The sequence below is a fragment of the uncultured Maribacter sp. genome (assembly GCF_947500985.1).
Classification (GTDB): Bacteria; Bacteroidota; Bacteroidia; order Flavobacteriales; family Flavobacteriaceae; genus Maribacter.
Window position 1 is genome coordinate 346,028 of the sequence record NZ_CANMTX010000005.1, and the last position, 43,133, is coordinate 389,160.

At 35.1% G+C, this 43,133-nt stretch carries 43 protein-coding genes (1 of these 43 cut by a window edge); 15 read left to right on the forward strand and 28 right to left on the reverse strand.

All coding sequences use genetic code 11. The annotated features are described in order from the left end of the window. From Q0871_RS13425 to Q0871_RS13495, 15 genes are all read right to left on the reverse strand, one after another. A protein-coding gene (locus Q0871_RS13425; RefSeq protein ID WP_299324649.1) for a metallophosphoesterase crosses the window boundary here: on the reverse strand, positions 1-707 show its 5' portion. Its footprint begins 139 nt before the window's first position; the window shows 707 of its 846 coding nt (coding positions 1-707); it begins with the start codon at positions 705-707; its stop codon lies beyond the left edge, outside the window. Between the two features lie 15 nt (positions 708-722). After that, entirely contained in the window at positions 723-2,402 is a 1,680-nt protein-coding gene (locus Q0871_RS13430; RefSeq protein WP_299324651.1) for an amidase family protein, read from the reverse strand. Between the two features lie 4 nt (positions 2,403-2,406). Beyond that, entirely contained in the window at positions 2,407-3,231 is an 825-nt protein-coding gene (locus tag Q0871_RS13435; protein WP_299324654.1) for a DUF2911 domain-containing protein, read from the reverse strand. A 59-nt stretch (positions 3,232-3,290) separates the two neighbouring features. Then, positions 3,291-4,247 (reverse strand): signal recognition particle-docking protein FtsY, encoded by a 957-nt coding sequence (gene ftsY / locus Q0871_RS13440; RefSeq protein ID WP_299324657.1) that lies wholly within the window; start codon positions 4,245-4,247, stop codon positions 3,291-3,293. Between the two features lie 87 nt (positions 4,248-4,334). Further along, complete coding sequence (locus tag Q0871_RS13445; protein ID WP_071340023.1) at positions 4,335-4,487, reverse strand: DUF4295 domain-containing protein; 153 nt, start codon at positions 4,485-4,487, stop codon at positions 4,335-4,337. Between the two features lie 36 nt (positions 4,488-4,523). Then, positions 4,524-4,706: a 50S ribosomal protein L33 gene (gene rpmG / locus Q0871_RS13450; RefSeq protein WP_027067805.1), complete on the reverse strand. Its 183-nt coding sequence runs from the start codon at positions 4,704-4,706 to the stop codon at positions 4,524-4,526. Between the two features lie 21 nt (positions 4,707-4,727). Then, positions 4,728-4,967: a 50S ribosomal protein L28 gene (gene rpmB / locus Q0871_RS13455; RefSeq protein ID WP_027067806.1), complete on the reverse strand. Its 240-nt coding sequence runs from the start codon at positions 4,965-4,967 to the stop codon at positions 4,728-4,730. Positions 4,968-5,036: 69 nt separating this feature from the next. After that, positions 5,037-6,287: a competence/damage-inducible protein A gene (locus Q0871_RS13460; RefSeq protein WP_299324674.1), complete on the reverse strand. Its 1,251-nt coding sequence runs from the start codon at positions 6,285-6,287 to the stop codon at positions 5,037-5,039. Further along, positions 6,287-6,625: an Hpt domain-containing protein gene (locus Q0871_RS13465; RefSeq protein ID WP_276472628.1), complete on the reverse strand. Its 339-nt coding sequence runs from the start codon at positions 6,623-6,625 to the stop codon at positions 6,287-6,289. Before Q0871_RS13465 ends, Q0871_RS13460 begins: the two co-directional genes overlap by 1 nt. After that, positions 6,625-7,236 carry a fumarylacetoacetate hydrolase family protein gene (locus Q0871_RS13470; RefSeq protein WP_299324681.1) on the reverse strand — a complete coding sequence of 204 codons (612 nt, stop codon included), beginning with the start codon at positions 7,234-7,236 and terminating at the stop codon, positions 6,625-6,627. The genes Q0871_RS13465 and Q0871_RS13470 overlap by 1 nt, the downstream gene beginning before the upstream one ends. A gap of 6 nt (positions 7,237-7,242) precedes the next feature. Further along, positions 7,243-8,157, reverse strand: a complete 915-nt coding sequence (locus Q0871_RS13475) for a carboxypeptidase-like regulatory domain-containing protein (RefSeq protein ID WP_299324684.1) — start codon at positions 8,155-8,157, stop codon at positions 7,243-7,245. Between the two features lies 1 nt (position 8,158). Continuing rightward, positions 8,159-8,935, reverse strand: a complete 777-nt coding sequence (locus tag Q0871_RS13480) for a 3'-5' exonuclease (RefSeq protein WP_299324687.1) — start codon at positions 8,933-8,935, stop codon at positions 8,159-8,161. Between the two features lie 237 nt (positions 8,936-9,172). After that, entirely contained in the window at positions 9,173-10,597 is a 1,425-nt protein-coding gene (locus Q0871_RS13485; RefSeq protein WP_299324690.1) for a dihydrolipoamide acetyltransferase family protein, read from the reverse strand. A gap of 90 nt (positions 10,598-10,687) precedes the next feature. Continuing rightward, on the reverse strand, positions 10,688-11,308 hold the full coding sequence (gene recR, locus Q0871_RS13490) for a recombination mediator RecR (protein WP_299324693.1): 621 nt from the start codon (positions 11,306-11,308) through the stop codon (positions 10,688-10,690). A 108-nt stretch (positions 11,309-11,416) separates the two neighbouring features. Next, positions 11,417-12,727, reverse strand: a complete 1,311-nt coding sequence (locus Q0871_RS13495; RefSeq protein ID WP_299324696.1) for a M20/M25/M40 family metallo-hydrolase — start codon at positions 12,725-12,727, stop codon at positions 11,417-11,419. A 173-nt stretch (positions 12,728-12,900) separates the two neighbouring features. On the opposite strand from Q0871_RS13495, the gene Q0871_RS13500 reads away from it, so the two are divergent. After that, entirely contained in the window at positions 12,901-14,388 is a 1,488-nt protein-coding gene (locus tag Q0871_RS13500; protein WP_299324698.1) for a sodium:solute symporter, read from the forward strand. On the opposite strand, the gene Q0871_RS13505 is transcribed toward Q0871_RS13500, so the two are convergent. The 4 genes from Q0871_RS13505 to Q0871_RS13520 all read right to left on the reverse strand — a co-directional run bounded on the left by Q0871_RS13505 (position 14,385) and on the right by Q0871_RS13520 (position 18,244). Continuing rightward, complete coding sequence (locus Q0871_RS13505) at positions 14,385-14,744, reverse strand: CoA-binding protein (protein WP_299324701.1); 360 nt, start codon at positions 14,742-14,744, stop codon at positions 14,385-14,387. The two genes, Q0871_RS13500 and Q0871_RS13505, sit on opposite strands and share 4 nt — an antisense overlap. Positions 14,745-15,136: 392 nt before the next feature. Next, entirely contained in the window at positions 15,137-16,147 is a 1,011-nt protein-coding gene (locus Q0871_RS13510; protein WP_299324704.1) for a 3-oxoacyl-ACP synthase III family protein, read from the reverse strand. Between the two features lie 114 nt (positions 16,148-16,261). Then, a complete protein-coding gene (locus Q0871_RS13515; RefSeq protein ID WP_299324705.1) occupies positions 16,262-17,575 on the reverse strand; it encodes an AarF/UbiB family protein in 1,314 nt (437 codons plus the stop codon). A gap of 15 nt (positions 17,576-17,590) precedes the next feature. After that, positions 17,591-18,244, reverse strand: coding sequence for a TetR family transcriptional regulator C-terminal domain-containing protein (locus tag Q0871_RS13520; RefSeq protein ID WP_299324708.1), 654 nt, complete (start codon positions 18,242-18,244; stop codon positions 17,591-17,593). A 370-nt stretch (positions 18,245-18,614) separates the two neighbouring features. Here Q0871_RS13520 and htpG point away from each other — a divergent pair, with 370 nt between their 5' ends. The 5 genes from htpG to Q0871_RS13545 all read left to right on the forward strand — a co-directional run bounded on the left by htpG (position 18,615) and on the right by Q0871_RS13545 (position 24,997). Continuing rightward, complete coding sequence (htpG, locus tag Q0871_RS13525; RefSeq protein WP_299324710.1) at positions 18,615-20,504, forward strand: molecular chaperone HtpG; 1,890 nt, start codon at positions 18,615-18,617, stop codon at positions 20,502-20,504. A 92-nt stretch (positions 20,505-20,596) separates the two neighbouring features. After that, positions 20,597-22,006, forward strand: coding sequence for a hypothetical protein (locus Q0871_RS13530; protein WP_299324711.1), 1,410 nt, complete (start codon positions 20,597-20,599; stop codon positions 22,004-22,006). Positions 22,007-22,169: 163 nt separating this feature from the next. Next, on the forward strand, positions 22,170-22,802 hold the full coding sequence (locus Q0871_RS13535) for an MOSC domain-containing protein (RefSeq protein WP_299324714.1): 633 nt from the start codon (positions 22,170-22,172) through the stop codon (positions 22,800-22,802). 19 nt (positions 22,803-22,821) lie between these two features. After that, positions 22,822-24,615 carry a DUF885 family protein gene (locus Q0871_RS13540; protein ID WP_299324717.1) on the forward strand — a complete coding sequence of 598 codons (1,794 nt, stop codon included), beginning with the start codon at positions 22,822-22,824 and terminating at the stop codon, positions 24,613-24,615. 22 nt (positions 24,616-24,637) lie between these two features. Beyond that, complete coding sequence (locus Q0871_RS13545; RefSeq protein WP_299324719.1) at positions 24,638-24,997, forward strand: MauE/DoxX family redox-associated membrane protein; 360 nt, start codon at positions 24,638-24,640, stop codon at positions 24,995-24,997. Positions 24,998-25,048: 51 nt separating this feature from the next. Here the strand turns inward: Q0871_RS13545 and Q0871_RS13550 are convergent, their stop codons facing one another. Then, positions 25,049-25,633, reverse strand: coding sequence for a hypothetical protein (locus tag Q0871_RS13550; protein WP_299324722.1), 585 nt, complete (start codon positions 25,631-25,633; stop codon positions 25,049-25,051). Between the two features lie 215 nt (positions 25,634-25,848). Between Q0871_RS13550 and Q0871_RS13555 the strand changes: the two genes are divergently transcribed. Then, entirely contained in the window at positions 25,849-26,721 is an 873-nt protein-coding gene (locus Q0871_RS13555; RefSeq protein ID WP_299324725.1) for an AraC family transcriptional regulator, read from the forward strand. Positions 26,722-26,881: 160 nt separating this feature from the next. Further along, the gene (locus Q0871_RS13560; protein WP_299324774.1) at positions 26,882-27,160 is read left to right on the forward strand and encodes a TIGR03643 family protein; all 279 of its coding nucleotides are present in this window, start codon (positions 26,882-26,884) and stop codon (positions 27,158-27,160) included. Here Q0871_RS13560 and Q0871_RS13565 read toward each other — a convergent pair whose 3' ends face one another. Further along, positions 27,161-27,934 carry a S1/P1 nuclease gene (locus Q0871_RS13565; RefSeq protein WP_299324728.1) on the reverse strand — a complete coding sequence of 258 codons (774 nt, stop codon included), beginning with the start codon at positions 27,932-27,934 and terminating at the stop codon, positions 27,161-27,163. An 88-nt stretch (positions 27,935-28,022) separates the two neighbouring features. Between Q0871_RS13565 and Q0871_RS13570 the strand changes: the two genes are divergently transcribed. The 7 genes from Q0871_RS13570 (at position 28,023) to Q0871_RS13600 (ending at position 36,562) form a co-directional block, all read left to right on the forward strand. Continuing rightward, the gene (locus Q0871_RS13570; protein WP_299324730.1) at positions 28,023-30,281 is read left to right on the forward strand and encodes a transglycosylase domain-containing protein; all 2,259 of its coding nucleotides are present in this window, start codon (positions 28,023-28,025) and stop codon (positions 30,279-30,281) included. An 86-nt stretch (positions 30,282-30,367) separates the two neighbouring features. Continuing rightward, a complete protein-coding gene (locus Q0871_RS13575) occupies positions 30,368-31,219 on the forward strand; it encodes an SPFH domain-containing protein (protein ID WP_299324733.1) in 852 nt (283 codons plus the stop codon). A 32-nt stretch (positions 31,220-31,251) separates the two neighbouring features. Next, on the forward strand, positions 31,252-31,410 hold the full coding sequence (locus tag Q0871_RS13580; RefSeq protein ID WP_299324736.1) for an Arc family DNA-binding protein: 159 nt from the start codon (positions 31,252-31,254) through the stop codon (positions 31,408-31,410). Between the two features lie 62 nt (positions 31,411-31,472). Continuing rightward, positions 31,473-33,671, forward strand: a complete 2,199-nt coding sequence (locus tag Q0871_RS13585; protein ID WP_299324737.1) for a DUF5916 domain-containing protein — start codon at positions 31,473-31,475, stop codon at positions 33,669-33,671. Between the two features lies 1 nt (position 33,672). Beyond that, positions 33,673-34,476, forward strand: coding sequence for a Cof-type HAD-IIB family hydrolase (locus tag Q0871_RS13590; RefSeq protein ID WP_299324740.1), 804 nt, complete (start codon positions 33,673-33,675; stop codon positions 34,474-34,476). Between the two features lie 33 nt (positions 34,477-34,509). After that, entirely contained in the window at positions 34,510-35,784 is a 1,275-nt protein-coding gene (locus Q0871_RS13595; RefSeq protein WP_299324742.1) for a DUF819 family protein, read from the forward strand. A gap of 82 nt (positions 35,785-35,866) precedes the next feature. Then, positions 35,867-36,562, forward strand: a complete 696-nt coding sequence (locus Q0871_RS13600) for a DUF4369 domain-containing protein (RefSeq protein WP_299324745.1) — start codon at positions 35,867-35,869, stop codon at positions 36,560-36,562. Positions 36,563-36,641: 79 nt separating this feature from the next. Here the strand turns inward: Q0871_RS13600 and Q0871_RS13605 are convergent, their stop codons facing one another. The 7 genes from Q0871_RS13605 to Q0871_RS13635 form a co-directional block, all read right to left on the reverse strand. Then, entirely contained in the window at positions 36,642-36,911 is a 270-nt protein-coding gene (locus Q0871_RS13605; RefSeq protein WP_299324746.1) for a hypothetical protein, read from the reverse strand. A gap of 59 nt (positions 36,912-36,970) precedes the next feature. Continuing rightward, a complete protein-coding gene (locus Q0871_RS13610) occupies positions 36,971-37,933 on the reverse strand; it encodes a type I phosphomannose isomerase catalytic subunit (RefSeq protein WP_299324775.1) in 963 nt (320 codons plus the stop codon). Positions 37,934-38,014: 81 nt separating this feature from the next. Beyond that, a complete protein-coding gene (locus Q0871_RS13615; protein WP_299324749.1) occupies positions 38,015-38,422 on the reverse strand; it encodes a 6-carboxytetrahydropterin synthase in 408 nt (135 codons plus the stop codon). Beyond that, complete coding sequence (gene idi, locus Q0871_RS13620) at positions 38,422-38,952, reverse strand: isopentenyl-diphosphate Delta-isomerase (protein ID WP_299324752.1); 531 nt, start codon at positions 38,950-38,952, stop codon at positions 38,422-38,424. The genes Q0871_RS13615 and idi overlap by 1 nt, the downstream gene beginning before the upstream one ends. 60 nt (positions 38,953-39,012) lie before the next feature. Further along, positions 39,013-39,966 carry a type IX secretion system membrane protein PorP/SprF gene (locus Q0871_RS13625; RefSeq protein WP_299324754.1) on the reverse strand — a complete coding sequence of 318 codons (954 nt, stop codon included), beginning with the start codon at positions 39,964-39,966 and terminating at the stop codon, positions 39,013-39,015. 5 nt (positions 39,967-39,971) lie between these two features. Next, positions 39,972-41,993, reverse strand: coding sequence for a gliding motility-associated C-terminal domain-containing protein (locus Q0871_RS13630; protein ID WP_299324757.1), 2,022 nt, complete (start codon positions 41,991-41,993; stop codon positions 39,972-39,974). A 32-nt stretch (positions 41,994-42,025) separates the two neighbouring features. Then, positions 42,026-43,133, reverse strand: a 1,108-nt coding sequence (locus tag Q0871_RS13635; RefSeq protein WP_299324760.1) for a hypothetical protein, incomplete at its 5' end; no start/stop codon positions are given.

The window sequence follows — 43,133 nt, forward strand, 5'->3', positions numbered from 1 at the left end:
TTTTTTACCGGTAATATTAATGCAGGTAGAAAAGGTGGTTTTACTTGCCCGCCATGTGTATGACCAGAAAGAATCCATCCATTAAAATTATTCCAGACAGGAAGATCACATACATCCGGATTGTGACATAGAGTAATATTTGCTTTCTCAGGATTATATTTTGCCATAGCTTTTTCAGGATAAAAATTGCTACCCCAAAAATCATCCATCCCCAAAAAATTGAGTCCGTTAATTTCCACGGCATCATTACGCAACATGGTTACCCCTACGTCTTCTAAACTCTTCGTGATTTTTTGCGCGACATCATCTTCTACAAAATCGATTCCATAATCGTGATTACCTAATATACCAATGGTACCCAAAGCACCTTTAACCACAAATTTCAATACCTCTTGCAACTGGTTTAGTTGTTCATTGTCTTCATAGGTTACGTAGTCACCGGTATAAACCACAAAATCAGGATTTAATTCTTGGGCTTCTTTAAATGAATCTATGATATATTGATAATCAAAAGAATTGCCAATATGCACATCACTTATTTGCATTACCGTTTTACCGACGAGTGAATCTGGTAAATTCTTCAAAGGCATTTTCAAATACACAAACTGCATCCAAAAAGGTTCTATTTGCCAACTGTACAATCCTGTTACCAAACCTAACCCAGCTACCCACTGAAAAGTCTTTTTGACAAAGCTCCTTCTTTTCATTTTAAGTAATTAAATTTAGTTTTGGTAGTCTTTAGGCGTCACGCGTTTATGAAAATTATCTTCATATGTTTTTCCCAGCCTTAACAGATGCGCTTCTGAAAACTGTTTTCCAATAAAGGTTAAACTTATTGGCTCACCAGACACTTTATACCCCATAGGTATTGTCAGAGCAGGGTATTTGGCAACTGCAGCATAACCTGCGTGGTAATTATTAATAGATAAAACAGCATCTAGCTTGTACTTATCCATCGCTGTATCGAAGAAAGTTCGTCCATTTTTTTCAAGATTAGATTTTATTTCTTCCAATTGAGCAATTGTGATAGTATCTGATAATATACCTTCAAACAATGCTTGCCCGTACGGAATTCTAATCAACGAATCTGCATTATTAAATGTCACTGCATCTGCAATTGAAGTAATTTTCACCAACTCAGGATTGGTTTTTTCTTTTAAATACGACTTTAAATCATTTCGCATATCAATGTTCAAAATACTCAAAAAGCCATTCATATCAACTTCTGGTGGTGTAAACTCAATTATTGTTGCGCCAGCTTCTTTTAAATCTTCAACGGTATGTTTATAAATACTATCGGTCTCCATCAGCTCTTTGATAGCACCCAATCTCATTTCTGAAAAAGGTATTGGATGTAAGCCTGCAGATAAAACTCCCAAAAAATTATCTTCAACAGATGCAGGGTCTGACTCATCATAACCAAACATGGCAGAAAGCAAAATAGCATTGTCCTTCACATTTTTAGTCATAGGTCCTGGAGTATCCAATGTACTTGAAATAGGTACGATGCCCGACCTACTCAATAAACCTATGGTCGGTTTTAAACCTACCACAGAATTCTGACTACTAGGTGATAAAATAGAGCCAGAAGTTTCTGTACCTACTGCAGCAACAGCATAATTTGCAGCTACCGCCGTACCACTACCAGAACTTGAGCCACCTGTTTCAAAGACTCTTCTCCCGTAAGGATTCAGAGTTTGACCACCATAGGCGCTATACCCTACTGGGCAACCTGAACATAAAAAATACGCCCATTCACTTAAATTCACCTTACCTAAAATTAAAGCTCCGTTCTTTTTTAATTGCTGAACAATAAAAGAATCATCCACTTCATTATCCATTAACGCAATTGAACCTGCAGTAGTTTTCATACCCACGGTATTAATATTGTCTTTCAACAAAATAGGCATGCCATAAATTGGATGTTGCGTTTTAGCCGCTATACCCTTTTCATTTTGCCTATCTAAATCTCGTGCTTGCTCAACCACGTCTTTATTAAGGGCTATTATGGTATTTAAAGTTGTCTCATTACTCAACTCATACTTATAAATGCGATATAAATAAAACAATACTAGATTTTCATATGTCAGCCTACCTTCTTTGATATGATTTCTAATAACAAAAATACCTTGCTCCAAAATCATAGGAAGCATCTCTTTATATGCTGTCTCTGTTAGCTTAGAAACTTCTTCATACAAGGGCATAAAGACTTCATTCTTATCTAACACTTTAGATTGAATCAACTTGTATTGCATGCGACCTTTTTCGTGATTTGCATTTTCAGCAACTTCTATAGAATCGTTATACGGTGTCCAAAGAATCACTTCCTCTTTCTTAGCTTCTTGCTCGTTTTTACAAGCACTCAACAAAATAATGACTAATAATAAAACATGCTTTTTCATACTTTTATTTATTTGTTGATCGAAGAGTTTTCCATCTGCGAATATCATTTTGGTTTAAACGTACAAATTCATCCTTACCTTCCTTTTCGGCTAATTCAATGGATATTATAGATGCTTTTATTGCTGCTTCATATTTATTTAAAGCTGCCAAAATCAAAGATCGTACTCTATGAAAGTAATAGGTATCTCCACCCATGCTAATAGCACTATCGACATAACCGAGGGCTTCTTTAGGTTTTAATCCTTGCTCTTGATAATAACGTGCTATTTCGTAATAGGTTTGTGCTGTTGGTGTATTTAATAATTGAGCATTAATCTGCTCTTCAAAAATAGATTTTGTATCAAATTGAATGGGGATTGAAACTTCTGTATTTCCCCAATTCCAATTCATAATAGCTCCGTTGTGATCAATATCATCAAACGAAATTAGAAAAGTCTCTTGAAAATCTTGTTTTTGAATTGGTTTAACGTGAATACGTAATGCATCTTCTTCTGCATTATACTTTGCCCTGCCATCTCCCCAATGTGTAGTATTGTTATGAAAAACTATTTGCCATTCTTCTTCCTCTGGAAAAGCATATAAGGCATAAGTACCCTTAGGAAGTTTTCTTCCACCAATTAAAACATCAGTACTAAAAGTGATTTTGGTAGATTCATTGGCTCCTACCCTCCAAATACGACCGTTAGGTACTAGACCGGGTTCACCGTTAGGTTGATTACCAAATAAAGTGCGACCTTTAGCAGATGGTCTTGAATATTCTATAGTAATTTTTGAGAGTCCTACTTCTTGTTCAATCTTAGAAAACGGACTAGCTTTTGGATGGTTCATTTGCCCCCAACTCAGATTACATATTAAAAGAGGAAGTATGAACCAGCCGTATCTCAATTTTAAATTTTAAAGAATGAATCTACAAACTCGTGCTTATTGAATGCCTGTAAATCTTCGATACCTTCACCTACACCAATATACTTCACTGGAATTTTGAATTGATCAGAAATTCCGATAACAACACCACCTTTTGCCGTTCCATCTAATTTGGTGATAGCTAAGGCAGTTACTTCCGTAGCTTTTGTAAACTGTTTTGCCTGTTCAAATGCATTTTGCCCAGTAGAACCATCTAACACCAATAATACTTCATGCGGCGTATCTTCAACTACCTTCTGCATTACACGTTTAACCTTGGTCAACTCATTCATTAGATTCACCTTATTATGCAAACGCCCAGCTGTATCAATAATAACTACATCGGCATCTTGGGTAACGGCAGAACTCAAAGTGTCAAAGGCAACAGAAGCAGGATCACTACCCATTTGTTGTTTTACTATAGGCACATCTACACGATCAGCCCATACTTGTAATTGATCTATTGCAGCCGCTCTAAATGTATCGGCTGCACCAAGAACTACTTTTAAACCTTGATTTTTAAAACGATAAGCCAATTTCCCAATAGTTGTTGTCTTACCAACACCATTTACACCAACTACCATTATTACGTATGGCTTTTTATCTTTTGGTATTTGAATATCGCCAGTGTCACTATCGTTAGTCTCTGAAAGTAGACCAGCTATTTCAGCTCTTAAAATAGTATTAAGCTCATCGGTACCAACATACTTATCGCGAGCAACCCTTGCCTCTATTCTTTGTATAATCTTTAAGGTAGTATCTACACCAACATCTGAAGAAACCAATACTTCTTCAAGATTATCTAAAACGTCATCATCTACCTTAGACTTACCGGCAACCGCTTTACCTAACTTCGAAAAGAAGCTGGTTTTAGTTTTTTCCAAACCTTTATCTAAGGTTTCTTTTTTCTGAGAAGAAAATATTTTTTTAAATAAGCTCATTGTTCATCCTATGGTTAGTCAAATATAAAAAATTAAAAAGCCCCTTTCGTATGAAAGGGGCTCAATAACAACTAAAAGTTGTATTTCTTATTTCTTGGCAATCCAAGCATCTACCAATTCTGGTGGCATAACTTGTTCTACAAAAACGTAAGCACCTGATTTTGGTGACTTAACCATTTTTATAGCTTTTGTCAATCTTTTAGAACTTGTCTGTAAACTTGCTACGGTCTTCTTAGCCATGTCTTATGTTTTTAGTGATTCTTTTAAAGAAAGAATCTATTTAATTTCTTTATGAAGGGTCATTCTCTTAAGAATAGGATTGAATTTTTTAATTTCCAATCTCTCTGGAGTGTTCTTCTTATTTTTTGTTGTGATATATCTTGAAGTACCTGGTTGACCAGATTCTTTATGCTCTGTGCATTCTAATATAACTTGTATTCTATTACCTTTCTTTGCCATCTTAATGCTCTATTTTCCAGATTACTTAATAACGAATCCTTTTGCTTTTGCTTCTTTCAAAACAGCAGATATTCCTTTTTTATTGATACTCTTTAAAGCTCTGGTAGAAACTTTAATAGTAATCCAACGGTCTTCTTCAGGAATGTAGAAACGCTTTTTAGATAGATTTACATCAAATCTTCTTCTCGTTTTATTAATTGAAAACGAAACATTGTTTCCAAACATCGCCTTCTTCCCCGTAATTTCACATACTTTTGACATCGTGCTGACTTTTTCTTTTAAACAGGGTGCAAATTTATATCTTTTTTATCGTTCCAACAACAATAAAGATCACATTTTTAAAATTTCTTTTTGAAGAAGCTCAAAAGCCTTATTTACAGACTTTTCCACAACCCTCTCTCGGGTGCTTCCCATTTGAAATTCTTGTACAAATTTCGACTTCGGTCCATCGATCGCTATAAATACCGTTCCTACCTCTGCTTTTGAATCTCCTTTTGTAGGTCCTGCATTACCAGTTGTAGCTATTGCATAATCGGTTTTTAGCAATTCTTTTGCTCCTTTCGCCATTGCAGTTGCTACTTCTGCACTAACCACAGAATATTTATCAACTAACTCTTCAGGTACCTTCAAAACATTAATTTTAGCTTCGGTGGCATAACTGACCACAGAACCTTTAAAATAATTAGAAGCACCAGGAATCGACGTAATTTTCTCTGCGATTTTGCCTCCTGTAAAACTCTCTGCTGTAGACAAAGTTAAATTTTTATCGGTCAATAATTTAGCTACAATCTCTTCTAAACTCTCATCATCTTCGAGCCCGAATATAATATCATTGATTAGCGGATATAATTTATCACATTCCGTATCCATTGCAGCCGCCAATTCTTCATAATCAGCCGATTTACCAGATAATCGCAACCTTACCTTACCCAAATTGGGCAAATAGGCTAATTTAATGTTAGAAGGCAGGTTATCTTCCCAATCTTCAATACGCTTTGCAATTGCACTTTCTCCCATACCATAAGTAACTATTGTTCTATGGATAATATGTGGTCTTTTATAATAAGCTGCCAATTTAGGAATCACAGATTCTGTCATTAGGTGCTTCATTTCAAAAGGCACACCGGGCATTGAGATGAATGTTACTTCATTTTCCCTAATTAACATACCAGGGGCGGTACCATTCGCATTATGCAATACTTCTGCCCTACTCGGTACCAAAGCTTGCATTCGATTAATATCTGATATTGGAGTATTACTAATGTATTTCGCAAACAATTCTTCTACATGTGCCAATACATCGGCATTCTCTACAAGCTCATCATTGAAGAACTCACATAGGGTATGTTTGGTAATATCATCTTTTGTAGGACCTAAACCACCAGTAATTATAACTACATCTACGCGTTCTGAAGCATCTTTAAAAGCTTTTAATAAATGTGTACGCTCATCTTGAATAGAGGTGATTTGATAAACTGAAATACCAATCTTATTTAACTCTTTACCAATAAATGCAGAGTTGGTATCAATAACTTGACCGATGAGGATTTCATCGCCAATGGTAATAATTTCTGCAAGCATTATAACTGGAAGTCATTTTTTAATTCTGCCACAACCTGATTGATATCGGTCTTCAGCATTGGAAATCTCTTTTCAATCTCTGCCATATTAGCTTCTTGCTTACCTAAAGTTTCTAACTCCAAGGCTATGGCCCGTGTTTGCTCCATTCCGAGCAAATCTACGTTTGGCTTTATTTTATGCGCAAGTTTATATACTTGATCATGGTCTTTTTCTTGAAGAGCTTTTTCTAAAGCTTCTAAATCTTCAGGCACTTCTTCCAAAAAAACAGAAATAACAGAATTTATAAAATCCTGATCCCCCTCTGCCATCTCATTAATCTTATCCAGGTTATAAATCATTACTTAATTTTTAAAGTAAAAAGCTCTTTGTCTTCCAAACTACCCGTAAGATAGTCATTTGGACTTATTTTCCCAACACCGGCAGGTGTTCCAGTAAAAATAATGTCTCCTTTTTTCAACATAAAGAACGTTGAAACATAAGCAATTATTTCATCTATCTTCCAAAGCATAAAACTGGTATTACCTTCTTGAACGATCTCATCGTTCTTTAACAGCTTAAAATTAAGGTTATTAATGTCTTTAAAATCAGTTTTTGGAAGCCACTCCCCTATCACTGCAGCACCATCAAATCCTTTAGCTTTTTCCCAAGGCAACCCCTTTTCTTTTAATTTAGATTGTAAATCTCTTGCCGTAAAATCTATACCCAACCCTATTTCATCATAATAGGTAGGTGCAAACTCTTTACTAATATGTTTACCTACTTTTTTGATTTTCACCAAAACCTCTACTTCATAATGTAAATTATCAGAAAATTCGGGTATATAAAAATCTTGTTGTTTTGGTAATACTGATGAATCTGGTTTTATAAAAACTACCGGCTCTTCCGGTCTTTCATTCTTAAGCTCATCGATATGTGCAGTATAATTTCTGCCGATACATATAATCTTCATATTACCTTATTTTTTCTTTGACAATTTAAGACTAATCGCTGGTATTAAATTTTCATTGTTACCTGGCGCTTTTATTGCAAAATCTGTCCATTCACCCATACCATAAACCATCGTCTTAAAATTTTGGTTCTTTTGATATACAGCGGCAAAGGTAGGCGCAAAGCGATCTTCCACAACGTTCTTATTTGTAATAGCATGTTTAAAGGTATTCGTATACCAATTATAAGGTAGAAATATCCACTCTAATCCGATATAAACTCCTTCATCTGGCATTCTAATACCCATACTTGAAAGATCTATAGAAACATAATCTTCATTTGTAGAACTCTCTAAAATGATACTCTTACGTATTAAATCATGATTGGGCTTCTTGGTCTTTTTATCCACATCATATACTCTTAGTCTAAATTTTGACGAAGCTCTTTTGAACTTGCTATTCTGCTGCACATGAATGGTTATTTTCTCTATATATTTTTTAGCTGCCCCTATGTTAGGAAAATACAATGCCAGTACCCATGGGGTTTCTGCAGAAGAGAATCCACTTTTAATACTATAAGAACTCACAGGATTCAACACCTGAGAATCTCCTAAACTCTGAGAAACTACCACTTCTTCAAGCTCGAAGGTTTCTTCTTTCATGTATATTTTCTTCTTTTCAGAAATAACCCTAGCAGACATTATGGTGTCTTTAAAGCCTAATGCTGAAATATGTACATCGCGTTCCAAATACGATTCAGGGACATCTATATAAAAATACCCTTCTTCATCACTTGATGTTCCCTTTAAAGTTTTAAGAAAACTTATGTTGGCATATGGTACTGCAGTTTTTGATTTGTCATCATATACATGACCTTCGACCAAAACTTCTTGTGCATGACCAACACCCAATATCAATAAAAACAATACTAAACAAATTCGCATTTTAACCTAATTTATTATTGAGTTTGCTCAGTTTAATTTGAGTAAGAATTTTTTTTGTGTACAATGGAAAATCAGCATTTAGCATCCAACCAAAATATCCCGGTTCTTTTTCTAAAACGGCTTGTACTTTTTTGCCTTTATGCTTACCAAAAGAGAATACTTCTTCTCCTTCTTCATCCATTGCTATAAAACCTGCAAAATCTACAGATTGCTTTCTTCTAGAGAATTCAGATAGTTTTTTGATATTATTTTCAAGATCAGGATACCTATCTAACTGAGAAAGCAACACTTCGTAAGTAGCATTGGTATCTGCCGCCGCACTATGGGCATCTAAAAGATCTTTATCACAATAGAATTTATATGCTGCTTCTAACGTACGTTTTTCCATCTTATGAAAAATGGTCTGCACATCTACAGATACCGTATTTTTCATATCAAAATCTATATCTGAGCGCAATAATTCTTCTGCCAATAAGGGAATATCGAATCGGTCAGAATTGAATCCGCCTAAATCACTATCCTTTATAATCTTATAAATTTCTTTTGAAAGTTCTTTGAATGTTGGTTCATTGGCAACCTTTTCATTAGTAATACCATGAACAGCAATTACCTCTTCTGGTATTACCATTTCAGGATTAACCAACCACGTTTTACTCTCTTTATTACCGTTAGGGTAAACTTTTAATATCGCAATTTCTACAATACGATCTTTTGCTACATTGATCCCAGTTGTCTCTAAATCAAAGAAGCAAATAGGTCTGGTAAGCTTTAATTCCATAAGTGTTCAACTTTTAACAAAGATACCCTTTCGTTTTTTAGACACATAAAATTACCCTTGATAATTTTTTACTATGAAATACAAAAACTAAAATATCTTCACAAATCTTAACACAACTAGCATACCAATTTACATAAAGCACACTTTTTAAGTCTCTAGAAAACAATGCAATACACAAAAAAAGTCCAACAATACAAAGCGTATTGTTGGACTTTTAAATATTTAAGTTTTATAAATCTAAACTTCTCTGTTAACGTCCCAACCTTCTAAATAGTCTGCAACAGCTTTCGCGAACATACTACCTAATGCACCATTTACAACCCTATGATCATAACTGTGAGATAAGTACATTTTACTACGAATAGCGATTACATCTCCTTCTGATGTTTCTATTACCGAAGGAATCTTTCTAATTGCACCAAGGGCTAAAATACCTACTTGCGGTTGATTGATTATTGGGGTTCCAAATACACTACCAAAGGTACCTACATTAGTAACCGTATACGTACCGCCTTGTACCTCATCTGGTTTTAAGGCATTGTTTCTAGAACGATTTGCCAAGTCGTTTACAACCTTAGCGATGCCTGTAAGGTTCAATTGGTCTGCATTCTTTATAACAGGAACTATTAGGTTACCATCTGGTAATGCAGCAGCCATACCTATATTAATATTTTTCTTTTTAATAACTGTATCGCCATCTACAGAAATATTCATCATCGGATATTTCTTTAGCGCCTTAGCAACAGCTTCCATAAATATTGGTGTGAACGTAAATTTCTCCCCTTCACTTTTAAAGAACGCGTCTTTTATCTTATTACGCCACGTAACAATATTGGTTACGTCGACTTCTATAAAACTTTGAACATGTGCAGATGTCGAAATACTATCGTTCATATGCTTGGCAATCAACTTGCCCATTCTCGTCATTGGTATTACCTCATCGCCACGAGAAACCTGCATTTTAGATTTTTCAGGTTCCGGCGTATTTACTCTGGAAACTGGCGGCGCCGAATTTACAGATACTGTAGGTTCTGGTTCAGCCACTTTTACAGGAGCTGCAACTGGTTGTGGCGCTTCTACCCTATCTTGAACTACTACTCTTTCTGGAGCGGCAACTTGCTGAGCAGGCTTACTAGCTCCGTTTTTAACGTAACTTAAAATATCATCTTTAGTAACTCTACCATCTTTACCTGTTCCAGAAATAGTCTCAAGAACTTCAAAAGAAATACCTTCTTCTTTTGCTATGTTTTTAACCAATGGTGAATAGAATCGATCAGAATCTCCATTTAACTGAACGGTAGATGTTTCTGCTCTCGCATGCATAACAGCTGATTCTGCTACAGCAACCATTTCTTCTAGAACCGGTTCTGCCTCCTCAACTACATTAGATGTATTCGAAACATCACTTACATCTACATCACCGCCAACTTGAATAATTGCAACTGTTTGCCCTACCTTGACAATATCATCTACATCAAAGCATTTTTCAATTAAAACGCCATCAACCTCACTCGGCACTTCACTATCAACCTTATCTGTAGCAATTTCAAAAATGGCTTCGTCCATTTCAATCGTATCACCTACCTCTTTTAACCATGACGTTAATGTTGCTTCTGCAACACTCTCTCCCATACGTGGTAGTTTCAATTCAAATTTTGGCATATCGATAATTTAAAGCTTGTTTTGTTTATATTTTTTGCAAAAATAATAAAATAAATACCTTTTTATTGACATTTACATGAAATTTAAGAACTAATCTTGCCTCAAAGAGCCTTCAAACGGTACTCTATTCAAAATACTTCTTCCTAAAGTAACCTCATCTGCATATTCCAATTCATCACCAACGGCAATTCCTCTGGCTATTGTAGAGGTTTTAACATCCAACCCTTCTATCTGTCTGAAGATATAAAAATTGGTAGTATCACCTTCCATGGTTGAACTCAACGCAAAAATCAACTCCTTTATTACGCCTTTTCTCACTTTATCTACTAAGGTTCCTATTTTTAAATTCTGTGGACCAATGCCTTCCATAGGCGATATTTTACCACCAAGAACATGGTACTTTCCTCTAAATTGACCTGTATTTTCAATTGCCATGACATCTCTAATATCTTCAACAACACAAACTAATGCACTATCTCTTTTAGGGTTGGCACATATTTCGCACATTGTTGTATCTGAAATATTATGGCAATTTTCACAAAACTGAATTTTACCTCTTAAATCTACCAAAGATGTAGAAAGATTTTCTGTACGTTGCTCTGGCTGCTTTAATAAGTGTAATACTAAACGTAATGCAGTTCGCTTACCAATACCTGGTAATTGCGAAACTTCATACACTGCGTTTTCCAATAATTTAGATGAGAAATCCATAAGTTTTTGTCGGTATAAATTTACAACTAAACTTGAAAATCAACTCTTACGGTTTTCATAAAATTATTTAACATTTGAAAAATACTGGAAAGATTTTATAAACAACCGCTATTTTACATAACCAGCTTCAATAACAGTAAGCAACATAGCCAATTTAATAGCTTCTGCACCATTCTCATTTAACCACCATTCATGAAGTGAATGTGCACCACCGCCAATACCACCTCTACCAATAGTGATTGCTGGTATACCCATAGAAATAGGAATATTACTATTTGTAGAACCCCTAGTAAGACTTGGCTTATAACCAAATAAATTAGTAGCACTAATGGCACGCTGCACTAAAGGAGTGTCTAATGAAAGCTCGCCTGATGGTCTATCGCCAATTTTTATAAGCTCTAATGATATTTCATCATCAATACCTGTATTATTATATGCCTTTAAAGCTGTTTCCATAGATTCTTTAAAAATAGCTTCTACTTCTTTTAATCGATCACTATCAACAGATCGCATATCAACTTCCATCCAAGATTCAAAAGGAATAGAATTAACCGAAGTTCCTCCTCCTATTCTACCTATATTAAAACTTGTCTTCGCTCCTTCATCAGTAAATGCTTTAGCATTTTCAGTAAACTCCTTTATTGCAAAACCAAGCGCATGATGCGGATTTGCCAATCCGAATGCACCCCATGAATGTCCTCCTTTTCCTTTAAACAACGCTTTATACCTTACAGAACCTAACCCTGCATTATTAACTCTGCCAACAGTACCACCATCTATAGATATCCATGAATCAATTTTTTGAGCTCCTTCTCTGAACAAATGCTTAACTCCACGTAAATCTCCTAATCCTTCTTCACCAACAGAACCAACGAACCAAACTTCAGCCTCAGTACTGACATCAGCTTTCTTCATAGCTTTAAAAATAGCTAGTAACATTGCTAAACCTCTTGTATCATCTCCAACGCCAGGTGCAACCAAGGTATCTCCTTTCTTTACTACTTTTACATTTGTCCCTTCTGGGAATACGGTATCTAAATGAGCATCTAAAACAACTATTTTATCCCCAACCGTTCCTTTTCTTATTGCTATAACATTACCTACATCATCAATTGAAACTTCATCTAAACCTGCTTCCATAAACATTTCCTTAAATGCTTCTGCCCTCTCAGCTTCCATAAAAGGTGGAGCCGGAATTTCTGTTAACGCAATCAAATCAAGTTCTGTTTCATTCTCAATAGCATCAATTACCTCAAAAGCATTTTTTATTTTTTTATCTTTCAAAAGCTTACCGACTGCCTTATCAATTTTCTTGTCCGCAACTACACTCTCTTGACCACTTAAAACATTACTTAATAGCAAGCCGAAAATCAGTAAACCTAAAAAGATTTTATTTTTCAAAAGATGCCCCTTATTCATAATTATTTTTATTTAGAATTTGATATTCGAAAAGGTATCAAAATTAAATCGGTAATAAAATGTAAACCAACTTTATCAGTTCTTAATTAAAGTATTCTCAAATTAAGCTCCAAGATTTTAAGTTATCTCACAAGCTCCTTTAACTTTTTGTAATTTGCCGCAAATTTTACACCATGAACGCCTCTCATATTTTACTTTTAATCTCTGGTTACTTTGTTTTGCTGTTGATTATTTCATATTTCACCGGCAAAAATGATTCTAATGAAGATTTTTTTAAGGCAGGTAAACAGTCACCATGGTATTTAGTTGCATTTGGTATGGTGGGTGCCTCTTTATCTGGAGTAACCTTCATTTCTGTACCAGGCTGGGTAAAGGCTTCTGAATTCAGTTACATGCAGGTTGTTTTTGGGTACTTTCTGGGGTATATGGTTACCGCATTTGTATTACTCCCTATTTATTACAAGCAGAATGTAACCTCTATTTATCAGTATTTAGATGATAGATTTGGCTTTGTAAGTTATAAAGTGGGCGCTATTTCATTTTTCATCTCAAGAGTTCTTGGCGCTGCTTTTCGTTTATTTCTAGTAGCTATTGTTCTGCAACAATTCGTATTCGATGCTTGGAACGTTCCTTTTGAAATTACAGTTATTCTATCCATATTACTAATTTGGATTTATACTTTTAAAGGCGGAATAAAAACAATTGTTTGGACCGATACCTTGCAAACTTTGTTTATGTTGGTATCTGTGGGGTTATCCATTTATTTTATATTGGAAAAGATGGACTGGACTTTCATTGAGTTTCTAAACTCTCCGGAATTAGGTCAGTATAGCAAAACCTTTTTCACTGACGATCTTTCTTCTAAAAACCATTTGGTAAAATCGTTTTTAGGCGGAATGTTCATTACTATTTGCATGACGGGACTTGACCAAGATATGATGCAGAAGAACTTAACGTGCAGAAACTTAGGTGAAGCTCAAAAAAATATGGTCAGCTTTAGCATTGTACTGGTTGTTGTTACTTTTGTTTTCATGCTTCTTGGTGCATTGCTATTTATTTATGCAGACGCACACAATATAGCGCTACCACTTATGGACGGATCACCGAAGTCTGATCTTTTATTCCCCGAAATTGCCCTTAACAGTGGTCTAGGCATAACGGTTGCAGTTACGTTTATGTTAGGTTTAATCGCTGCCGCTTACAGTAGCGCAGACAGTGCACTTACCTCGTTAACCACATCATTTTGTATCGATTTTCTTGATACAGAGAAGAAATCGGAACAGGTAGCAAAAAAGACCCGTAGAATGACCCATGTAGGCATGAGCGTTCTGTTAATTCTAGTGGTTATCTCTTTTAAATATATATTGGATAAAAATGTAATCGACGGATTATTAACGGTAGCCTCATACACTTACGGACCGTTACTAGGTTTATTCTCTTTCGGAATTTTCACCAAACATCAAGTAAAAGATAAATATGTATGGATCGTAGCTCTGGTTTGCGTCTCCATAATTCTCATTTTAGCGAAGCTACCTAGTGATTATTTTGGTGGTTATGTCTTCGGTTATGAACTTTTACCGTTGAATGGTCTGCTAACCTTTGTAGGATTATGGCTCATTCGTAAAAAAAAGGCTGTTGCCAGTATTAACGATATTACTTAATATTGACCAGTACCTAAAAGTACCAAGGTACAAGCTACATCCACCTCTATACCGCTATTTTCCAATAGCTTATAAAACTCCTGATTTTCCGTTCCAGGATTAAAAATCACTCGTTTTGGTGCCAAAGAAATAATACTATTATAATATTCTTCTTGTCTTTTTGGATTAATATATAGGGTAATTGTATGAATATCACTAATTTTGTCTAAAGTGTTATTGATACTGACACCAGAAACCTCACCTTCTCTTAATCCAAAAGCTAAGGTTTCAACCCCCGAATCAACAAGTCTATGTATCGCTAAATTGCTATATCGATTTGGTTTTAAAGAGGCTCCGAACACTAGGGTCTTTTTCATGATAAAAAAATGTTAAAAATTAAATAAACCGTAACTAATCGGGCAATATTTCGTCTATTAGTAAAGTTAGATACACTACAAGTATAAAAAAATTGTTGGTAACGCTATATGTTTATAGTTAATGGTTAGTGTTTAGTATAGCCTATCAGCATTTGAAGCCCGGCTTCCAATTCATTTTGGAATGTTCGGGTTTCTTCTTTTAAAAGCTTTTCTAAACCTCCTGTTTACTTTAAATTATATTGAAAATGAGAAATTAGCTATAACAAGTAACAATCGAACCTTAATTGCGTCTATTACTTTATATAGGGATATTTAATATTGAAGATTGGTTGGTTTTTTCTTATTGAATAAATCTATATAGCACCCATAGCCAAAACTATGGGTGCTTTATTTTACCATCTAATGATGACACTGCCCCAGGTAAAACCACTACCAAATGCAGCTAAAACTACTAAGTCTCCACTTTTCACTTTACCTTCTTCCCATGCCTCTGTAAGTGCTATCGGAATAGATGCGGCTGTAGTGTTACCATATTTCATAATATTATTGAAAACCTGGTCATCACTTAATTGAAATTTCTTTTGAATAAATTGAGATATTCTCAAGTTGGCTTGATGCGGAACCAACAAATCAATATCGGTTGCATTCAATTTATTTTTCTCCAAACCTTCTACAATAACCTCACTGAAACGAACAACTGCATTTTTAAATACAAATTGACCATTCATATGCGGATAATAAGATTCGTCATTAGGATCGTTATCTTCAATGATATCGGTTACCCATCTATTACCCATACCAGGTGCAATTAAAGAAAGTTCTTCTGCATGCTGACCTTCTGAATGTAGATGTGTTGACAATATACCTTTAGTGTTATCTTCTTCTCTGGTCAAAACTGCCGCACCGGCACCATCACCAAAAATTACTGAAACTCCCCTACCTCTTGTAGTCATATCTAAGCCATGAGAGTGAAGTTCTGAACCTATAACAAGTACATTTTTGTACATACCTGTTTTTATATACTGATCTGCAATAGAGATAGCATACACAAAACCAGAACATTGGTTACGTACATCTAACGCACCAACAGTTTTAATACCTAAATCTCTTTGAACCAATACACCAGGACCAGGGAAATAATAATCGGGACTCAAAGTAGCAAAAACGATAAAATCAATATCGTCTTTATCAATACCGGCTCTTTCAATGGCAATTTTAGCTGCCTTAACACCCATGGTAGTAGTGGTGTCTCCATCACCTTTTACCACATGCCTTCTCTCTTTTATACCGGTACGTTCTTGGATCCAAGCATCATTTGTTTCCATTACCTTAGACAAATCATCGTTTGTCACTACGTTTTCAGGTACATAATGACCTAAGCCAATTATTTTTGAATTATACATAGTAATATTTTAATCCTGATAAACCTCAGGTAGAATTAGTGTTGCAATATAAACAACTATTAAGAATTCTATTTGAAAATATAACAATCATCTATTATAAGAATGAGTGTGAAATTATTTATTCAAATATTTCTTGTAATCGTTTACTTTAATATTTGCCTTTAAATCATGAAGAAGATTGTAAAGACCAAAGAAGGTACGGTTCATATACAAAAAGTGCTTTGAACCTCTATTTCCATTCATTTTTCTAATTTGCTTATCAGAAGAGAATTGTTCTCCTAATGCTGCAATTTCACCCCAAAATACCTCATTGCCAAAATCAAAATCATCTTTATGAAAAGGTGATGTGAATAAACTCAACAATTGATGAAATATCGATTTAAAAAATAATATTTCTTCTGGAGTATCTGTAGTCATCAGTATTTCAAGCTCGTATAGTTTTTCTGTAAACTTCTCATCATTTAAAATCACCTCTGGTCTTGCCAATTCAAAATAAGGTACATAAAAGGAATCTGGCACATCTTTAATGCAACCAAAATCAATGGCAATAAGCTCTTCATTATCATTTACCAAGAAATTACCTGGATGCGGATCTGCATGTACTTTTCTTAAACCGTGAATTTGAAACATGTAGAAATCCCACAGGGCTTGACCTAACTTATCACCAGTAGCTTGAGAAAAACCAATTTTTGTAAATTCACTCAAGTGTTTACCGGTCATCCAATCCATCGTAATAATACGTTCACTAGAAAGCTCGGTATAGTACTCTGGAAATTTTATATTCGGTATTACTTTACATGCCTCTGTAATCTCTTTACTTTGTGTTACTTCTAATATATAATCAGTTTCTTCAACTAGTTTATTTTCAACTTCCTTAAAATATTTATCTGAATCTTTTCCTTTAAGATTGAACATACGAATAGCAATAGGCTTCACAATCGCCAAATCACTACTTATACTTTGCGCTACACCTGGGTACTGAATTTTTACCGCTAAATTTTTACCGTCCTTAGTTGCTTTATGTACTTGACCTATACTAGCGGCATTTATAGAATCTTTATCGAATGTATCAAAAACTTCCTCTGGGTATTTATCCAAATACTTTTTAAAAGTCTTTCTAACTAATGGCGCCGATAAAGGGGGTACTGAAAATTGTGACAAAGAAAACTTCTCTACATAAGCATTAGGCAGTAGATTTTTCTCCATACTTAACATCTGGGCAACCTTAAGCGCACTACCCTTCAATGATTTTAACCCATCATATATATCTGCGGCATTATCTTCGTTCAATTCGTCTTTAGTCGTGTCTGGATTTATGATTTTCTTGCCTAAATACTTGGCATAATTACCACCAATCTTTGCTCCGGTTTTCACCAGCTTGCTTGCACGCTCTATTTTTCCGGTAGGTATTTTATCAAGTGTTTTCAAATCGTAGGGGTTAGATTAGGCAAAGGTTTCCTTGTAAAGAAATTTCCCGAAGTCTAGAATATTCTCTAAAGGTGTGTTATCAAACACATCGAAAATGGTGTTTACAGATTTTTCAATAGCTACATCTGTTTTCTCAAATGCTGCAGAATCATCCGATTTCCAAAAATTCATTAAAAACATAGTCTGTAACCATGCCCCTTCTGAAAACAATTGCGGATTGTGTTTCGTGATTTTTAAATTCTTGTCTGCATTTCCATCTGCAATCAAACCCTTAGAAAACTCCTTAATATTTTTTCTAAGTCCTTTTAACTGTTCCATATTTTTAAACGGACCAGAAGCGCTATCCATTATAAATAATATATAGCTTCTATTCAATGTCAATACTTCAAAGAAGGTATAGAAAAACGTAAGCATCTTTTCTCTACTGGTAAAATTTTGATATTCTTTATTTTTCTCTATCACACTAACTGTGTTGATATAAAATGTATTCCAAATACCTTTCTTGATGGCATCTATTGATCCAAAATGAAGATAAAAATCTGATTCTTCAATAGCATTTACTTTACAAAATTTATAAACTGTTTTAGGTAACTTCTCGTTTTCTAAAACGTAGTCCATAAACATTGTTATAATCGTCTCTTTTGTTACTTTTTTAGCTTTTGCAGGCATATCAAATTATTTTTATATAAGGTACGATGCAGATTTCATAGTTAGAAGCTTTCATGAAACATTAGCTTTTATTTAGCAAAAACGTGCTATTTAATAATAGCACGTTTTCAAAACAACCTAACCAATAAATAATCAACATGTGATTATGCTTAAAATTCTTTTTCATAGCACTTTTTCATAATCACAATACAAATATACATTATGTTTAACTTTTTTCAATATTTCATAAACAAAAATATATGTTAAACTTTTAAAGGCAATAAACTGTCAGTTTGTCACAATAAGCTATTGTGGTATTTTTTTTGACCAATAGCAACGAACAATCATTATTAATAATGGCCGCACTAACTGTGGCATAAAAAATATAAAAATGGCAACAGGTAAAATTAATGTGTCCGTAGACAACATTTTTCCACTGATCAAGAAGTTCTTGTACAGTGATCACGAAATTTTTCTAAGAGAGTTAATTTCGAATGCAACCGATGCAACCTTAAAAATGAAGCACTTGACCACTATTGGCGAGGCAAAGGTTGAATATGGTAACCCTATTATTGAGGTTAAAGTAGACAAAGAAGGTAAGAAGCTGCATATTATTGACCAAGGTCTAGGTATGACAGAAGAAGAAGTAAAGAAGTATATTAATGAAGTAGCTTTTTCTGGTGCTGAAGAGTTCTTGAATAAATATGAAGACTCTGCTAAAGATTCAGGAATTATAGGTCATTTTGGACTTGGATTCTATTCTGCGTTTATGGTTGCCCATAAAGTAGAGATTATCACCAAGAGTTTTAAAGATGAGCCAGCGGTTCATTGGTCATGTGACGGTTCTCCAGAATTTATCATGGAACCAGCAGAAAAAGAAACGCGTGGTACGGAAATCATTCTTCATATCGCAGATGATTCTACCGAGTTTTTAGAAGATGGTAAAATAAACGAGCTTTTAAGTAAGTATAACAAGTTCATGCCTATTCCGATCAAATTTGGAATGAAAACTGAAACCTTACCAAAACCTGAAGGTGCAAAAGAAGAAGATCCTGCACCTACGAAAGAGGTTGATAATATCATTAACAACCCTAACCCAGCATGGACAAAGCAACCTGCAGATTTAAAGCCAGAAGACTATAAGAGTTTTTACAGAGAGCTTTACCCAATGCAGTTCGAAGAGCCTTTGTTTCATATTCATTTAAATGTAGATTATCCTTTTAACCTTACTGGTATTCTATATTTCCCAAAACTTTCTAACGATTTAAATCAGCAGAAAGATAAAATTCAATTGTACCAAAATCAGGTATTCGTAACTGACAATGTTGAAGGTATCGTACCAGAATTCTTGACCATGTTACGTGGTGTTATCGATTCTCCCGATATTCCTTTAAATGTATCTCGTTCGTATTTACAGGCTGATGGTGCGGTGAAGAAAATATCTTCTTACATCACCAGAAAGGTTGCTGATAAGATGAGCTCACTGTTCAAAAATGACCGTGCTGAATTTGAAGCAAAGTGGAACGATATTAAAATTGTAATTGAATACGGAATGCTTTCTGAAGATAAATTCTTTGACAAAGCTGACAAATTCGCCCTTTACCCAACAGTAGATGGTTCTTACTTTACGTTTGATGAGTTACAAGAGAAAATAAAAGACACACAAACAGATAAAGACGGAAAAACAGTTATTCTTTACGCATCTGACAAAGAAGCACAACACAGTTATATTGAAACTGCGAAGGCTAAAGGTTACGAAGTATTGTTATTAGATTCGCCAATTATCGGTCACTTAATGCAAAAGCTTGAAAGCTCTAAAGAGAATATTTCTTTTGCTCGTGTAGATGCTGATCATATTGATAAATTGATCCAAAAAGAAGAAACTCAAATCTCTAAATTATCTGAGGAGGAACAAGAGACTTTGAAGAAAGAATTGGAAGAAGCAATTACAGATAAGAGCTTTACAGTTCAATTAGAAGCTATGGATAGCGATTCTTCTCCGTTCACTATTACTGAGCCTGAGTTTATGCGTCGTATGAAAGAAATGCAACAGACCGGCGGTGGCGGTGGTATGTTCGGTATGGGTTCAATGCCAGATATGTACAACCTAATCGTTAATACGAATCACCCACTGGTTAATGAGTTTCTAAACACAAAGACAGCGAAGAAAAAAGAGCGATTGATTAATCAATCACTTGACTTGGCGAAGTTATCTAAGGGTTTACTTAAAGGTAAAGCTTTAACCGAGTTTATTAAACGCAGCTACGAGATGGTTAAGTAATTTCCATTTCTTATAATTTTGAAAAAGCCACTACATTTTTTGTAGTGGCTTTTTTGTTAAATGTTGTTATCTTTCTTGAAATAATCAAAACCATGAATAACAACCATAGCTCTACTTCTTTTAAAAAATTATTAGACAAGCTACAAACTGAAAGCTGGCAACTTGAACTCATAATATCTGGTTTTGCAATATATGGGCTATGGCAATCACAAGATTTTTTACAAATTGAATATCTAAAAGCCTTAAAGCAAGATGACGAAATTTATAAATTCTTGCTTGGACCTACTATTAATGGAGTTTATATATTGATGATTGTTCTTTTGATTCATGTAATTTTAAGAGGGTTGTGGATTGGCACCTTAGGCTTGCGTTATGTTTCTGGAGAAATTGACTATGAAGAACTTGGTTACACCGATAAATTCACAAATTTCCTTCAAGTTAAAGTAGGTTCTTTTGATCGATATATCTCTAGACTTGAAAATATTTGTAGTTCTCTATTTGCTTTGGCCTTTTTAATGGTATTTTATTTTTTATCCTATTTTTTAATAATGGGTATTTTTCAATTATTAGTTTACCTAATTTTTATGACCGATTGGTTTTCAAAAACCGTATCTATAATTTTAATGTGCTTAATTGGAATACCATACGCTATTTGCATTTTATTATTAATTATTGATTTTCTAGGTATGGGAATTTTGAAGAAAAATGAAACGACCGCTAAGTTATATTATCCCATATATAAAGTTTTCAATATTATTTCACTCTCTTTTATCTATCGACCTTTAGTTTATAATTTTTTAGATCAAAAAAAAGCTAGATGGGTTGCTATATATATTCTACCCTTTTATTTCGTGATTTCGCTATTTTTTGGATTAACTGGAAATCAAAATTCAAATTTTCAAGTTATTAACCAGGCTTCATCTAGCACGTTTATTAATAAATTAAATTACGAAGATCAATTAATCGAAAAAGAAGATATGATTGACTTTATATCCATCTCATCTAAAGTAATTGACAAGCCTTACATGAAAATATTTATTGGTTTCAATAATTTCATTGAAGATGCAATTATCGAAAACGATACCACATTGAAACCAGAGAATGATAAAAGAGGATTTACTTTTCAACCAGAAAAAATGTTTCAAGGTATGGGGTTAACAAATGAACCTGAAAAAGCAACACTAAAAAAACAGCAAAAATTTTTGAATGTAATGAACCGTATTTTTAAAATAAAAATTGACACTACGTATTTTGAAAAGGAATTTATTCTGACAAATAATAAAAATGACAGATTCGGATTTGAAACTTATATAGATCTAGAGGGTCTAACAAAAGGCAAACACCTTGTTAGGCTTATTGGACCTACTAACAAAAAAGAGAAAAGGATAAAAACAGAAATAGACACGTTAAAAACCATCTCTTTTTGGTATTTCCCAGAAAATAGCTCATCACAAAACGCTCAAAATACTATCATATTAAAAGACACTTTGACAACCCATTAATACAAATACTCTAATTACTATATTTAGAAATTAGCAAATATGAAGTATAAAAATCTATAGTTAATCATTTACACAAGCTGTTTTTAACCAATTTAATAACAGTTTAATCAACTTTAGGTAAACCTTTTATTATAAATACTAGTGCTTTTTTTATCTTCACCCCATGAAGGTAATTTCAACGAACATAGGAGATGCAGTAACTTTTGAATGGAACGGCGCCACAGAGCAAACCGGTATCTTCAAATACCCAACTTCTAAAAGTTTATTTCTAACTAAAAATGATGTGAAAGATGACACTGTAATAGACCGTGTTCACCATGGTGGCACCAACAAAGCATGCTATCTTTTCTCTGCCGACTATTATGATTATTGGAAGAATCTTTACCCAAATTTAAAATGGGATTGGGGCATGTTCGGTGAAAACCTAACCGTAGAAGGTCTAGATGAATCTAAAATTCGTGTCGGCGATATTTATAAACTCGGTAAAGCGCTGGTACAAGTTTCTCAGCCACGTGAGCCTTGCTATAAACTAGGCATCCGTTTTGGCACACAAAAAATACTTAAAGAATTTATTACCCATAATCACCCAGGTACCTATGTAAAAATACTAGAAGAAGGTCTTGTAGCTGCTGGTGATGAAATGACATTAGTGGAACAATCTGAAAATACTTTTACCTCCCAACAATTTTATGAATTGATGTTCGCAAAAGAAAAATCCAAAGATTTGCTCGAACTATTCATGACCAACGAAGCTGTACCGCAATATAAAAAGGACAGGTTCAAGAAATACCTATAATATTTTAATATTCAATTCAATGAAAAAATTAGTTATACTACTTGCCCTAACTATTGGGCTACATACGCAAGCTCAATTAAAAACGAATGCCGAGATTTCAACGAACCCAACCATTCATAATATTGGTTTTATTACATTGTTGGCTCACTATTATGATGACGGATTAAAATTGAATCCGTTAGCCGCTACTTTTCAAGGTGATAATAGATATAATGATACTTTACCAAATTTTCTTTCAGATAGTTACAAGAAAGAACTAATAAACTACTACACTGGATATTTAGAAAAAGCTGAGAAATTTGACAATGCGCAACTTTCTGAAAGTGAGCTCATGTCTAAAGCTATATTAAAATGGGAATGTGAAGTAAATTTAGAGGGACTGGCTTTTGAGCAGTATACTCCAATAGACCAAATGTGGTCCATGAATTTAATGATGGGGCAATTAGCTGGTGGTACTAGTGCGCAACCTTTTGAGACTACCGAAGATTATATGAACTGGAGCAAGCGTTTAGAAGATTATGAAGTTTGGTTACACTCCGCTAAATCTAAAATGCAAGCAGGTATTAAGGCTAAAAATGTTTTACCTAAATCGCTTATCAAAAAAGTATTACCGCAACTAGCCAGTGTTACTAACACCGAACTTGAAGACAACTTATTTTACAGTCCGATTAAAAACTTCCCTGCAGATTTCTCAGACTCGGATAAACAAAGGCTAACTGAAGTTTATACAAATGTAATTACCAATAAAATAATTCCTGCATATAAAGAATTACATGATTATATGGCTACCGAATATTTAAATGCAGGTAGAGAAACTAGCGGAACACAAGGTATACCAGATGGCGATGCATATTATAATCATCAAATTAAGCTATATACTACAACAAATATGACGGCTGCAGAGATCCACGAAATTGGTTTAAAAGAAGTAGCTAGAATTAGCGCTGAAATGGAAGCTGTTAAAAAGCAAGTAGGTTTTAAAGGTGACCTAAAAGCGTTCTTTAATGAGGTTCGTAACAAAAAGGAACTGATGCCCTTCAAAGACCCACAAGAGGTTATCGATAATTTTAATGACATCCACAAAAGAATGATGCCTAAGGTAAATGCTTTATTTAGCAAACAACCTACAACTCCTTTTGAGGTAAGACGAACAGAGGCTTTTAGAGAAGCTTCTGCCAGTGCAGAATACAACCCTGGTTCTTTAGATGGTACCAGACCTGGAATATTTTATGTTCCTATACCAGACGTTACCGCTTACAACACCTACTCTGATGAAGATTTATTTTTGCATGAAGCAATACCGGGGCACCACTTTCAAATTTCGCTGACACAAGAAAATGAAAATTTACCCGAGTTCAGAAAAACACTTTGGTATAGCGCATATGGTGAAGGTTGGGCTTTGTACACAGAATCTTTAGGTAAAGAGCTAGGTTTGTACACTGACCCATACCGATATTTTGGAATGCTAGGGGCAGAAATGCACCGTGCAGTTCGTTTGGTCTCAGATACAGGTTTACATTCTAAAGGATGGTCCAGAGAAAAAGCAATTCAATATTCTTTAGATAACGAAGCAGAATCTGAGGCTAGTATTACCGCAGAAATAGAAAGATATATGGCAAATCCTGGTCAGGCACTATCCTATAAAATTGGTCAGCTAAAAATCATGGAACTTCGTGCTAAGGCTGAAGCTAACCTTGGTAAAGATTTTGACATTAAAATATTTCATGAGAAAGTTTTAGAAGTAGGTTGTGTACCGTTAGCGTTACTTGAAGAAAAAATCATGAATTGGATTTCCACAAACACCAAAGCTTAAAATATTAAACTATAAAATACCTATGACTTATCCGTGGCACTTATATGTAATGGGCGCAATCTATATTTTTGCGGGCTTTATGCATTTTATAAAACCTAAGATATATCTTAGAATTATGCCACGCTACTTACCTGCTCACAAAGCTTTGGTTCTGCTAAGTGGTGTAGCAGAGATTGTTTTGGGTATTGGTCTATTTTTTAAAGAGACCAAAAACTTTTCCATTTATGGCATTATTGCTATGCTAGCCGTATTCTTATTGGTGCACTTTTATATGTTGTCTAGCGAAAAGGCAAGTGCAGGATTACCAAAGTGGGCACTTTTACTGAGATTGCCAATACAATTTGCATTAATGTATTGGGCTTTTATGTACTTAAAATTATAGCAAAAAAAAAGGGGACGCTCCCGTCCCCTTCTTAAATCAACTTAAATCAACTTAATTAACAACAAACTCTTCAGTATATGTTTTACCTGCAGACTTAACGGTTACCGTGTAAGTTCCTGGAAAAGCATCTGTGAAATTGAATGCTTTCTCAACAATCAACTCATCTGCAACTTCTTGTGTAAATACTGTTCTACTTTCTGTATCGTAAATCTTGATAGACATATCTGCTCTATCTAAGTTTAAATAGTTCATGAAGATCATATTATCAGTCTTTCTAAAGAAAGGCTTGATTTCTTCATCAGATTCTACGATTTTCACATTATCGTTATCTAAAACGATTGTATATGAATATGCTGTCATATTATCATCGGCAGATAAGTAGTATACTCCGTCTACCAAATCTTTAAGATTTAATTTCTTGCTAAACTGACCTTCGGTCATTTTTTCTGAATAAATAACATTTAAATCAGAATCCATTAACTTAACCTGTACACCATTAATAGATGCATCCATTGTTAAAACCACACTCTTGGCTTTACCCGCAGATAATAGGTTTAATTTTGGCTCTCTTGCCATGCCTGCTACTGTAGCTAACATAAAGGCAACAACTGTTGTGAATTTTACTAGGTTTTTCATAATATAAATTATTTAAGGGTTAATGATAATTTACACTACAAACATACAGCCGTTATAAAACTCTCACTACATCATATTTTCCCAATTTGTGTGCTATTTTAACCACTTCATATATCGATTATTACCCTATGGTTAAGATTCCACATATTTTAGTTAATTTTGCAAAGAACATACAAATTAGAAGGTTTAATTTAATAGTATAATCCCCTAATATCATGGTAAAACAAAAACCTACATTCGAAGCTATTAAGCCAGATTTCGGTCATTCTTTTACTTATCAAAAGTTTGATGAACATCGATTGAATAAAAATAATCTTTGGCACTACCACCCAGAACTTGAGTTAGTATATGTAAACGGCGGCTCTGGTAAAAGACAGATTGGTAGTCATGTATCGTATTATACGAATGGTGACCTCATATTAATAGGTAGCAATTTACCTCATTGCGGCTTTACAGATGCCCTTACCGGTAATACTAGTGAAACGGTTGTTCAAATGAAGTTAGATTTTTTGGGACCAGACTTCTTTAGCCTTCCCGAGATGAAGAAAATAGCAAGCTTGTTTAATAGCGCTAGTGGTGGAATTGCCTTTTCTGGGAAGACAAAACGAAAAATAGGAGACAAAATGGAGGTTTTGGAATATCAGACAGATTTTCAACGGTTACTTTCCATCCTTAATATATTAAATGAATTAGGAAATTCAGAAGATATGCGTTTGTTGAATGCAGAAGGTTTTTCATTTACCACAGATGTTAAGGATAATGACCGTATTAACATTGTATTCAATCACGTTAAAAATAACTTTAGAGAAGAACTTACGCTAGAAGAGATATCTTCTATGGTGAGTATGACCATACCATCTTTCTGTAGGTACTTTAAAAAGATTACGAATAAAACGTACATACAATTCGTTAACGAATATCGTTTAGTACACGCCTCTAAACTTTTGGCAGAAAAACCAATGAGTATTACCGAGGTTTGTTTTGAATGCGGATTCAATAACTTCTCTCACTTTAATAAATCGTTCAAAGCATTTACAGGTCAAAATCCGTCAGAATACCGCAATGAATTAAAGAATGTTTTGGTGTAACTAGTATACCTTATATATAGTAATCAAATTTTAAAGCTACCAGATGGTAAATTCCACCCCCATTTAGAAGCTTTCTTTTTTTGCTCTATTCTTTTTGAGCTATAAAAAAACGGATACGTGTTCTTCTCTATTTATGATCATGTATTATCTTTATACGGCTATGATTAAAGAATTTACAGAAAGAGAATTAGATCGTATTATTGAGATGGCATGGGAAGACCGTACGCCATTTGAAGCCATTACTTTTCAATTTGGTATTAGCGAACAAGAGACTATCGAAGTCATGCGTCGCGAAATGAAACCAAGTAGTTTTAGAATGTGGCGCAAACGTGTTCAAGGCCGCGCCACAAAGCATGCTAAATTAAGATTCGATGAAATGGACCGATTTAGATGTTCTAGACAACGCAACATTACAGGAAATAAAATATCTAAACGATAATTATTTAAATGCCTCGTTCAATACTGCAGCAAGGCGAACTCCGCCTTTTTGTAATTGATCGGCAGCAGTATCCCACCAATCATAACTGTATCGGTAGCTTAATTTTTCGCCAGGCTCTACCGATGCATAAACTTTCTCTGCCAATAGATGAGATTCTTCTACCCAGTCAAGCAAACTACCGCTTTGTAGAAATTTAATTTGCTCTTTAGACATTTCCGGGTATTCAGTAGCGAGTTCTGTAAAACTCATTCCGTTTTCATTGATCATATTAGAATCCCACACTCTATGTAAGTTGGTACCACTACCAAACCATTGTAGTTGAATATCGTTACCTCCCTTATCCTCTCCTCTGCCTACATGCATAGGTTGGTGTAAATCTCCAATTAAATGAACCAAAAATTTTAGATAGAAGGCTTTATCCTCTTTACTGCTGTTTTCGTCTTTTATAATTTCTAAACATGTATTAACCCCTTGTACCAAATCGCCATATTCATTCTTCTCTATTTCTGCATAGGTTTTGCCAAAAGGAATATTCACGTAATGCCACGCACTGAATTTGCGATAGGCCCGGTCAGATTTTATTTCATCGCCAAAATTGGCAACAGCAGCCAAACTCTCCCCTTCCAACAAACTTTCAATGGCACGTTTTGCCTTTTTATTTAAATGTTGCTCAGCAACTTCACCAACAACTCTATGCCCAGTTTTTGACCAATACATATCATTCGCAAAGGTGAAATTCGTTACCAAAAACAATAAAATAATACAATTTTTCATCACTATAATTTTATCCAAAAATAGTACAACATATTTTAAGGTATTGTTAAAACTTGGTAAGATTAAATTTATATCTGAACTTGCGGATATGAAGAAGAAGACGAGAAAATCATCTAAACGAAAATTAAGCATTCGTAAAATAATCGGCTTAGGCATACTAAGTCTTTTCGTATTATTTATCATATTTATAGGTAGTGTCAACATAGGTTTATGGGGTAAAATACCCTCTAAAAAAGAACTCTCCAATTTTCAATACCAAATGGCTTCTGAAGTTTATTCGGCAGATAATATATTAATTGGTAAGTACTACTTGTATGACCGGCAACCAGTTGCTTTTACCGATTTTCCAAAAGATTTAATACACGCATTAATTGCTATAGAAGATGAACGTTTTTACGAACACTCTGGTGTTGATATTAGAAGTTTAATTAGGGTCGGTTTCAAAACAGTTCTTTTGGGCGACAACTCTTCTGGCGGTGGTAGCACTCTTACGCAACAGTTGGCTAAAAATTTGTATCCAAGAAAAGAACGTAATAAAACCAATATAGTAGTCGATAAGGTGAAAGAAATGATCATCGCCAAAAGGCTAGAGAAAATTTTCACTAAAGACGAGATTCTTACCAATTACCTAAATACCGTTTCTTTTGGCGATAATACCTTTGGTATTGAAAGTGCCGCTCTTAAATTTTTCAACTCTAGTACTAAAGATATAACCGCTACACAAGCCGCTACTTTAGTGGGTATGCTAAAAGCTACTTATAGCTATAACCCAAGAGTATTTCCTGATAAAAGTTTGGGCAGACGTAATTTGGTATTACGTGCTATGTATAACAATGATTTCATCTCAGAAGAACAGGTAGCACAATACTCTCAAGAAGGTCTTAATTTAGACTATAGAGAGTTCGATTACAATGCTGGAATTGCACCTTACTTCAGGGAAGAGGTTCGTAAAGAAATGCTGCGTTGGATTGCCGAGCAAAATGATGATACCAATTATAACATCTATACATCGGGATTAAAAATTTACACAACCCTTAACTATAAAATGCAAAAATTGGCTGAAGAAGCCATGGTACAACATATGACGAAACTGCAAAATAGTTTCGAAAAAAGTTACGGTTCTAACGCGCCTTGGTTAAAAGACAAAAAGTTAATGGAAAAAATAGCCAAGCGAACACCTACATATAAAAGACTGCAGAGTTCAGGTTTGTCGCATGCGCAAATTATAGATAGCTTATCTAAAGACAAACAAAAAAGGACTTTCAAATCGTGGCAAGAAGATGAAGAAACAACTGCGAGTACTATGGATAGTATTCAACATTATACCAAATTCTTAAATACGGGTTCTTTAGCTGTAGACCCTACTAATGGTGATATCTTGGTATGGATCGGCGGTATTAATTTTGAACAATATAAGTATGATCATATTTCGCAAAGCAAACGCCAAGTCGGTTCTACATTCAAACCCATTGTGTACACAACTGCTGTGGAACAAGGTGTTTCGCCATGTACCTATTTCTCTGCCGAAGAAATTGAATATGATAATCTAAAAGGTTGGTCACCTTCTAATTCTGGCAACAAAGACGAAGCTTACCTTAACTATTCTATGGAAGAAGGTTTAAGCAATTCTATCAATACCATTGCTGTAAAAGTAATGGAACAAGCTGGTATTGGCAATGTTTTAGATATGGCAAAAAGCATGGGTATAGAAGATAAATTACCCAATGAAGCTTCTATTGCTCTAGGTACTGGTGAAATCAAAATCATCGATTTGGCACAAGCTTACACCAGTTATGCGAATAATGGAAAGCATATTCAACCGATTTTAATCAAAAGCATATCTAACCACAAAGACTCCGTTTTAGTGGAATTTAAGTCCGAATTGAACGAAAAAACCGCTTTTTCTGCAGAAACTAGTCAAATAATGATCGAAATGATGAAATCTACGGTCAATTCTGGAACGGCGGCAAGACTTAGAAATACATACGGACTCAAAAATGACATTGCCGGTAAAACAGGTACAACCCAAAATAATAAAGATGCTTGGTTTGTTGCGCTGACCCCGAAGCTGGTTCACATAACTTGGGTAGGTCTTGATCAACATGAAATCGGATTCAGTAATACGAGTATAGGGCAAGGTGCAAATGCCGCTCTACCCCTATTTGCACTATGGATGCAAGAATTGAACAAAGACAAAGATTTTAATAGGTACACCAAATCTAATTTTCCAAAACCTTCTAATTCTGTATTAGAAGCATTGAATTGCAATCCAATTAAACGTGACGGATTCTTCAAACGTCTTTTTAAAAATCCGAATAAAAAGAAGAACAAAAAGTTTAACGGATAATCGATTTTTTAGTCAATTTTCTTCTAACTCGTAATTCATATCATTTAATTTGATATATTTATGATATCATTTTAATATCATAAATTATGAAAGTAGAAAAAATTCACAAAGCACAGAATGGTTACATAATGCTTCTTGTTGCCTTAGTACTGTTAGTTGGCGGTATTGCACTTCTTAGAATCTATGTTGGTGCCTTTATGATTTTTGCCGCATTATTTATGTGTGCAGGTTTTGTATTGGTGAATCCGAATAGTTCAAGAGTTTTACTTCTATTTGGCAAGTATGTAGGTACAATTAAAGAGAATGGCCTGTTTTGGGCGAATCCTTTATATACCAAAAAAAGAATTTCATTAAGAGCAAGTAATTTTGATAGTGAACGCTTAAAAGTTAATGACAAGCTGGGTAATCCTGTTATGATCAGCACCATACTTGTATGGCGCGTAACCAACACCTATAAAGCTGCTTTTGATGTTGATGATTATCAAAACTTTGTACGTGTACAGACCGATGCTGCAGTTCGTAAACTAGCAAGTATGTACCCATATGATAATTTTGCAGATGAAGGGCTTGACGAAGATATTACACTAAGATCTAGTGTTAACGAAGTAAGTGAAGCACTTGAAAAAGAACTGCAAGAGCGCCTTTCTATGGCAGGAATAGAGGTATTGGAGGCGCGTATAGGGTATTTGGCATACGCACAAGAAATAGCAAATGCCATGCTACGAAGACAACAAGCTACAGCCATTGTTGCTGCAAGACATAAAATAGTTGAAGGTGCCGTTAGTATGGTAGAAATGGCTTTAGAAGAGTTGAGTAAAAAGAATTTAGTAGATTTAGATGATGAAAGAAAATCTGCAATGGTAAGTAATCTAATGGTGGTTCTTTGTTCGGATAAAGATGTTTCACCTATAGTTAATACTGGTACCTTAAACCATTAAACAAGGGCTACAATTCATATTTTTGTTATTAGATGAGTAAGAAAAAACCTTTTGCACTACGTGTCAACGAAGAAATGCTGCAGGCTATTGAAAAATGGGCTGCAGATGAGTTTCGTAGTACCAATGGGCAAATAGAGTGGATCTTAATGAAAGCTTTAAAAGAGACCAAAAGAGAACCTAAACCAAAATGAGTTTGGCATTTTTTTAACAAAACAAAATCTTAAATTTGGTCTTCTACCAAACTATGACCAAAATGACCAAATACCTAGGTACCCTTGTACTTATACTTTTTTGCTTTTCTCTAAATGGACAAATCTCAGACAAATCATTTGTAGTTAAAGAAACTAACGATAAAATTACTCCTGACGGAATTTTAGACGAGCCAAGTTGGGAAACTGCAGACAAGGCAAAAGAGTTTTGGCAATATTTTCCCTTAGATACGGTTCAGTCAAAAAAGCAGACTGATATAAAGATGATGTATGACAACAATAATCTTTATGTTGGTATTACTGTATATACTGCTGGTAACGACTATTCCATTCAATCTTTAAAACGAGATTTTAGGGCTGGTAACAGCGATAATATCACGCTACTTTTTGATACGTTCAATGACGGTAACAATGCCTTTCTTTTTGGCATCAATCCGTATGGTGTTCGTCGTGAAGGGCTAGTTTCAGGTGGCGGACTTAATTTAAACGGTTTTACCATTTCATGGGATGTTAAATGGCGAGGAGATTCTAAAATTTACGATGGTTATTACACTGCAGAAATGGTCATCCCCTTAACCGCATTCAAATTTAAAGAAGGCGAAACCAAATGGCGTTTTAATAGCTATAGATTTGACACCCAATCTAACGAGAATAGTACATGGACAAATATTCCGCAAAATCAGAATATATACGGACTAACCTTTATGGGTGATATGATTTTCGAGAAACCTTTAGGTAAATATCGTACACCCCTAGCTATTATTCCCTATGTAAATCTAGGGTCTCAAAAAGACTTTGAACTTAATGAAGCTAAAACTAAAGTTAATGTTGGTGGTGACGCTAAAATTGCCATTGGTAATAGTATGAATTTAGATGTTACCGTAAATCCAGATTTCTCTCAAGTTGAAGTTGATGACCAAATAACCAACTTAACCCGTTTTGAAGTTTCACTTCCTGAGAAAAGACAATTTTTTATAGATAATAGTGATCTGTTTGGCAGTTTTGGCGGTGGTAGAGATGCTAATCCGTTTTTCTCTAGACGAATAGGTATTGCAAAAGACACTGCCGACAATTCCATCGAAAATAAAATTATTGGTGGTGTTCGTTTAAGCGGCAAGTTAAACAAAGGGCTTAGATTAGGGTTTCTAAATTTACAGACCGCTGAAGATTTAGACGAACAAATTGCATCTAATAATAATACCATGTTAGCGCTACAACAAAATGTTTTTGGGCGATCTAACATTGGCATGTTCTTTATTAATAGACAAACTTTTGAAGATTACGAATTTCAAGATCCCGATGATCGCTATAATAGAGTTGCAGGTATAGATTATAACCTTATTTCTGACAACAATGTATGGAACGGTAAATTCTATTTACACAAATCTTTTGCCCACAATGCAGGAAAAGCAAATCTTTCATCGGGTGCATTTATGCAGTATAACTCAAGAAACTGGAACTTTTTTGAAGATGCTGTTTACATTGGTGAAGATTTTAGGTCTGACCTTGGTTTTATTCGTAGAACAGATATTTTTAAATCAGCAACGATGATCCAGCGTGTTTTCTGGCCAGAAGATAGCGCCTTGCAAAGCCATAGTTTTCAGTTCTTCCCCGTTATGACTTGGAGCCCCGAAAATGATTTTCTTCATACAGATTATGATTTAATGGGCGCTTGGGAGTCAAAATTTAACGACCAGTCAGAAATCAATGTATCATATACACATTCTTACACCTACCTTTTTGATGAATTTGACCCAACCGATATAGACGATGCCATACCCTTACCTAATGAGGTAGGTTATCATTATAATTATGTTTCATTAGAATATCAATCTGATAGTAGAAAAAGATTTGCCTATTCTATATCACCAACCATGGGTAGCTTTTTCAATGGTGATAGATTCTCTTTAGGGGCAGAAATGTACTTAAGGTTTCAACCAAAGGTATTTTTATCATTAGCGATGAACTATGATAAAATATCGCTACCCGAACCCTATTCCAGTACAGATATTTGGCTAATTAGTCCGAAAATAGACGTTACCTTTAGCAAATCTATTTTTTGGTCAACGCTGATACAGTATAGTAATCAAAGAGATAATTTAGGTTTCAATTCTAGACTACAATGGCGTTTTGCTCCTTTGTCTGACCTGTTTATCGTTTATAACGATAATTACTTTGTCAACTCTTTCGAGCCAAAATATAGATCTATCAATCTTAAACTTACCTACTGGTTAAATATCTAATATGAAGTATAAAATTTTGTGTTCAGATTTAGACGGTACCTTACTCTCTACAAAAAGTGATGTTTCTCTAAACGCTATAGAGCAAATACGAAAAATAAAAAATGAAACCAAAATCATACTTGTTTCTGCTAGAATGCCCAGTGCAATGTGGTATATACAAGATGACCTAGGCATTACAGACCAGCCCATCATTTGCTATAACGGAGCGTTGGTTTTATCAGGTAATAAAGAACTTAATTCGGTGTTTATCCCTATTGATATTTTAAACACCATCAACGAGTTGTGCTTGGGACTAGAAGCTGACTTAGGATTATATTATAATAATGAATGGTTTGTACCTAAAACTTCTTTACGTGTAGAAAAAGAAATAAACTACACCAAATCTACCCCAGTATTTCAAGACACCGAGCAAACTTTAAAAAATTGGCAAGAGCGTAATATAGGTGCACATAAAATTATGCTCATGTGTACAAAAACAAGTGCCGATATATTAATGCCAATACTCCAAGAAAAACTAGGTGATTCTCTTAACCTATACCGTTCTAATGATACGCTTATCGAAATTGCTCCAAAATCTGTATCGAAACTTTCTGCTATTAAACTGCTCATGGAAGAGCATGAATTGCTAACAGACATCATTGCCTTTGGTGATAATTACAACGATATTGAAATGCTTGAAAATGTAGGTTGTGGTATTGCCGTTGCTAATGCAAGAGATGAAGTTAAAGCGATTTCAAATTATATAACTTTAGAGAATACAGCGGACGGAGTAGCACATTACATAGCCAATAACTTGGTTTATTAACTATATTTGAAAATACAAACTTACTTATATTTTATGCCATATCTTATTACTCAACCTCTTATTACAAATGATACCGTAGTATTCGGACTATTGGCACTTTGTCTAGGTTTCATCTTTTACACATCAAGTTTAAAAACTGGCTTTTGGAGTAAATTCTACTCCATTGTACCAGCAGTACTTATTTGTTACCTGTTACCGGCGATATTGACAAGTACAGGGATCGTTTCTGATGAGATTTCAAATTTGTATTTTATGGCAAGTAGGTATTTACTACCTGCAGCGCTTGTTCTTATGACGTTAAGCATAGATATAAAAGCAATATCAAACTTAGGCTCTAAAGCCATCATTATGTTTTTAACGGGTAGTGCAGGTATTATTATCGGCGGACCCATTGCAATACTTATTGTTTCTATTTTCTCTCCGGATACTGTTGGTGGAAATGATTTTGATGCTATTTGGAGGGGACTTTCTACTATCGCAGGTAGTTGGATTGGCGGCGGTGCCAACCAAGCTGCTATGTTAGAAATTTTTCAATATAACCCTGAAAAATATGGCGGAATGGTTTTGATCGACATCGTGGTTGCTAATGTATGGATGGCCATTGTGCTTTTAGGAGTTGGTAAAACCAAAAAAATTGACGCATGGTTAAAAGCGGATACTTCTGCTATTGAAACCTTAAAAATAAAAGTGACGGAATTTACCGAAAAAATCACCCGTGTACCTACCTTGAACGATTATATGATTATGCTATCGTTAGCCTTTACAGCCGTTGGTTTAGCACATTTTTTCGGAGATAACATCAGCACGTTTCTTACCAATACTTTTGAATCTGTAAGCGACCAAAAAAGCTTTCTTTCGTTCTTAGGTTCTGCTTTCTTTTGGATGGTGGTTATCGCCACCGGTTTAGGGATAGCGCTATCATTTACCAAGGCAAAAAATTACGAAGGGGCAGGAGCCAGTAAAATTGGCGGCATGTTCATTTACATTCTAGTAGCCACTATTGGTATGAAAATGGATTTAAATAAAGTACTTGAAAACCCAGGATTAATCGCTGTTGGTTTTATTTGGATTGCCATTCATGCAGGATTAATGATATTAGTTGCTAAGCTCATTAGAGCTCCCTATTTCTTTTTAGCGGTAGGTAGTCAAGCGAATGTTGGCGGTGCCGCTTCCGCTCCTGTGGTTGCTGCTGAGTTTCACCCGTCATTAACTTCTGTTGGTGTGCTATTAGCTGTTTTAGGCTATGTTGTAGGTACTGGTGGCGCCTTACTTTGCGCTTATTTAATGGAAGTTGCATCTAGCTTATAGGTGTTCATAATTAATAACAAAATAAAGGGTTGGCGTTCTTTATTGTCAAATTTTATAGATATTTGCGCCCTAAATAAATAGAATGAAGAAAATATTATTTGTTATTGCAGCATTACTGGCTTTAGGTTCATGTGGTGACAACCCAGAGGAAACTATGATTGTGAACGGTAAAATAAAAGGACTTAAAAAAGGTACGCTGTATTTACAACATTTACCTGACTCGGTTCTTATTACTGTTGATTCTGTTACCATAAACGGAGATGGTAATTTCTCTTTTACTACAAAATTAATGAGTCCAGAGATTTTCTACCTGTACTTAGATAAAAAAGACAATAACGACATTAACGACCGCATTACTTTCTTTGCTGAACCAGGCACAACTACTATTAATACAGACTGGAACACATTTGATACTACTGCTAAAATAACTGGTTCTGAATCTCAAGAAAAATTTGAAGAATATAAACAGACCATGACGGGTATCAATAAAAGGAATGTTGAAATAATGATGAAGGCTGCCCAACCAGAAAATCAACTTAGCCAAATAAGTATTGATTCTTTAGAAAATATCAGTAATAGAAATACACAAAGAGGTTATGCGTTTGCTATTAATTTTGCCTTAAACAATAAATCGTCGTTTATAGCGCCATACATCGCTTTAAAGGAAATACCTGATGCCAATGTCAAATACTTAGATTCTATTTACCAAGTGTTATCACCAGAGGTTGCTGAATCGAAATATGGTAAAGAATTAGCTGAACTATTGAAAAAGAATTAAATAGAACAAACCAACTTATTATAAATAAAAAAGCATCCTAATCTATTAGGATGCTTTTTTATTTTAAGGAAGAGGTAAACTATACCAACTTGTTAAGGTCATCGACCAATTTAGTTGCCGTAGTTTCCAAATCTTTTCTTACATCTTTGAAATGTTCTTTCTTGTTCTCAACATCGTTTTTGTTGACTTTAGCAACCAATTCATCAAAAGATGAAATTGCCTCATCTATAATTGCAGAACCTTCTTTTGAATGCGTAGTACCATTAGTAGCCTCAACTATATAAACACCTTCTATAATGTCACCTAGAACATTATTAATATCTTTCTTTAAATTTTTAATACTTGCCATCTCTAATTATTTTTTTTGCAAAAATACAATTTTTGAACTGCCGTACAGTTAATTAGACCTTAAATAGTAACTTCTAATAGTTTAGCACCACTAGATTGTAAAGAAATCTTCTCTGTAGAAGCTGACAATAATGCCGTTTCGCCACTTTTTATTGAAACTTCGCCTTCAGCAGTGCTGATTTTAGCTTCGCCACCAACACACATAAATATGGTAAATGAATCTCTTTGTGTAGTGTCTAAATCTAAATTCTCTGTTAGCTCAATGAAGTTGGTTTTAAAGTATGGGCAATCTACCATTGTATTTACCTCATTCTTCTTATGACCGTAAGAAACTTTGAAATCATCTTTCTTTTCATAATCTACAGCATCTAATGCTAGTTCTGTATGTAATTCACGAAGATTACCATCTTTATCTTTTCTATTAAAATCGAAAACGCGATAAGTTACATCAGATGTTTGTTGAATTTCTGCCAACATTACCCCTGCTCCAATAGCATGAATTTTACCTGTATTAATAAAGAAAGTATCTCCTTCTTTAACTTCCTCATAATTAAGAAGATCAAGCAAGGTATCATTATCAATACTTTCAGCATATTCTTCTTTGGTAACATCTTTGCTAAAGCCAACAATTAATTCTGCTTTAGGATCTGCATCCATTATATACCACATCTCAGTCTTTCCAAAAGAATCATGACGCTCTTTTGCTAAGGCATCATTTGGGTGCAGTTGAATAGACAAATCTTGTTTGGCGTCGATAAATTTTATCAGAATAGGGAATTCTTTTCCGAAGCGTTCGACAACACTTTTACCCAAAAGCTCTTCTGCATTCGAATCAATAAGTTCTTGAAGTGACTTCCCTTCTAAGCTACCATTGGCAACAACAGAAATATCACCTTTAACGGTAGATAACTCCCAACTTTCGCCAGTAATATCGCTTTCTATAGGCTTACCAAAAACTTCTTTAAGCTTGGTACCGCCCCATAGTCTTTCTTTTAAAATTGGTCTAAATTTCAGAGGATGTATCATTGTATATCTTATTTGTTGGTGAATTAAATCAGATAAATAACGCTATATAGGAGTTTTTCTTATCTTTTAATGCTTGAATTATCCAGAGAACGTTACAAAATTTCTCGGCGTTTCATAAAGCACTACTTCTAAATCGTGCGATTTTTGAATATGCGGTCTTAACTTCTGCCAAATGATGACCGAAATATTTTCTGCTGTTGGGTTTAACGTTTTAAACTCGGGTACTTCAATATTTAAATTCTTATGATCTAAATAGTCTTCAATCTCTACTTTGATCAGATCTTTTAACACCTTCATATCCATAACAAAGCCAGTTTCAACATCTATCTCTCCTGTAACACTTACAATTAACTCATAATTGTGTCCGTGGAAATTAGGGTTGTTACATTTTCCGAAAATTTCTATGTTTTTACTGTCATCCCAATCTTTTCTATATAATCGATGGGCGGCATTAAAATGTGCTTTTCTACTTACTTTTACTTTCATTATTTCGCAGACATTTTAAACAAGTGTTCGTAAAATTTATCGAAGATAATCTTAAACCATGCTGTGTACTCATTAGGGTTATTAGAGATATCTTCTTTTATATCTTCAGGAGACATCCATTTCCATCCCTCTACCTCTTCGGCATTAATATTTGGTTCAGAATCATAGGTACCTATCATTACATGATCTAGTTCATGTTCGGTTAAACCATTATCGAAAGGAGCTTTATAAATGAAGGAAAATAATTCTTTTAATTCTGCCTGAAACCCCATTTCTTCTTGAAGTCTACGTTTACCAGCTTCAATATTAGTTTCACCTACACGTTGATGACTACAGCATGTATTTGTCCATAATAACGGAGAATGATATTTAGATGCCGCTCGTTGTTGAAGCATAATCTCACCCCTGTCATTTGTAATAAATACTGAAAATGCTCTATGCAAAACTGCCTTTTCATGGGCTTCCATTTTAGCCATAGTGCCTATTTGCTCGTTATTTTCGTTTACGAGAATTACCTGTTCTTCCTTCATAACGTAAAAATAAGGCGTTTTACGTATTATACGTAATGATGAATATATAAAAAGAAAAATCTAGAAGAAACGAGGAGATTTTAAGTTGTTCTTGGTTATAATGAAATCGTATCTGAAAATTATTTCGAATGACCCATCATTAAAAGCAGTATTACCAAGGTCTGTAGTTTCCTTATCATACGCCAAACCAATTAAGAATTTATTAGATACATTGAAACCTACCATACCACTAAATGCGGCATCCCATCTGTAGGCTGCTCCTAAAATAAACTTGTCGTTAAACATGAAATTTGCCGATAAATCTAATTGTAACGGCGCTCCCTGCACCACCTTTGTCAATAATGCCGGTTTAAACTTTACAGACTCATTCAAATCCCAAACATAACCAGTAATTAAATACAAGTTCATTTGTTCTTTAGCCGTAGAAAGGTTGGTTTCTTGAAAATGTGATGTTTCTAAAAATCGAGGTACCGATAAACCTGCATATAATCTTTCGGTATGATAATATACTCCAGCCCCAATGTTAGGTGATAGTCTGTTATCAATATCTTGTTGCAAAGTTGGATCTGTTGTATACTGGTCTAATTCTGAAAACTTAACATCTAATAAGTTAGCACTTGCTTTCAAACCAAAACTTAGTCTACCCTCTGTAGATGTCCATACAGTATACGAGAAATCAATATCAAAATTAGTTTCTGAGGTAGGTCCTATTTCGTCATTAACAATTGACAAACCTAAACCTACACCTCTATACCCAATAGGTGAATGCACATTAATAGTTTGCGTAGTTGGCGCACCATCTAAACCTACCCATTGAGAACGATGCAAGGCGCCCATGCTAATATGCCCTCTAGATCCTGCATATGCGGGGTTTACACTTATGGTATTATACATGTACTGTGTATACTGCGCATCTTGCTGCCCATAAGAAAACACTCCAAAACAAAATGCCACTATTGCGACAGCCCGTTTTAGAAAATTCTTTTTAAGTATGGTTATATATGTGTTCAACATTCTTATTATCTATTTATATATATGTAACCAGACAGTGTTTCTGTTTCTCCATTCGGTAATTCATAATCTAGAATATAGAAATATGTACCTACTGGTAGTTTACTGTCCATGTCAACGGTTACCCTACCTTCAGATGTTCCATCAAAGACATTGCCTTCGGTATCATATGCTTTCGTCATATATACCGCTACACCCCATCTGTTATAGATTTTCAATGTATTGTTAGGGTAATTCTCTAAACCGTCTATTCTTAGAACATCATGAATGCCATCACCATTAGGTGTAATAACGTTGAAAACTTCAATTTCTTCTTCTAGCTGACCTAAATCTGAATCTAAGTAGTTTGGTATACCATCATCGTCAGAATCATCATCTGCATAATTTCCATTAAGGTTGATATCCTCATCACGGGTTTCAATACCATCGTCGTCATCATCGGTATCTCTATAATCTGACTCTTCGTCACTATCTGTATTTGGCAGTTGTGCGTAAGGATCATCAAGTTCATCATTGACATCTGTATCAACAGAAATTGCACCTTCATAGCCATCATCTAGTCCGTCATTATCTTTATCAGAACCAATACTAACAACATCAGCAATACCATCGTGATCATAATCATGAGCTTCAATAGCATCTAGTACATTATCGTTATCACTATCCTCATCTAAATAATCAGGTAGGTTATCTCCGTCTGTATCCACAGGGAATAATCCAGTTAAACCATTAGCTTCATACGCATCATCTAAACCGTTGGTATTCGCATCGATCCCAGAAGGTGGAATATAATCTGCCGTCGCTTGAGCTTCAACATTATCTGGTATACCATCTCCGTCAGCATCAATATCTAGATAATCTGGGAAGCCGTCACCATCAGAATCTGTTGGGTCGGTAGAAGGGTCATTATCGCCATCTAAATTTAAATCTTCAAAACTATCAACGATACCATCATCATCACTATCCATATCAACACCTAACGGGTTAATAAGAATTGTTATGGTCGATGTGCTACAATTACCTACTGTATCACAAACCGTATAATCAAATGCATCTGTTCCTAAATAGTTATTATTCGGGAAGTATGTCGGTATATCATCCGATGGATCATTCGGTGTACCATTATCATCAACAGTTACCGAACCATTGGTTGGTTGTGTTACGCTAAATGTACCATCTGTAGGTAAATCGTTATCATTTATTTGCCATGTATCTATTACTGTGATTGCATTGATATCAATTGCAATAGAATCATCATTAGTATCTAAAATTGGTAATACTTCTATAGTTACGGTTGCCGTACTACAGTCTCCGTAAGCATTACAAATGGTATAATCGAAAGTGTCAGTACCATTGAAATCTACATCTGGAGTATAAGTTACAATATCATCCATTGGATTGTTTGGTGTACCACCATCATCAATAGTTACCGAACCATTTGCCGGGTCAGTTGTTGTTAAGGCTCCTACATCAGGTAAATCGGCATCATTACCATAAATATCTATTATTACCGGTACTTCTTCATCTGTAGTTACTAAATCATCTTCTAAATCTGCAGCCTCAGGCAAACACACTACCGTAAAATTTGGTAGGCTAAACGTGTTACCTGCTTTGGTTACTAGAGCTGTATATTTTACCACGGCATCTGTAGCAATAACCATTGGGCTTAATTGATTTCCCGGTAATGGCGGACTCCAACTTACCGAAGCAGTACTTGGTACGTTAGAAGTAATATCCAAAGTTACTTCATTGTCTGGATTATTACAGTCTGTTACAATAAAATACCCTGTTGCATTAGAGCCACATAAAGTACCGTCATAGGTTGCAAAGTAAATACCTGGTTGGGTTACTTCGTAAAAAGAATCTGTACCAAGTACCGTTGCCGTGTCTGAAGCTTCATACCAACGAAAGTTATTTTGATCACTATCCGTAGGTGCCTGCAGTAAGAACTGGGCGTTAGATACCAACACTCCCAGTATCGTAGTAACGATACTGAGAAATATGGTTTTATATATATGCGTTTTTTTCAAATCGATTTGGGATGTATGCTTCTATTCTCTAATTATTGTGCTACAAAAACTACGTTAATCAATGTATTATAATCAGTTGGTGCTGAAATAACATCGTAAGTCATAATACCAGCTGCATTTACACTAACGTTATCAAAAACAGTTGGATCAAAATACGTTACGTAGTAATACAATTCATTATTTGCATATGTTGGTATTGCTGTTGGCGCTCCTGCACTAACCACAGCTGGCGTACCATATTGAGTCAAATACTCCGCATGTAAGTCTATTGTTCTACCTGTACCAGTTGTTGCTACATCTACCTCAATTGAAGGTGGATAGAAAATATCAGGTCTCACATTATTTATAACATATGGTGTTGCTGTACTTCCGTCTCCTGTAACACTAATATCCGTACCTGCTGTAACAACGGTCTCCGTACCATCTGCTGTTGGTACCGATAAGTTATAATTGATACCACTTGGAGTTACGGTTACCGAACCATCTGTGGATGTTATTGTTTGAATTTCGTTCGATGCATTTGAATCGGCATCGTCTACATTTAATGTAATTGCGTTTCCTCCTGTAATAGAGATTTGACCAGCAGCACCTGTTGTTGCCAAAGTTTGATCATCCGTCGCTGGATCACCATCCTGACCATCCTGACCTGGTTGGCCTGCAGGACCCGCTGGACCTGTTGCCCCGGTAGCTCCTGTTGCGCCAGTCTGACCGTCTTGACCTGCCGGACCCGTTGGTCCTGTTTGTCCATCCTGACCATCCTGTCCTGGTTGACCTGCAGGTCCCTGTTGACCATCCTGACCATTTTGCCCTGCTGGACCCTGTTGACCATCCTGACCGTTTTGCCCTGCTGGACCCGTTGCTCCTGTCGCTCCTGTTGCTCCATCGTTTCCGTCTGCCCCTGCTGGACCTTGTGGACCTGTCGCTCCGGTTGCTCCGTCATTTCCATCCGCTCCTGCTGGTCCTACTGGACCTTGTGCTCCCGTTGCTCCATCGTTTCCGTCTGCTCCTGCTGGACCCGTTGCTCCTGTTGCTCCGTCATTTCCATCCGCTCCCGCTGGTCCTACTGGACCTTGTGCTCCCGTTGCTCCATCGTTTCCGTCTGCTCCTGCTGGACCCGTTGCTCCTGTTGCTCCGTCATTT

What these genes read in the sequence shown, in the direction of transcription:
- Q0871_RS13615 (WP_299324749.1), bottom strand. Translation starts at nt 38,422, where the DNA reads ATGAAAGTAAAAGTAAGTAGAAAAGCACATTTTAATGCCGCCCATCGA.
- Q0871_RS13550 (WP_299324722.1), bottom strand. Translation starts at nt 25,633, where the DNA reads ATGAAAAACCTAGTAAAATTCACAACAGTTGTTGCCTTTATGTTAGCT.
- Q0871_RS13545 (WP_299324719.1), top strand. Translation starts at nt 24,638, where the DNA reads ATGACTTATCCGTGGCACTTATATGTAATGGGCGCAATCTATATTTTT.
- Q0871_RS13540 (WP_299324717.1), top strand. Translation starts at nt 22,822, where the DNA reads ATGAAAAAATTAGTTATACTACTTGCCCTAACTATTGGGCTACATACG.
- idi (WP_299324752.1), bottom strand. Translation starts at nt 38,952, where the DNA reads ATGAAGGAAGAACAGGTAATTCTCGTAAACGAAAATAACGAGCAAATA.
- Q0871_RS13510 (WP_299324704.1), bottom strand. Translation starts at nt 16,147, where the DNA reads ATGTATAATTCAAAAATAATTGGCTTAGGTCATTATGTACCTGAAAAC.
- Q0871_RS13530 (WP_299324711.1), top strand. Translation starts at nt 20,597, where the DNA reads ATGAATAACAACCATAGCTCTACTTCTTTTAAAAAATTATTAGACAAG.
- Q0871_RS13460 (WP_299324674.1), bottom strand. Translation starts at nt 6,287, where the DNA reads ATGCTTGCAGAAATTATTACCATTGGCGATGAAATCCTCATCGGTCAA.
- recR (WP_299324693.1), bottom strand. Translation starts at nt 11,308, where the DNA reads ATGGATTTCTCATCTAAATTATTGGAAAACGCAGTGTATGAAGTTTCG.
- Q0871_RS13465 (WP_276472628.1), bottom strand. Translation starts at nt 6,625, where the DNA reads ATGATTTATAACCTGGATAAGATTAATGAGATGGCAGAGGGGGATCAG.
- ftsY (WP_299324657.1), bottom strand. Translation starts at nt 4,247, where the DNA reads ATGAGCTTATTTAAAAAAATATTTTCTTCTCAGAAAAAAGAAACCTTA.
- Q0871_RS13590 (WP_299324740.1), top strand. Translation starts at nt 33,673, where the DNA reads ATGAAGTATAAAATTTTGTGTTCAGATTTAGACGGTACCTTACTCTCT.
- Q0871_RS13500 (WP_299324698.1), top strand. Translation starts at nt 12,901, where the DNA reads ATGAACGCCTCTCATATTTTACTTTTAATCTCTGGTTACTTTGTTTTG.
- Q0871_RS13585 (WP_299324737.1), top strand. Translation starts at nt 31,473, where the DNA reads ATGACCAAATACCTAGGTACCCTTGTACTTATACTTTTTTGCTTTTCT.
- Q0871_RS13480 (WP_299324687.1), bottom strand. Translation starts at nt 8,935, where the DNA reads ATGGAATTAAAGCTTACCAGACCTATTTGCTTCTTTGATTTAGAGACA.
- Q0871_RS13605 (WP_299324746.1), bottom strand. Translation starts at nt 36,911, where the DNA reads ATGGCAAGTATTAAAAATTTAAAGAAAGATATTAATAATGTTCTAGGT.
- Q0871_RS13625 (WP_299324754.1), bottom strand. Translation starts at nt 39,966, where the DNA reads ATGTTGAACACATATATAACCATACTTAAAAAGAATTTTCTAAAACGG.
- Q0871_RS13435 (WP_299324654.1), bottom strand. Translation starts at nt 3,231, where the DNA reads ATGAACCATCCAAAAGCTAGTCCGTTTTCTAAGATTGAACAAGAAGTA.
- Q0871_RS13565 (WP_299324728.1), bottom strand. Translation starts at nt 27,934, where the DNA reads ATGAAAAATTGTATTATTTTATTGTTTTTGGTAACGAATTTCACCTTT.
- Q0871_RS13560 (WP_299324774.1), top strand. Translation starts at nt 26,882, where the DNA reads ATGATTAAAGAATTTACAGAAAGAGAATTAGATCGTATTATTGAGATG.
- Q0871_RS13495 (WP_299324696.1), bottom strand. Translation starts at nt 12,727, where the DNA reads ATGAATAAGGGGCATCTTTTGAAAAATAAAATCTTTTTAGGTTTACTG.
- Q0871_RS13595 (WP_299324742.1), top strand. Translation starts at nt 34,510, where the DNA reads ATGCCATATCTTATTACTCAACCTCTTATTACAAATGATACCGTAGTA.
- Q0871_RS13485 (WP_299324690.1), bottom strand. Translation starts at nt 10,597, where the DNA reads ATGCCAAAATTTGAATTGAAACTACCACGTATGGGAGAGAGTGTTGCA.
- Q0871_RS13580 (WP_299324736.1), top strand. Translation starts at nt 31,252, where the DNA reads ATGAGTAAGAAAAAACCTTTTGCACTACGTGTCAACGAAGAAATGCTG.
- Q0871_RS13570 (WP_299324730.1), top strand. Translation starts at nt 28,023, where the DNA reads ATGAAGAAGAAGACGAGAAAATCATCTAAACGAAAATTAAGCATTCGT.
- htpG (WP_299324710.1), top strand. Translation starts at nt 18,615, where the DNA reads ATGGCAACAGGTAAAATTAATGTGTCCGTAGACAACATTTTTCCACTG.
- Q0871_RS13575 (WP_299324733.1), top strand. Translation starts at nt 30,368, where the DNA reads ATGAAAGTAGAAAAAATTCACAAAGCACAGAATGGTTACATAATGCTT.
- Q0871_RS13555 (WP_299324725.1), top strand. Translation starts at nt 25,849, where the DNA reads ATGGTAAAACAAAAACCTACATTCGAAGCTATTAAGCCAGATTTCGGT.
- Q0871_RS13445 (WP_071340023.1), bottom strand. Translation starts at nt 4,487, where the DNA reads ATGGCTAAGAAGACCGTAGCAAGTTTACAGACAAGTTCTAAAAGATTG.
- Q0871_RS13430 (WP_299324651.1), bottom strand. Translation starts at nt 2,402, where the DNA reads ATGAAAAAGCATGTTTTATTATTAGTCATTATTTTGTTGAGTGCTTGT.
- Q0871_RS13470 (WP_299324681.1), bottom strand. Translation starts at nt 7,236, where the DNA reads ATGAAGATTATATGTATCGGCAGAAATTATACTGCACATATCGATGAG.
- Q0871_RS13475 (WP_299324684.1), bottom strand. Translation starts at nt 8,157, where the DNA reads ATGCGAATTTGTTTAGTATTGTTTTTATTGATATTGGGTGTTGGTCAT.
- Q0871_RS13520 (WP_299324708.1), bottom strand. Translation starts at nt 18,244, where the DNA reads ATGCCTGCAAAAGCTAAAAAAGTAACAAAAGAGACGATTATAACAATG.
- rpmG (WP_027067805.1), bottom strand. Translation starts at nt 4,706, where the DNA reads ATGGCAAAGAAAGGTAATAGAATACAAGTTATATTAGAATGCACAGAG.
- Q0871_RS13535 (WP_299324714.1), top strand. Translation starts at nt 22,170, where the DNA reads ATGAAGGTAATTTCAACGAACATAGGAGATGCAGTAACTTTTGAATGG.
- Q0871_RS13505 (WP_299324701.1), bottom strand. Translation starts at nt 14,744, where the DNA reads ATGAAAAAGACCCTAGTGTTCGGAGCCTCTTTAAAACCAAATCGATAT.
- rpmB (WP_027067806.1), bottom strand. Translation starts at nt 4,967, where the DNA reads ATGTCAAAAGTATGTGAAATTACGGGGAAGAAGGCGATGTTTGGAAAC.
- Q0871_RS13600 (WP_299324745.1), top strand. Translation starts at nt 35,867, where the DNA reads ATGAAGAAAATATTATTTGTTATTGCAGCATTACTGGCTTTAGGTTCA.